The sequence below is a fragment of the Peribacillus sp. YIM B13481 genome (assembly GCF_042787985.1).
Lineage (GTDB): Bacteria > Bacillota > Bacilli > Bacillales > DSM-1321 > Peribacillus > Peribacillus simplex_A.
This window is the reverse complement of sequence record NZ_JBHZPE010000011.1, coordinates 1-57671: the sequence shown is the minus strand read 5'-3', so window position 1 is coordinate 57671 and position 57671 is coordinate 1. Positions and strand designations below refer to the sequence as shown.

52 protein-coding genes and 1 other annotated feature (1 of these 53 running past the window's edge) are annotated in these 57671 nt (G+C 42.4%); of the genes, 1 reads left to right on the top strand and 51 read right to left on the bottom strand.

The features are described 5' to 3' along the window. The 16 genes from ACFX4X_RS09295 to ACFX4X_RS09220 all read right to left on the bottom strand — a co-directional run. Positions 1–5, bottom strand: the beginning of a protein-coding gene (locus ACFX4X_RS09295) for a thiamine diphosphokinase (protein ID WP_089362432.1). It extends 649 nt beyond the left edge of the window; the window shows 5 of its 654 coding nt (coding positions 1–5); it begins with the start codon at positions 3–5; its stop codon lies off the left edge, out of view. 102 nt (positions 6–107) lie between these two features. Continuing rightward, entirely contained in the window at positions 108–755 is a 648-nt protein-coding gene (gene rpe / locus ACFX4X_RS09290; RefSeq protein WP_377383054.1) for a ribulose-phosphate 3-epimerase, read from the bottom strand. A 1-nt stretch (position 756) separates the two neighbouring features. Then, positions 757–1638: a ribosome small subunit-dependent GTPase A gene (gene rsgA, locus ACFX4X_RS09285; RefSeq protein ID WP_377383053.1), complete on the bottom strand. Its 882-nt coding sequence runs from the start codon at positions 1636–1638 to the stop codon at positions 757–759. A 23-nt stretch (positions 1639–1661) separates the two neighbouring features. Further along, the gene (pknB, locus tag ACFX4X_RS09280; RefSeq protein ID WP_089362430.1) at positions 1662–3692 is read right to left on the bottom strand and encodes a Stk1 family PASTA domain-containing Ser/Thr kinase; all 2031 of its coding nucleotides are present in this window, start codon (positions 3690–3692) and stop codon (positions 1662–1664) included. 5 nt (positions 3693–3697) lie between these two features. Next, positions 3698–4447 (bottom strand): Stp1/IreP family PP2C-type Ser/Thr phosphatase, encoded by a 750-nt coding sequence (locus ACFX4X_RS09275; protein ID WP_061462366.1) that lies wholly within the window; start codon positions 4445–4447, stop codon positions 3698–3700. 4 nt (positions 4448–4451) lie between these two features. Next, positions 4452–5546: a dual-specificity RNA methyltransferase RlmN gene (rlmN, locus tag ACFX4X_RS09270; protein WP_061462365.1), complete on the bottom strand. Its 1095-nt coding sequence runs from the start codon at positions 5544–5546 to the stop codon at positions 4452–4454. Continuing rightward, complete coding sequence (rsmB, locus tag ACFX4X_RS09265; protein ID WP_377383051.1) at positions 5546–6898, bottom strand: 16S rRNA (cytosine(967)-C(5))-methyltransferase RsmB; 1353 nt, start codon at positions 6896–6898, stop codon at positions 5546–5548. Before rsmB ends, rlmN begins: the two co-directional genes overlap by 1 nt. Continuing rightward, positions 6885–7844, bottom strand: coding sequence for a methionyl-tRNA formyltransferase (gene fmt / locus ACFX4X_RS09260; RefSeq protein ID WP_377383049.1), 960 nt, complete (start codon positions 7842–7844; stop codon positions 6885–6887). Before fmt ends, rsmB begins: the two co-directional genes overlap by 14 nt. Beyond that, a complete protein-coding gene (gene def, locus ACFX4X_RS09255; protein ID WP_061462362.1) occupies positions 7841–8326 on the bottom strand; it encodes a peptide deformylase in 486 nt (161 codons plus the stop codon). The genes fmt and def overlap by 4 nt, the downstream gene beginning before the upstream one ends. Before the next feature lie 95 nt (positions 8327–8421). Continuing rightward, positions 8422–10833, bottom strand: coding sequence for a primosomal protein N' (priA, locus tag ACFX4X_RS09250; RefSeq protein ID WP_061462361.1), 2412 nt, complete (start codon positions 10831–10833; stop codon positions 8422–8424). Positions 10834–10839: 6 nt separating this feature from the next. Next, the gene (gene coaBC / locus ACFX4X_RS09245; protein WP_284471304.1) at positions 10840–12048 is read right to left on the bottom strand and encodes a bifunctional phosphopantothenoylcysteine decarboxylase/phosphopantothenate--cysteine ligase CoaBC; all 1209 of its coding nucleotides are present in this window, start codon (positions 12046–12048) and stop codon (positions 10840–10842) included. Between the two features lie 262 nt (positions 12049–12310). After that, positions 12311–12517 carry a DNA-directed RNA polymerase subunit omega gene (gene rpoZ / locus ACFX4X_RS09240; protein WP_061462359.1) on the bottom strand — a complete coding sequence of 69 codons (207 nt, stop codon included), beginning with the start codon at positions 12515–12517 and terminating at the stop codon, positions 12311–12313. A 3-nt stretch (positions 12518–12520) separates the two neighbouring features. Continuing rightward, entirely contained in the window at positions 12521–13135 is a 615-nt protein-coding gene (gene gmk / locus ACFX4X_RS09235; RefSeq protein WP_377383046.1) for a guanylate kinase, read from the bottom strand. Positions 13136–13145: 10 nt separating this feature from the next. Beyond that, complete coding sequence (gene remA, locus ACFX4X_RS09230; RefSeq protein WP_034313813.1) at positions 13146–13409, bottom strand: extracellular matrix/biofilm regulator RemA; 264 nt, start codon at positions 13407–13409, stop codon at positions 13146–13148. 55 nt (positions 13410–13464) lie between these two features. Then, positions 13465–14340, bottom strand: a complete 876-nt coding sequence (locus tag ACFX4X_RS09225; protein ID WP_061462357.1) for a YicC/YloC family endoribonuclease — start codon at positions 14338–14340, stop codon at positions 13465–13467. Between the two features lie 154 nt (positions 14341–14494). Further along, a complete protein-coding gene (locus tag ACFX4X_RS09220) occupies positions 14495–17173 on the bottom strand; it encodes a calcium-translocating P-type ATPase, SERCA-type (RefSeq protein ID WP_284472098.1) in 2679 nt (892 codons plus the stop codon). A gap of 404 nt (positions 17174–17577) precedes the next feature. On the opposite strand from ACFX4X_RS09220, the gene ACFX4X_RS09215 reads away from it, so the two are divergent. Next, complete coding sequence (locus tag ACFX4X_RS09215; protein WP_377383044.1) at positions 17578–19299, top strand: Rqc2 family fibronectin-binding protein; 1722 nt, start codon at positions 17578–17580, stop codon at positions 19297–19299. Between the two features lie 53 nt (positions 19300–19352). Here the strand turns inward: ACFX4X_RS09215 and pyrE are convergent, their stop codons facing one another. The 35 genes from pyrE to ACFX4X_RS09040 all read right to left on the bottom strand — a co-directional run bounded on the left by pyrE (position 19353) and on the right by ACFX4X_RS09040 (position 57491). After that, positions 19353–19988, bottom strand: coding sequence for an orotate phosphoribosyltransferase (gene pyrE, locus ACFX4X_RS09210; RefSeq protein WP_061462355.1), 636 nt, complete (start codon positions 19986–19988; stop codon positions 19353–19355). Further along, positions 19982–20698: an orotidine-5'-phosphate decarboxylase gene (gene pyrF / locus ACFX4X_RS09205; protein WP_061462354.1), complete on the bottom strand. Its 717-nt coding sequence runs from the start codon at positions 20696–20698 to the stop codon at positions 19982–19984. The genes pyrE and pyrF overlap by 7 nt, the downstream gene beginning before the upstream one ends. Then, positions 20670–21611, bottom strand: coding sequence for a dihydroorotate dehydrogenase (locus ACFX4X_RS09200; protein WP_377383042.1), 942 nt, complete (start codon positions 21609–21611; stop codon positions 20670–20672). Before ACFX4X_RS09200 ends, pyrF begins: the two co-directional genes overlap by 29 nt. Then, positions 21608–22387 carry a dihydroorotate dehydrogenase electron transfer subunit gene (locus ACFX4X_RS09195; protein ID WP_061462352.1) on the bottom strand — a complete coding sequence of 260 codons (780 nt, stop codon included), beginning with the start codon at positions 22385–22387 and terminating at the stop codon, positions 21608–21610. The genes ACFX4X_RS09200 and ACFX4X_RS09195 overlap by 4 nt, the downstream gene beginning before the upstream one ends. Continuing rightward, a complete protein-coding gene (gene carB / locus ACFX4X_RS09190) occupies positions 22384–25590 on the bottom strand; it encodes a carbamoyl-phosphate synthase large subunit (RefSeq protein WP_377383039.1) in 3207 nt (1068 codons plus the stop codon). The genes ACFX4X_RS09195 and carB overlap by 4 nt, the downstream gene beginning before the upstream one ends. Continuing rightward, entirely contained in the window at positions 25569–26675 is a 1107-nt protein-coding gene (locus ACFX4X_RS09185; RefSeq protein ID WP_061462350.1) for a carbamoyl phosphate synthase small subunit, read from the bottom strand. The genes carB and ACFX4X_RS09185 overlap by 22 nt, the downstream gene beginning before the upstream one ends. Beyond that, entirely contained in the window at positions 26672–27958 is a 1287-nt protein-coding gene (locus tag ACFX4X_RS09180) for a dihydroorotase (RefSeq protein ID WP_377383037.1), read from the bottom strand. The genes ACFX4X_RS09185 and ACFX4X_RS09180 overlap by 4 nt, the downstream gene beginning before the upstream one ends. Next, the gene (locus tag ACFX4X_RS09175) at positions 27921–28856 is read right to left on the bottom strand and encodes an aspartate carbamoyltransferase catalytic subunit (RefSeq protein ID WP_377383035.1); all 936 of its coding nucleotides are present in this window, start codon (positions 28854–28856) and stop codon (positions 27921–27923) included. The genes ACFX4X_RS09180 and ACFX4X_RS09175 overlap by 38 nt, the downstream gene beginning before the upstream one ends. Positions 28857–29057: 201 nt before the next feature. After that, on the bottom strand, positions 29058–30347 hold the full coding sequence (locus ACFX4X_RS09170) for a solute carrier family 23 protein (protein WP_377383034.1): 1290 nt from the start codon (positions 30345–30347) through the stop codon (positions 29058–29060). A gap of 176 nt (positions 30348–30523) precedes the next feature. Beyond that, the gene (gene pyrR, locus ACFX4X_RS09165) at positions 30524–31069 is read right to left on the bottom strand and encodes a bifunctional pyr operon transcriptional regulator/uracil phosphoribosyltransferase PyrR (RefSeq protein ID WP_061462346.1); all 546 of its coding nucleotides are present in this window, start codon (positions 31067–31069) and stop codon (positions 30524–30526) included. Positions 31070–31262: 193 nt separating this feature from the next. Beyond that, positions 31263–32180, bottom strand: coding sequence for an RluA family pseudouridine synthase (locus ACFX4X_RS09160; protein ID WP_061462345.1), 918 nt, complete (start codon positions 32178–32180; stop codon positions 31263–31265). Beyond that, on the bottom strand, positions 32173–32643 hold the full coding sequence (lspA, locus tag ACFX4X_RS09155; RefSeq protein ID WP_125161793.1) for a signal peptidase II: 471 nt from the start codon (positions 32641–32643) through the stop codon (positions 32173–32175). The genes ACFX4X_RS09160 and lspA overlap by 8 nt, the downstream gene beginning before the upstream one ends. Positions 32644–32865: 222 nt before the next feature. Next, positions 32866–35634, bottom strand: coding sequence for an isoleucine--tRNA ligase (gene ileS, locus ACFX4X_RS09150; RefSeq protein ID WP_377383032.1), 2769 nt, complete (start codon positions 35632–35634; stop codon positions 32866–32868). A gap of 87 nt (positions 35635–35721) precedes the next feature. Next, positions 35722–35964, bottom strand: a binding site (T-box leader). 63 nt (positions 35965–36027) lie between these two features. Next, the gene (locus ACFX4X_RS09145) at positions 36028–36543 is read right to left on the bottom strand and encodes a DivIVA domain-containing protein (protein WP_061462342.1); all 516 of its coding nucleotides are present in this window, start codon (positions 36541–36543) and stop codon (positions 36028–36030) included. An 85-nt stretch (positions 36544–36628) separates the two neighbouring features. Continuing rightward, positions 36629–37402, bottom strand: coding sequence for a YlmH family RNA-binding protein (locus tag ACFX4X_RS09140; RefSeq protein ID WP_377383030.1), 774 nt, complete (start codon positions 37400–37402; stop codon positions 36629–36631). 135 nt (positions 37403–37537) lie between these two features. Next, complete coding sequence (locus ACFX4X_RS09135; protein ID WP_034313862.1) at positions 37538–37804, bottom strand: YggT family protein; 267 nt, start codon at positions 37802–37804, stop codon at positions 37538–37540. Between the two features lie 6 nt (positions 37805–37810). Then, on the bottom strand, positions 37811–38275 hold the full coding sequence (locus tag ACFX4X_RS09130) for a cell division protein SepF (protein ID WP_061462340.1): 465 nt from the start codon (positions 38273–38275) through the stop codon (positions 37811–37813). 21 nt (positions 38276–38296) lie between these two features. Continuing rightward, the gene (locus ACFX4X_RS09125; RefSeq protein ID WP_284471310.1) at positions 38297–38968 is read right to left on the bottom strand and encodes a YggS family pyridoxal phosphate-dependent enzyme; all 672 of its coding nucleotides are present in this window, start codon (positions 38966–38968) and stop codon (positions 38297–38299) included. 2 nt (positions 38969–38970) lie between these two features. Beyond that, positions 38971–39798 (bottom strand): peptidoglycan editing factor PgeF, encoded by an 828-nt coding sequence (gene pgeF / locus ACFX4X_RS09120; protein ID WP_061462338.1) that lies wholly within the window; start codon positions 39796–39798, stop codon positions 38971–38973. A gap of 55 nt (positions 39799–39853) precedes the next feature. Next, positions 39854–40123 (bottom strand): YlmC/YmxH family sporulation protein, encoded by a 270-nt coding sequence (locus tag ACFX4X_RS09115; RefSeq protein WP_061462337.1) that lies wholly within the window; start codon positions 40121–40123, stop codon positions 39854–39856. Between the two features lie 231 nt (positions 40124–40354). Then, a complete protein-coding gene (sigG, locus tag ACFX4X_RS09110; RefSeq protein WP_061462336.1) occupies positions 40355–41134 on the bottom strand; it encodes an RNA polymerase sporulation sigma factor SigG in 780 nt (259 codons plus the stop codon). Positions 41135–41284: 150 nt separating this feature from the next. Then, entirely contained in the window at positions 41285–42004 is a 720-nt protein-coding gene (gene sigE / locus ACFX4X_RS09105) for an RNA polymerase sporulation sigma factor SigE (protein ID WP_053345247.1), read from the bottom strand. Between the two features lie 59 nt (positions 42005–42063). Then, positions 42064–42990: a sigma-E processing peptidase SpoIIGA gene (gene spoIIGA, locus ACFX4X_RS09100; RefSeq protein WP_089362416.1), complete on the bottom strand. Its 927-nt coding sequence runs from the start codon at positions 42988–42990 to the stop codon at positions 42064–42066. 519 nt (positions 42991–43509) lie between these two features. Further along, positions 43510–44667 carry a cell division protein FtsZ gene (gene ftsZ, locus ACFX4X_RS09095; protein WP_061462334.1) on the bottom strand — a complete coding sequence of 386 codons (1158 nt, stop codon included), beginning with the start codon at positions 44665–44667 and terminating at the stop codon, positions 43510–43512. Between the two features lie 44 nt (positions 44668–44711). Further along, entirely contained in the window at positions 44712–46010 is a 1299-nt protein-coding gene (gene ftsA, locus ACFX4X_RS09090) for a cell division protein FtsA (RefSeq protein ID WP_061462333.1), read from the bottom strand. A 260-nt stretch (positions 46011–46270) separates the two neighbouring features. Further along, positions 46271–46636 carry a small basic family protein gene (locus ACFX4X_RS09085; protein WP_076366662.1) on the bottom strand — a complete coding sequence of 122 codons (366 nt, stop codon included), beginning with the start codon at positions 46634–46636 and terminating at the stop codon, positions 46271–46273. Next, positions 46636–47346 carry a DUF881 domain-containing protein gene (locus ACFX4X_RS09080; protein ID WP_061462331.1) on the bottom strand — a complete coding sequence of 237 codons (711 nt, stop codon included), beginning with the start codon at positions 47344–47346 and terminating at the stop codon, positions 46636–46638. The genes ACFX4X_RS09085 and ACFX4X_RS09080 overlap by 1 nt, the downstream gene beginning before the upstream one ends. A gap of 42 nt (positions 47347–47388) precedes the next feature. Continuing rightward, a complete protein-coding gene (locus ACFX4X_RS09075; protein WP_081108753.1) occupies positions 47389–48081 on the bottom strand; it encodes a DUF881 domain-containing protein in 693 nt (230 codons plus the stop codon). Continuing rightward, the gene (locus ACFX4X_RS09070) at positions 48068–48850 is read right to left on the bottom strand and encodes a cell division protein FtsQ/DivIB (protein ID WP_061462329.1); all 783 of its coding nucleotides are present in this window, start codon (positions 48848–48850) and stop codon (positions 48068–48070) included. The genes ACFX4X_RS09075 and ACFX4X_RS09070 overlap by 14 nt, the downstream gene beginning before the upstream one ends. A 137-nt stretch (positions 48851–48987) precedes the next feature. After that, entirely contained in the window at positions 48988–49896 is a 909-nt protein-coding gene (murB, locus tag ACFX4X_RS09065) for a UDP-N-acetylmuramate dehydrogenase (protein WP_284471312.1), read from the bottom strand. Positions 49897–50254: 358 nt separating this feature from the next. Next, entirely contained in the window at positions 50255–51361 is a 1107-nt protein-coding gene (gene spoVE / locus ACFX4X_RS09060) for a stage V sporulation protein E (RefSeq protein WP_061462327.1), read from the bottom strand. A 156-nt stretch (positions 51362–51517) separates the two neighbouring features. Beyond that, on the bottom strand, positions 51518–52870 hold the full coding sequence (gene murD / locus ACFX4X_RS09055; RefSeq protein ID WP_089362413.1) for a UDP-N-acetylmuramoyl-L-alanine--D-glutamate ligase: 1353 nt from the start codon (positions 52868–52870) through the stop codon (positions 51518–51520). Further along, a complete protein-coding gene (gene mraY, locus ACFX4X_RS09050; protein ID WP_061462325.1) occupies positions 52871–53848 on the bottom strand; it encodes a phospho-N-acetylmuramoyl-pentapeptide-transferase in 978 nt (325 codons plus the stop codon). An 89-nt stretch (positions 53849–53937) separates the two neighbouring features. Beyond that, entirely contained in the window at positions 53938–55410 is a 1473-nt protein-coding gene (locus ACFX4X_RS09045) for a UDP-N-acetylmuramoyl-L-alanyl-D-glutamate--2,6-diaminopimelate ligase (protein WP_284471314.1), read from the bottom strand. A gap of 158 nt (positions 55411–55568) precedes the next feature. Further along, positions 55569–57491: a stage V sporulation protein D gene (locus tag ACFX4X_RS09040; RefSeq protein ID WP_377383024.1), complete on the bottom strand. Its 1923-nt coding sequence runs from the start codon at positions 57489–57491 to the stop codon at positions 55569–55571. Positions 57492–57671: the final 180 nt, after the last annotated feature.

Sequence of the window (57671 nt, the reverse complement as noted above, 5' to 3'; positions counted from 1 at the left end):
ATCATCGAAATCATCCTTTTCTATGTATATTCATATCCAAGATGCCTTTGTTTAATTGATAAAAAAAGCCGATCACTATCATATGAATATGATAGTGTCGGCTTATATCACTTTCCCCGAATCTTTTGAATCGCTGCGTGTCGATCTTCTTGATTATAGATTGCCGATCCGGCCACCAGGACTGTCGCCCCTTGTTCAATACATAGTTTAGCCGTTTCTTCGTTTACTCCACCATCAATCTCTATTTCCAGATTTTGATTATACATTTCTGCCATCGCCTTCACCTCGGCAATTTTGGGCAGTACGGATGTAATGAACTTTTGCCCGCCAAAACCCGGGTTAACTGTCATCAACAATACCATATCAATATCTTCAATTATAGGTTGGATCAAGGAAGCTGGTGTGGCTGGATTAAGCACCACTCCTGCCTTTACACCAAAAGATTTAATCAATTGGATCGTCCGATGCAAATGGGTGCATGCCTCTAAATGCACAGTTATATAATCGGCTCCTGCTTTCGCAAATGCCTCGATATAACGATCAGGTTGTGCAATCATTAAGTGAACATCAAGCGGAAGTTTCGTCACCGGTCGGATAGCATGGACGATTAACGGACCTATCGTAATATTCGGCACGAAATGTCCATCCATGACATCTATATGGATTAAATCCGCTCCGCCCCTTTCTACATCTAGAATTTCTTCCCCCAATTTTGCAAAGTTAGCTGATAAAATGGATGGTGCGATTTTAACCATTTTAATACCTCGGCTTTCTATCTCTGATTTCCTCTAAGAATTGCATATAATGCTCATATCGATAAAGTGGAATTTCCCCGGAATCCACCGCTCCCTTCACAGCGCACTTCGGTTCTTTATCATGCAGACAAGCCCGAAATTTACAGTCCTCCCCATGCTTATGCATTTCCGGGAAGCAATAGGATAACCGTTCAGCTTCCATTTCCATGAATTCAAGTGAACTGAAACCTGGTGTATCCGCGACAAGCCCAGAGCCAATGTGAATCAATTCAACATGGCGGGTGGTATGCTTCCCACGTCCTAGGTGTGACGAAATATCATCCGTCTTTAAAGCCAATTCAGGATTGATTGCATTCAGCAAAGAAGATTTCCCAACACCGGACTGACCGGCAAATACACTCGTTTTTCCTTCTAAATACGGTACTAGTACTTCAATGCCTCCAGCGGTAACTGAAGATGTCTCCAGTACAGTATAGCCAAGTTTCTGGTAGTCCTTGATATACTGAGACAATTTCTGCTGGTTTTCAGAAGTAACCAAATCAAGTTTGGTCACAACGATAATGGGCTCGATCTCGTTATCTTCAATTAGTACGAGAAATCGATCAAGCAAAGCTGGACTGAAATCAGGTTCTACTGCCGAAAAGACTAGGATGGCTTGGTCTACATTTGATATTTGCGGTCGGATCAATTCATTCTTTCGCGGTTTTATTTCGGTAACGGTCCCATCCGTTTTATTTTCCGCTTGAAAAACAACATAATCACCTACAAGTGGAGTTACCTTATTTTTCCTGAATACTCCCCGTCCCCGGCATTGATAGACCTCTTCTCCATCAAGGACATAATAAAATCCACTTAATGCTTTGATAATTTTTCCTTCGGGCATAACCACACTCCTAATTATTAAATTTATTCTGGATAAGAGACGGCCTGGTCGATGATGACCTGATTATCCCGCATGACTTTATATCCTGCTTTCTTATCCGGGGAAACCGTTAATTCGATCGTTCGCTTGGCATTTTCCACGATAAAGAATGTTTCTTTAGGCTCCGTCATGCTATTGTTGATATCCTCAATGAAAATTTGTATCTTTTGGGCTTTGCCCGGCTCAACCGGATCATACTCGATTTTGATTTCCTCCGTTACCTTCTTAGGAGGAATCTCTTCTTTCCCTTTTGAAAGGACCACTTTCACCGTACTGCCCCTTTCCACCTTCGTACCCGGTTCTGGTGACTGGGAAATGACAAGCCCCTCTGCAACGGAATCATCATAGACTTCTTTTTCCACATCGACCTTTATTCCACTATCACTGGAATAATCATTAAGGCCAGTTTCATTGAACCCTGTTAAGTTCTTCAAGCTCAATAAATCTTCCCCTTTACTGACCGTTAACTCAAGCTCCGTTTCCGATGGTACGATATCAGTGGCACCCGAAGGCCTTTGTTCTATGATTGTACCGGGAGCACTGTCATCATATTTTTCGGTCACGATTATGTTTTTGAATCCCATTTTATCAAGCAATGATTTAATATCTGAGTAATCTCGGCCTTCATAGCTGGACAATGAAATCGTTTCTTTACCAATGCTTTGGTAAATATCGACTTCTGCGCCTGCCTTGACAGTCTTACCTGCCTTAGGGTTGGTTTTGATCACAAGGTCCGCATCAACCTCTTCATCTTCAATCTCAATCGTATCTCCGATGACCAAATCCAATTTAAGCAATTCAGTAATGGCATCATCCAATTCTTTCCCTTTAAGGTCAGGGATTGTCACTTCCTTCGAACCAAAGAGGGAAGGTAAAACAGTGACAGATAAAACAGCAAGTAGGGCAAGTACTAAAAAGGTGGTCACCAAAATGGCAGGCATTTTCTTTCGTTTTTTATCTTTTTGTTCTGACTTCGTTTTTTGTTTTTTCTGTTTCTTCTGTTTCTTTTGTTTCTTCGATTTACTCTCTGCTTCTGATCCACTTTCCCCATCATCCGCATAGACTAAAGTATTTTTTTCCGGACCTCTAATGATAGTCTCATCTATGCTTGAAAGCTGATCGTCCGTAATGACAGGGATGGCTTTGGTCGCATCATGATCTTCAGGAATCGTAAAAGGCAGTTCATTTGAACGTTCAGGATTAAGTGACGTCCGAATGTCATCTTCCATTGAGTCTACGCTCTCATAGCGGTAATATGAATCTTTGGCTGTCGCTTTCAAGATAATATTTTCCACACTCTGAGGTATTTCAGAGTTCCAGCGTTTTGGCGAAGGAGTTTCCGATTGTAAATGTTTAAGAGCTATCGAAACGGCAGATTCACCCGAAAAAGGCAATCTCCCCGTCAGTAATTCAAACATGACGATGCCAAGTGAATAAATGTCCGACTTTTTATTGGCCATTCCGCCTCTAGCCTGTTCTGGAGATAAATAATGAACAGAGCCTAAGACTGCGTTAGTCTGAGTTATATTTGTTGCACTCAGGGCCAATGCAATTCCAAAGTCCGTAATCTTGACGGTTCCTTCTTTATCAATCAAAATGTTCTGTGGCTTGATGTCACGATGGATGATCCCATTATGATGGGCATGAGAAATAGCTGCCGTGATTTGCTTCATGATATCCAAGGCTTTATCAACTGGAATGGGATAATATTTTTGTATGTATTGCTTAAGTGTAAAACCGTCCACGTATTCCATTACAATATAATAGATGGACTCTTCTTCACCGACATCATAAATGCTTACGATATTGGGATGGGCCAAACTGGTTGCCGATTGGGCTTCCCGATTGAAGCGCTTGATGAACTCTTCGTCGTTATTAAAATCCATGCGAAGGATTTTCAATGCAACATCCCTATCTAAAATCATATCCCTTGCAAGGTAAACATTCGCCATACCGCCGCCACCGACCATCTCGATCAGTTTATAACGGCCGTTGATTCTTCTACCAATCAACATTCAATTCACCTGCTTTCACTTTCTTCAGTAAATTGAACAAGCACAAGAGTGATATTATCTTCCCCACCGTAGTGATTGGCCATATCTATTAATGAATTCGCCTTTTCTTCAAGTGGCTGCCCATTGGTTATCGTATCTTCAAGTTCCTGTTCACTCACTTTATTCGTCAAACCATCCGAACAAAGCAATAGTAAATCATTTTCCTCAAAGATGACCGTCGTAATGTCCATTTCCACTTGCAATTCTGTCCCCAAGGCTCGTAATAAAACATTTTTTCGTGGATGGTTCTCGGCATCTTCCTTCGAAATCTGCCCAGAACGGACCAGTTCATTAACAAGTGAATGATCTTCCGTGACCTGCTTAAAACCGCTCTCATTATACAAATAACATCGGCTGTCCCCGATGTTGGCAATGGTAGCAAACTTGTCGGTGCAAATGGCTGCAACAATCGTTGTCCCCATACCCTTACATTCCGTATTTGCTTCGGCATGTTCAAAAAGCAACTGATTGACCAAGACGATTTGCTGTTTCAGCCAATCCTCAGCATCATTTGCCGTTTCGATCCCGCTTGATACTTCCCAGCCTTTTTTCAAAAGGTCTATCGTCATTGCACTCGCTACATCCCCGGCACGGTGGCCGCCCATGCCATCTGCAACGATGGCAAGGCGAACGCCTTCCGAGTTCTTAAAAATTCCGCCATTATCTTCATTATGCTGGCGGACTTTTCCACGGTCTGTTTTAAATATTGCCCTCATAGGGTCACCTCGTCTCTTCTTTGCGCTCCTTGGCCCGAAGCTGGCCGCAGGCTGCGTCAATATCACTGCCTTGTTCCCTTCGGATCGTTACATTAATGCCGCGCTTCTTCAATGTTTTTTCAAACTCAAAAATTTGGTCCCGAGGTGTACGTACATAGTTGCGTTCCGGTACATAGTTAACCGGAATTAAATTGACATGGCATTTTATCCCGCTTATTAAATCTGCCAATTCTTCGGCGTGTTCCACTGTATCATTTTCGCCACCGAATAGACCATATTCAAAACTTACACGGCGCCCTGTTTTTTCTGTATAGTATTTGATGGCTTCAATCAAGTCCGGAAGTTTGTAGGCCTTGTTGATCGGCATCAATTTACTTCTCAATTCCGTGTTCGGTGCATGCAGGGAAACAGCAAAGTTGATTTGCATGCTTTCTTCGGCAAATTTGTAGATTTTTGGAATGATTCCACTTGTGGAAACGGTAATATGACGTGCCCCGATGTTCAAGCCCTTTTCATGATTTATATTCTTCAAGAATGACATCATATTATCGTAGTTATCGAACGGTTCACCGATTCCCATGATTACGACAGAACTAACACGTTCTTCCACTTCGTCAAGTGCTTGCTGAACTTTTACGACTTGGGCAACAATTTCTCCCGATTCAAGATTTCTCTTCAAACCGCCAAGTGTCGAGGCACAGAATGTACAGCCAATTCTACACCCTACCTGTGTTGTCACGCAAATGGAGTTTCCATATTCATGGCGCATCAGCACCGTTTCAATCGAGTATCCATCATGAAGTTCAAATAAAAACTTCATCGTTCCGTCATTGGACGTTTGCTGAATCAAAGTTTTCAATGTAGTGAAGGTGAATTGTGATTCCAGCTTATCTCGTAAAGATTTCGAAAGGTTGGACATATCTTCAAAACTGGAGACACGCTTTTTATAAAGCCAGTCATAAACTTGATCGGCCCGGAATGCCTTCTCGTCATTTTGAATAAGCCATTCTTTAATTTGGTGAAGCTCTAATGAGTAGATCGATGGTTTTTCTGGTGTTGTGTCTTTTTTTACTCTAGATGATTTTGTGATTTCTGCCATTACAGCACCTTCTTTCTAAAACTCGCAATAAAGAATCCGTCACTGCTAAAATATTGCGGAAAAACTTGCAGTGTATGACCCTCGATAAATGGCTGAACGCTTTCAGGCATTCTTGCAGACAGGGTCGCATCGCTTTCAAAATCCGGATGGCTTTCCAAAAATGCTGCAGCGACTTTGTCATTTTCTTCTTTATCCACCGTACAGGTACTATATACTAACCGTCCGCCTTGCTTTACGAGCGGGGCGGCAGCTTCCAATAATTGTTTTTGTATACTTGAGAGTTTCATTATATCATCTTTTGTTTTTGTATACTTTACATCAGGCTTCCGGCGCATGACTCCCAACCCTGAACATGGTGCGTCGATCAGGACCCTGTCAAACCCTTCCTTATTAAAGTGTTCTCGCACTTTTCTGCTATCAAGGGCCATTGTCTTAATATTATTTCTGAGTTTCAGGCGCTCCGCCTGCTCTTTGATGAGTTTGACCTTATGCTCATGAAGGTCAAGAGCATATACTTGACCAGTGGTCAAGCCTTCTGCGATATGTGTCGTTTTCCCTCCAGGTGCAGCACAGCAATCGAGTACAGCATCATTTTCATTTGCACCCAATGCATGGGCTACAAGCATTGAACTTTCGTCCTGAATCGATAAATACCCCAATTTATAGCTTTCTGAATGAGCAAGATTACCTTTATAGCTGACGATGGCTTCGGGAACGACTTCACTTGCTTCAACATCATATCCTTCTTCCGTTAAAATGCTGATTAGTTCGCTGCGTGAAGTCTTCTTTAAATTAGCCCGTCCCGTCTGTAATGGTGCAGTCAAGTTGATTTCACACATTTCCTTGGTTTTTTCATAACCAAATTGCTCTACCCAACGCTTGACCAACCAAATTGGATGACTTACTTCGACTGAAAGCCGTTCCAGATCATCTTTGATATCATCAAAAGATGGAACCCCATTTCTTTGAATATTACGAAGCACGCCATTGACCATTGAAGAAGTCCCTTTATGTCCGCGCTTTTTTGAAATTTCGACAGCTTCAAAAATGATCGCATGATCTGGCACTTTATCCAAATAGACCATTTGGTAAACGGAAAGCCTAAGTAAATTGATGACCCAGCTTTGCGTTTTTTTAGGTTGTTTAATAAACGGGTTCAAATAGTAATCCAAAGTCATCTTCCGCTGTATGGTACCGTAGCTTATCTCTGTAAGCAAACCGCTGTCCACACCGGATAACTGATGCTTTTTAATCAAGTTGTTCAGTAATAGGTTACTGTAGGATTGGTTTTTCTCCACAGATTCCAAAATATCGAGAGCGATTTCACGTACTCCCTTTTTAGTTTGCTTCATTCTGTTCTCCTAACTTCATGCCTGCTTTAATGAACGACCCGGCTCCGCGCAAGTAATCTTTGGCCGGCATTTTTTTCTTTCCTGAAGGCTGCAATTCAGTAACTAGTATTGCCGTCTCGTTGCCTGTCGAGACGATGAAACCATCATTTCGTACTTCAATGACAGTGCCTGGCACGGCACGATTGCCCTCTTCACGTTTCTTTGCCTGCCAAATTTTTAAAGTGGATCCGTCTAAGGTTGTATAGGCAACAGGCCAAGGATTCAGGCCACGCACTTGGTTATAGATTACTTCCCCTGATTTCGACCAGTCAATTTTTTCCTCCGACCGTTTAATGTTAGGCGCAAAAGTCGCTTTATTCTCATCTTGCTTGATCGCCTGTAAACCCCCATTTAAAATTTTTGGCAGAGTCTCTGCAAGTAAATCTGACCCTATCTTGCTTAATTTATCATGCAGTGTGCCGACATTGTCTTCTTCCCCTATGGCAACTTCCGCCTGAGTCAATATATCCCCGGCATCCAATTTCTCCGCCATATACATGATGGTGATCCCAGTCTTATCTTTCCCCTGCAAAATGGAATAATGGATGGGCGCCCCTCCACGTAGTTCAGGAAGCAGGGAGGCGTGTACATTAATACATCCGTACTTAGGAGCATCCAACAATTCATTCGGAAGGATTTGTCCAAAAGCAGCCGTCACCACTAAGTCAGGATTCAATGCAATGATCTTTTCAAGTTCTTCTTGTTCACGGATTTTTTCTGGCTGATAAACAGGAATCCCCTGCTTTTCGGCTTCGACCTTAACTGGCGGCGGCGTTAGCACCTTTTTGCGGCCTACTGGACGATCGGGCTGTGTGACGACAGCAATCACGTCATACCCTTCATCGATGATTCTTTTCAATACCGGCACTGAAAAATCCGGTGTTCCCATAAAGATAATTTTTGTCATTCTTCTTCATACCTTTCTAACTCTTCTTCCGAAATATAACGAGAGACCTTACTCGTGAATAAAACCCCTTGAAGATGATCGATTTCGTGCTGAAGGGCCCTTGCGAGGAAATCTTCCGCTTCTAACTCGAAAAAAGATCCTTTACGGTCTTGTGCCCGCACTTTTACGCGGTATGGGCGAGTAACTTCACCATATAAACTTGGGAAGCTCAAGCATCCTTCAACACCAGTCTGTTCGCCTTCCATTTCCAGCACTTCTGGATTAATCAGTTCGATTACACCTGATCCTTCCTCTATTTCGACGACGGCCACTTGCTTTTTCACGCCAACCTGAGGTGCTGCAAGACCAACGCCATCCGCCTCCACCATCGTTTCGTACATGTTATTTAACATCTTTGCCAACTTTTTATCAAAACTTGTTATTTTATCGCATTTTTGTTGTAAAATTTTTTCAGGAAACATGACAATCGGTAAAATAGCCAAAATTAAAGGTACCCTCCTAGATATGAAAAACAGCACTTCATTATATAAAAACGCAAGCTTTAACAGCTCGCATAAACCATCCATTTCTTAATCAATTACATCATGATCTGTGGATTTAAATCTATTGAAATCTGCAGAAGATTTTGAGCCGTTTCTTTTTGATAATGCTCTAAAAGTGTACGTAAATGCTGATTAAGGTCCGGCTCTCGTTTGTATTTTATCAGACATTGATAACGATATCTATTGTTGATTCGGCTAATGGGCGAAGCAACAGGACCGAGAACGATAGAATCCCGATTCAATCGAGAACCTAAATAATTGGTTATTTTCTCAGTAACACTCACCGTCTTCATTAAGTCTTCATGAGAAACGGTTATAAGGACAACGTAATAATAGGGAGGATAATGACTTTGCCTCCGTAGATGCATCTCCCGTTCATAAAAAGCATCATAATCCTGCAAGGCAGAAAGCTCGATGCTATAGTGCTCAGGTGTATAGGTTTGGATGACCACTTCTCCCGGAAGCTGATGACGTCCCGCCCTTCCGCTGACCTGTGTCAGCAGCTGGAATGTCTTTTCCGAAGAACGGAAATCAGGCAGATGAAGCATAGTATCCGCTGAAAGGACTCCAACAAGCGTGATATTAGGAAAATCAAGGCCCTTGGCAATCATTTGGGTGCCTAGCAATATATCAGCCTTTCCTTCACCAAAGGCATTCAGCAAACGCTCATGTGAACCCTTTTTACTCGTTGTATCGACATCCATTCGTATCACCCGTGCATCAGGGAGAATTTTTGCAAGCTCTTCTTCAACCTTTTGGGTGCCTGTACCGAAGAACCTTATATGTTCACTTTCACATTCAGGGCAAACGGAAGGCATTCCCTCTTCAAACCCACAATAATGGCATTTCATTATATCATTAAAGCGATGATAGGTGAGTGAAATGTCACAATTAGGGCAATTGATGACCAATCCGCAGCTTCGACACATCACAAAGGAAGAATGTCCCCGTTTATTTAGCATCAATACTGTTTGCTCCCCTTTTTCAAGCCGGTCTTTGAGCTTGGTGAAGAGCAGTTCCGAAAACATGGAGCGATTTCCCGTCCTTAGTTCTTCCCTCATATCTACAATATCCACTGCTGGCAATGCATTTTTATTCATCCTTTGACTAAGGGTCAGTAATTTATAGACGTTTTTCTTGGCTCGCGCAAAAGATTCAAGTGTAGGAGTGGCGCTACCTAGAATTACCGGACACTGATAAGATTTCGCTCTTTCAATGGCAACATCCCTAGCATGATACCTTGGCGTTTCTTCTTGCTTATAGCTGGATTCATGCTCTTCATCAATGATGACCAGTCCCAGGTTTTCAAAAGGAGCAAACACGGCTGAACGCGCGCCCACCACAACTTTTACCTCTTTGCGGTGAATTTTCCGCCATTCATCATATTTTTCACCTACGGATAAACCGCTATGCATGACAGCGACCTGCTCTCCAAATCGTTCTTTAAACCTCTTCACCGTCTGTGGCGTCAAGGAGATCTCAGGTACCAGCATGATGGCTTCCTTCCCTTTTTCAATGACAGAGGCAATTGCCTGCAGATACACTTCCGTCTTCCCGCTCCCGGTCACACCATATAAAAGGAAGACATCATGTTCATCATGATTTATTTTCTCATGGATGGGCTTCAAGGCAGCTGCTTGCTCTTCTGTTAAAGTAAAGGGATTGGATTTTTTGAACACCCGATTTTCATAAGGATCACGGTATATTTCCTGATCCATTTCCGCCAAGGCCCCTTTTGACACTAGGGATTTGACGGTACTGCTTGATGTGTTGATCAATTCAAGCAATTCCTTTAACGGAACTGGCTCTTGATGTTCAATAAAGTATTGAAGGAGTTCCTGTTGTTTTTTTGCATGGCTGGAAATGGCTGATGCCATTTCTTTCAGTTCCTTAGAGGAAAGCAGGGATTTAATGACACGGACGGTCTTCTTATTAAGTCGGTTTTTCACATTATACACAAGCTCTAGATTGCCATTTTGTATTTCCTTTTGAAAAAGTGAGGCATTCTCCCCTTCAATCACTTCTTTCCAAGATAATGCATCATTCTTTCCGAAAAGACTTTGAATGAAGGGTGGGAGCTGATTCTTTTTATCTTCAATGACATTGATCACTTTTTCATACTTTGCTTTCATTGCTGCCGGAAGCATGGCCTGTAGGGCTGAAATTTTAAAACACATGGCCTCTTTGGTCAACCAGTCACCCAGCTGAAGCAATTCATCATTAAGGATGGGCTCCAAATCCATTGGTTCTTTTATATATCGTAATTTCGCAAAGTCGCTTTTAGCTTTTAATCCTGTGACGAACCCCTGCACCATTCTTGGACCGAATGGCACAATGACCCGCATTCCGGGCTTGATGACTAGGTTCCACTTTTCAGGTATACGGTAGTCAAATTCTCGATCCGTTTGTTTAGCAGGTACATCCACTATGACCGATGCAATATCCATAAGACATCATTCCTTTTGCATGCGAGATACTTCTGCCAGGATGCTTTTAGCTATATCCGCTTTACTCATTTTTGGAAGTTCTGTAGCACTTCCATTTTTATCGTAAATGGTCACTATGTTCGTATCCGTTCCAAATCCTGCCCCAGCGACGGTAACATTATTGGCAACGATCATGTCTGCATTCTTTTTCACTAATTTCCCTCTTGCGTATTCTTCAACATTGTTCGTTTCAGCCGCAAACCCTACCAAAATCTGATGGGTTTTATTTTCACCAAGTTCCTTAAGGATATCCTTAGTACGTTCAAATTCAATTACATTTTCACCTGGCTGCTTTTTCATCTTTTGAGCATGATAATTCTTCGGTTTATAGTCTGCCACCGCAGCCGTCATGATTACAACGTCACTGGAATCGAACTGACCGAAAACCGCTTCATACATATCTGCTGCCGATTCCACAGGAATTACTCTGGCCTTGGAAGGCGGCGTCAAGTTCACAGGGCCAGTGATCAATGTCACCTCAGCGCCCAATTCAATTGCCTGCTCAGCTAGGGCATATCCCATTTTTCCGCTGGAATGATTCGTCACGTAACGCACCGGATCGATTGCTTCACGAGTCGGCCCTGCCGTTATCAAATATTTCTTTCCTTTAAGAAGCTGAGGCTGTGATTTCCGTTCACCAAAATAATGAATGAGATGTGCCACGATCGTTTCCGGTTCCTCCAATCGTCCTTTTCCTACATAACCGCAAGCCAAATACCCTTCACCTGGTTCAATGAATTGATATCCGAACGTACGAAGTGTCTCCATGTTTTTCTGGACCGCCGGGTGGGCGTACATGTGCACGTTCATTGCCGGCGCCACCCAAACAGGTGCCACTGTTGCCAGAAGTGTGGTCGTGATCATATCATCCGCGATTCCATTGGCTATCTTGCCAATGACATTCGCTGTAGCTGGAGCTACTAGGATAATGTCAGCCCAATCAGCCAAGTCGATGTGGGCAATGACTGAAGAATCCTTCTCATCAAATGTATCTGTGTACACATCATTTCTCGAAAGTGCTTGAAAAGTAAGCGGCGTCACGAACTTTCGTGCCGATGCACTCATGATCACTTTAACATGCGCACCTTCTTGAGTTAATTTACTTGTCAGGGCAGCAGCCTTAAATACAGCAATCCCGCCGGTGACACAAAGAAGTACTTTTTTATCGATAAGCATGCAAATTTCCCCTAACTATACATTCTATTTTTATTAATTATGAACGATAACTGAAGATATTTCATTTGAATTGCGCAATAACTTATGGATTTCCTTAAACATTTCATATCTATGCCTGCTTCATCAATGGCATCGTTATCTTTGAGAAATCAAAACAAACAGGCCTGACACCTTGGCCGCAGGAAGGAAGCAACTTTCCAAATGTAACGCATCCTGTTTGCTTTAGGGTGTCAGGCCCGATGGGTCAAGCTTATTTGTTCTCTTAGTTTTCTTCGTAAGAATTATCGTAAGTCAATTTACCGGTATGAATTTCTTCTAGGGCACGACCTACGGATTTATGGGAAACCGGTTTGGTTATAAGGCAATTATCTTTAATTTGCATTTCCCTTGCACGTTTAGCTGCCACTGATACAAGCGAGTATTTAGAATCGATTTTAAGTAATAGCGAATCAATTGATGGATATAACATAGTTTATTCCGCCTCCAACATTTTTTTATATAAAACAGCAACTCTTGCCCGACGGCAATGCTCAGCAATTACAATTGCATTAATTCTGGCACATGCAGCATCCACATGATCATTTTCAACAACATAATCATAAAGATCCATAAGTTCTATTTCTTCCTTGGCCACTTTCATCCGTCCTTTTATCGCTTCCTCCGTCTCGGTTCCGCGAGTAACGATGCGGCTTTCGAGTTCGGTCAAGCTTGGAGGAGCAAGGAAAATGAAAAGTCCTTCAGGGAATTTCTCCCGGACCTGTTTAGCTCCTTGAACTTCAATTTCCAGAAATACATCTTTTCCGGAATCAATTGTTTCACGGACATAATCCACGGGCGTTCCATAATAATTCCCGACGAACTCTGCATATTCTAGCAATTTGCCTTCTGCGATCAATGCTTCGAATTCCTCGCGTTTTTTGAAGAAATAGTCCACTCCGTCAACTTCCCCATGGCGGGGCAGCCGTGTCGTCATCGAAATTGAATATTCAAATGCCGTTCCAGGCTGAGAAAAAATCGCCTTCCTTACTGTTCCTTTACCAACACCGGATGGACCGGATAAAACGATTAATAAACCTTTTTCTCTCATATTGTTTCAGTTACCCCTCTTCTACGCTGTCATCTCTATCTTGAAGCCGTGCGGCAACCGTTTCCGGTTGAACGGCAGATAAGATAACATGGTCGCTGTCTGTAATTATAACGGCCCTGGTTCTTCTACCATATGTAGCATCTATTAAGGATCCGCGGTCTCGGGCATCTTGGATAATCCTTTTAATCGGAGCAGACTCAGGACTCACGATGGATACGATCCGGTTTGCGGAAACGATATTGCCAAAGCCAATATTAATGAGCTTAATTGACATTTTTGTCCCCCATTCATATTTCTATTGTCACCTTGTTAGGTTCATCATAAACCGACTACTCGATATTTTGAACCTGTTCTTTTAATTTTTCAAGCAGACTTTTCATTTCCACCACATCTTTGGTAATGGCCGAATCATTTGCCTTTGATCCAATCGTATTAACTTCCCTATTCATTTCCTGGACAAGGAAGTCGAGTTTTCTTCCAATTGGTTCACTATGGGTAAGCGTCCTTGAAAATTGCTGTACATGGCTTTCGAGTCTGGTCAGTTCTTCATTTATATCACACTTATCGGCAAAAATGGCCGCTTCTGTCACAATACGGCTATCTTCAATCAATCCTTCTGTCAACTCGGCTAGTTTGATTTCCAACCGGGCTTTATATTTCTCGACGACTGAAGGTGCATAGTTTTTGAGCCCTACAACAATCTCACCAAACTTTTCAAGCTGGTATTTCATGTCCAGGGCAAGTTCCTGACCTTCCAGAGTCCGCATTTTTTTCAGATTTTCCAATGCCCCCATGACAGCCTTCAATAACAAGGCTTCCAAATCGGCAGGAACTGCAGGTACTTCTTCTGTCATGAAAATCGATTCAAGTTGCAGTAAATCCTGTAAGGTAATGGAACTTTCCAGATTGTATTTTCCCTTGGCTTCATCCATCAATCCCACATACTGATCAGCAAGCTCCCAATCGATCTTCACCTTTTTGGCAACCAGGCTCTCACCTTCCACCGTAATGAAGATTTCCACTCGTCCTCTTCTTATGTATTGATTCGCCTTTTTCTTCACCTTTTCTTCCAAAACCAAAAGCTGGCGCGGCATTCGAATCGTATATTCACAAAAACGATGGTTCACCGTCTTAATCTCGACAAAAACCTTGACCTGTTCGTTTTCCGCTTCTTCTCTTCCATAGCCCGTCATACTGGTAACCATGGTTCCACATCCTATCAAGCATAATGTAGTAATTTCGCGTTAACATTCATTATATATTAGCTACAGCATGAAAACTTTAGCTTACAAATAAAATACTACAAAAATAAAAAGGCAATAGAGCAAAACTCTACCACCTTAAAGATTATATCATATTTCATTGTGCTTTTCTTGCTAAAAAGGTTCCAGCCAGTAAAAAAGTTGGGATGGATGACATTCCTATTACCAATAGCCAATCCCTTCCTGAAATCGGTACAGTGTGGAAGATGGTTTGCAAAGGCTGCACATACATGACTGCTAGCATTAATAACAGGGAGGACAGTACTGCCCCCACTAGATAAAAATTACCGAATGGATTTCTCGAGAAGATCGAACGTTCACTTCTGCAATCGAAAACATGTATTAGCTGAGCTAGTACCAGGGTTGCAAACGCGATTGTTTGTGCATAAGCAAGGTTACCCGGATTTGCACGATATACCACATAAAATGCTATCAATGTAGAAATACCAATCAGAAAACCGCGTGAGATGATCTTCCAGCCAAGCCCTCGTCCGAAAACACCTTCGTTTGCATTTCTTGGATTTCTTTTCATTACATCTTCTTCTGGGGAATCCAGGCCCAACGCCATCGCAGGCAGACCGTCCGTAACAAGGTTCACGAATAAAATCTGGATTGGTATCAAAGGTAATGGCAAGCCACATAGCATCGCAAAAAACATGACCAAAATCTCCCCAACATTGGAAGCAAGCAAATAACGGATGAACTTCCTGATGTTTTCATAAATATTCCTGCCTTCTTTGATGGCTGATTTAATGGTGGCAAAATTATCGTCAACCAATATCAAGGAAGATGCTTCCTTAGCGACATCAGTCCCAGTTATACCCATTGATATACCTATATCCGCTGATTTTATCGCAGGTGCATCATTGACACCATCCCCTGTCATTGCGACGACATGTCCTTTATTTTGCAAGGCTTTTACGATTTTTAATTTATGTTCTGGGGAAACGCGGGCAAATACCGACACACTTTCAACAACTTCCTCAAGTTCCCCAACTTCCATACCAGCCAATTGCCTTCCTTCAAGTACACGGTCTTTTCCTTTTAAAATACCAAGTTCTTTAGCTATTGCCTTTGCGGTTATTACATGGTCACCAGTAATCATGACTGTTTTGATCCCAGCATCCCTGCATTCCTTAACTGCCTGCTTCACTTCTGGGCGGGGGGGATCAATCATGCCCTGCAGTCCCATAAAGGTCAAATTGCGCTCCGCTTCTGTTTCATGAAGCAAAATCGTTCCTTTGGGAAGGGGTTTATAACCAACAGCAATCATTCGAAGTGCCTGTGAGGCAAGCTCATTCATGTCCTGTTGCACCCTTTCCTTACTCTCGCGATTCAATATTTCCGACTTTCCTTCCCATAGAATCGTGTCACTCTGGGCGATCAATACGTCAGGGGCCCCTTTTACGATGACAAAATGATTATCTTTATCATCCTTCACTATGACACTCATCATTTTGCGGCTCGAGTCGAATGGAAACTCCTTGACTACCGTAAACCGCTTAGATAAGTGTTCCCTTGTCAAACCCGCTTTCATTGCCGCGACCAACATCGCCCCTTCTGTCGGATCACCTTCTAATATATATCGTTTGCCATTCTCATTTAACTCAGCTTTGTTACAGAGCATGCCGAATGTAATTATTTGAAGCAAGGCATTTTGGTTTTTCGGAGCAACTGAAACTCCCTCTAAAGAAAACTCACCGACAGGATTATAACCAGTCCCGCCGACATCCCAAGTTTTCCCCCCACTCCAAACCTTCGTCACCGTCATTTTGTTTTGCGTCAGTGTACCTGTTTTATCTGAGCAAATTACCGTTGCACAGCCAAGCGTTTCTACTGCAGGAAGCTTGCGGACTATCGCTTTTTGTTTGATCATACGTTGTACGCCCAAAGACAAGGCTACAGTAACAATGGCTGGCAAGCCTTCGGGAATCGCCGCAACAGCCAAAGATACCCCGGCTAAAAACATCGTATAGAGGTCATGTCCTTGAATGACGCCAGTCAGCACCACGATCACGGTTAATATTAAAGCCGTGACGATCAAAATTTTCCCTAACTGCTCCAATCGCTTTTGAAGAGGTGTTTCTTTTGTTTCTGCAGTCTGCAGGAGGTTCGCAATCTTTCCCATCGCCGTATTCATTCCTGTAGCGATTACGATTCCAACTCCATTCCCTCTTGTAACCATCGTTCCCATAAAAGCCATATTTTCCTGATCACCGATACCTTCGACCTCATTCATCAATGGATCAGAACATTTAACAGCCGGGAGTGACTCACCGGTAAGGGCAGACTCTTCAATTTCAAGGCTTGAATGGTCGACGATCCGTAAATCGGCACCAATTCGGTCACCGCTCGAAAACTTCAGAATATCCCCCACAACAACTTCTCTCGAAGGGATTTTCAGCCAGTGTCCATCCCGAAGTACGTTGACCTGCGGCGCTGCCATTTCCTTTAGGGCATCCAGGGATTTTTCAGCCTTCCGTTCTTGAAAAAAACCAAGTAATCCATTCAAAAAAACAATAGCCATGATGGCAATCGCATCGATATATTCGCCCAAAATCCCGGAGACTAAGGTCGCGGCAAGTAAAACTATGACCATGAAATCCTTGAATTGTGCGAAAAATAACAGGATGGCTGATTGTTTTTCACCTTCCTTCAATTCGTTAAAGCCATTCTTTCGCAGCCTGTCCTTTACTTCATCATCGTCCAAACCGTGTGTAACGTTTGTTTGAAGCGCTTTCTCCATTTCTTGATTATTCATTTTCCTGAACTCCATCAAGTATCACACATCCCTTTGAATAGAATGAAATAGGCTCCTGTATCCATCTCAACAGGCGCTCTCGCTTTACTCATCCAACAACACCTGCCGCTTACCGATACATAAAACAACCTGCTCTTCTTCCATGATTATTCAGACTCGTCCAAAATAATGCTATAATTAAACAGAATTGCGGAAAGAAGAACGATCCGGATAATATAATGAATGGACAAACTTTGTAATTAATATCACGAATCTATTAAAATCGCATCCATTCAATATTCCTGAACTGCAACTCCAGCTTTTCACCCAGTTCAACTGAATTAGTGAATACAGTTAAAATGGGCCGATCCTGATACATCGATAACGCCCTGCAGAATTTAGTATCATAGAAAATCTTATGTAAAGGAAGTAAAAATAGAATGTCATTTGATGGATTATTTACGAAAGCGATGACGGAAGAAATCGCTTCTATATTAAAAGGTGGACGAATCAATAAGGTACATCAGCCTTATAAAAATGAAGTAATACTGGTTGTTCGTGCTGGAGGTAAGAACCATAAACTCTTATTATCAGCCCACCCAAGTTATTCAAGGGTGCAATTGACCGAAGAAAGTTATGAAAATCCTAAAGAAGCACCCATGTTCTGTATGCTTCTTAGGAAGCACCTCGAAGGCTATACGATAGAAGATATTTATCAATATGAACTTGATAGGATGATCATCTTTGAGGTGAAAGGCCGCAATGAGCTTGGAGATGTTTCTAAAAAGCAGTTAATCATTGAAATCATGGGGCGTCACAGCAACATTGTTTTAGTCGATAAAGAACGGAATATGATTTTAGATAGCATTAAGCATGTTTCCTATGCAGTGAACAGCTATCGGGCGATATTGCCCGGCCAGGAATATAAGGTGCCACCCGCACAAGAAAAGGATAATCCCTTCAATGCTACGGAGGACGATATCAGGAAGAATATTGACTTCAATGCAGGAAAACTAGATAAACAGCTTGTTGCCCATTTTTCAGGAATTTCACCTTTAGCTGCAAAGGAAGCCGTTTACCGGGCTGGATTGGCCAACAGCACCACCCTTCCATCAGCTTTTTCAGGGCTTATCCAAGAAATCTCAGAACATAACTATGCCGCGACGATCAAACAAGATGGCAATAAAGAAGTTTTTTATATGCTTTCACTAGAGCATCTGACAGGAAAACAGCGTACTTTTTCTTCATTATGCGAAATGCTCGACCGTTATTATTTCGGAAAGGCAGAACGTGATCGGGTTAAGCAAAAGAGCCAGGATGTAGAACGTTTCATTACTAATGAAATGGAAAAGAACTCAAAAAAAATCGGGAAGCTTGAACGAACATTAAAAGATACGGAACGCGGGGAACAGTATCAGTTGTTCGGTGAGCTGCTTACAGCTAATCTATATCAAATGAAAAAAGGCATGAAGGAAATTGAAGTCGTCAATTATTATGATGAAGAACAAGGTACGGTCATCATCCCGCTTGATCCATTAAAAAATCCATCCGATAATGCACAAAAGTACTTCTCGAGATACCAAAAGTCTAAAAATGCAGTCGGTGTCGTTCAAGAGCAAATCGAAAAATCAAAATTGGAATTGGCCTACTTTGATGCCTTGCATCAGCAGCTCCAATCAGCTTCCCCCAAAGATATAGAGGAGATTCGCGAAGAACTTCAGGAAGAAGGCTACATCCGGCAAAAAAAGAAAAAAGGCATGAAAAAGCCAGCCAATGCAAAACCTCAGCTTGAAACATATTATGCTACCGATGGAGATCTCATTTTTGTTGGGAAAAATAATAAACAAAATGATTACCTAACGAATAAGTTCGCTCGCCGTGATGAGATTTGGCTTCACACCAAAGATATCCCTGGCTCACATGTAGTGATTCGAAATGAATCACCAAGTGAAAAAACGATTAAAGAAGCGGCCGTATTAGCAGCTTTCTTCAGTAAAGCAAAGCAATCGAGCTCAGTGCCCGTTGACTTTACACAAGTTCGCCATGTTAAGAAACCGAATGGCTCAAAGCCTGGTTTCGTGATCTATGATCAGCAGCAAACCTTATATATTACTCCAGATGCCGATATTGTCATTCGCTTAAAGGAAGAAGTAAAGGATTGAATGGTAAAAAAATAGAGGTGACCCAATCCTGAGTGATTGGGCCACCTCCATTTTCATGCTGAAATCCAAGCAGTATCTGCCGGATTCTCCCGCCATTTTTTTAGCTTTTCCAATTCATCTGCTGTTATATACCCTTTTTCATTTGCGACTTTTATCAAAGTCGAGTAGTCACTCAACGAATGGTTAGTGATACCCTCAGCATTGAATTTTTCTTTTCCCTTTTCCAATTCGTAAGTAAAGATCGAAACAACTCCAAGAACCTCACAGCCAGCTTCTTTTAGTGCGTTAACAGCAGTAATTACACTGCCTCCGGTTGAAATCAAGTCTTCCACAACTACAACTTTTTGTCCTGGAATAGCTCGGCCTTCGATTTGATTGCCCTTTCCGTGCTCCTTAGCTTTGGAGCGAACATAGCACATGGGTGCATTTAATTTTTCACTCACCCAAGCTGCATGCGGAATGCCGGCAGTTGCTGTGCCTGCGATCAGTTCAGCCTCAGGGAAATGCTGTTCAATCAATCCTTTCAGCCCTTCCGCTATTTCCTTCCGGACTTCTGGGTACGAAAGGGTCAAGCGGTTGTCGCAATAAATGGGTGATTGAATTCCAGATGCCCAAGTGAAGGGGTCATTCGGCTGTAGGTACACTGCTTTTATTTCCAATAAATGTTCAGCTATCTTTTGATTTAACATGAAATTCCCTCCCAAGCTGCTTTCATATCCAAATAGGCCTTTAATGGATCTTTAGCTCCCGTTATGGCTCTCCCGACAACGATGGCATCCGCTCCAAAATCCCTTGCCTGTTCAGGCGTGGCAATTCTCTTTTGATCATGCGTCTGTCCACCTGCACTTCGGATTCCAGGTGTGACTGTTAAGAATTCAAGTCCGATGCGTTCATGTATGTTCTTTACTTCATGAGTGGAACAGACAACGCCATCCAATCCTGCCTGTTGAGTAAGCTTTGCATAATGGAGGACCGAGTCCTCCAGAGAACCGGCAATGTTTTGCTCAACGTTCATTTGTTCTTGTGACGTGCTTGTCAGTTGGGTAACCCCTATGCATAAAGGACGTTTTTTTCCAGCTGACGTTCCTTTATCCAGACCCTCCATAGCTGCTTCCATCATCTTTTGACCACCCGCAGCATGTACATTGACCATGTCAGCTCCTAAAGTTGCCAAACCTGTCATGGCCATTTTGACCGTATTCGGAATATCATGAAGTTTCAAGTCCAAAAACACATCATGGCCTTGCTCTTTTACGTAAGAAATAATTGCTGGTCCATTCTGATAAAATAATTCCATCCCCACTTTTACAGCGAGTTTTTCGGAGGGGAACTGACTCAAAAATCTTTCCGTTTGAATGAGGTCCGGGAAATCAAGGGCGATAATTAGTGACTGCTTCATTCTGCTTCCAGCTCCTTCCGGTACATTCTGAAATATGGTCAAACCCAAGCTCATCCAACAATTTCGGTAATTCTTCGATTATGGTCGGGCATACAAAGGGATCCACGAAGTTGGCGGTTCCCACCGCAACAGCACTGGCACCTGCATAGAAAAATTCAATGACATCTTCTGCTGTAGCGATTCCGCCCATTCCGATTATTGGAATCGACACTTGCTGGCTCACCTCATAAATCATCCGGAGCGCAACAGGTTTTATTGCAGGACCAGATAACCCACCCGTTCTGTTCGAAAGAATCGGCCTGCCGGTTTTTAAATCCAAACGCATGCCGACTAATGTGTTTATCATTGTCAACCCGTCAGCCCCGCCTTCTTCTACAGCTTTGGCCATTTCCACAATATTACTGACATTCGGTGAAAGCTTCACATATACAGGAACCGAAGATACTTCCTTGACCGCCTTGGTTACCTCTTTGGCAACTTCCGGTACCGTACCGAAAGCTATGCCTCCTTCTTTAACATTCGGACAAGAGATATTCAATTCGAGTGCCTTTACATTCCCCACCTTACTTATGTCACTGGCAACCTTTACATAGTCAGCTATTTGTGAACCCGCAACGTTAGCGATGATAGGGACATCATATCCACCTAACCAAGCCAGTTCTTTACTGATGACTTTTTCTAAACCTGGATTCTGCAGACCGATGGCGTTCAGCATTCCCGAAGAGGTTTCCGCAACACGCGGAGTCGGGTTACCGAACCTCGGCTCAGGAGTGGTCGCTTTAATCATGATCGCCCCAAGAATATCCAAGTCAAAAAATTGACTGTATTCACGGCCGAACCCAAAGCATCCAGATGCTGGCATGACTGGATTTTTCAAGTGTAATCCTGGTAACTCAACTGAAAGCCTGCTCATAATACCACCTCTCCTGCCCGGAATACGGGTCCATCGCTGCATACCTTTTTGTAACTGAAACCAGTTGGATCATCCCCTGTATGACATACGCAAGCAAAGCAAGCACCGATGCCGCACCCCATCCTTTCCTCGAGGGACAGGTAAAGCTTTTTTTCACGATAGCCCGCTTCCAATGCTTTTAGCATTGGTGTAGGCCCGCATGAAAAGATCGTTGCAAACTCCTGTTCCAGGTTGTCAATCACAGTCGTAACAAATCCTTTTGTCCCATATGAACCATCCACTGTGGCAATATGGGTATCACCTAATTCACTAAACTCTTTCTCGTAAAAGATGGCTGACTTGGTCTGGAAGCCCAATACATGGATCACCCTGACACCATTTGCAACCAACATCTTTGATAATTGATACAGGGGCGGGACACCAATCCCACCACCAACCAATAATGCCGTTTCGCCTTTTTTTGCTTCATGAACAGGGAATCCATTGCCAAGGGGACCTAAGATATCGACCGCTTCTGCCTGTTTACGCTGTGATAACAGCGTCGTTCCTTTACCTTCAGCCCGGTATATCATCGTGAACTGTTTTTCACTGCTGTTATAAGAAGAAATTGAAATCGGGCGTCTTAACAATGGCTCTGTGCCTTCTGTTGTCTTGACTTGGACAAACTGGCCTGGTTGTTTCATCTCTGAAACCAGTTCTCCTTGAAGAGTAAGTTCAAAGATGGATGGGGCCAGTTCTTTATGAGTTAACACCTTCATTCTTTCCTTCTTGATCATATATAGCTCACCTCACGACTTTTTTCCGTTTTTCCCATTGCCTCTGCCGAGAAGGTCATGGATTCTATCACTCTTAAAATGGCTTCTGCCGTATCGAGGGATGTAAGGCATGTCACTCCATTCTCAACCGATTCACGTCGGATTCTAAAACCATCGCGTTCCGGCTGCTTCCCTTTGGTCAAAGTGTTTATGACGAATTGTGCTTCCCCGTTTCGGATAACATCCAAGAGGTTTGTGCCTTCTTCGCCAATTTTACCGACAATCGCAGTCGGTATTCCGGATTGCTCCAATAAGGCAGCAGTTCCGCTGGTGGCTATCAGCTTGAAACCGATATTATGGAAGCGTTTTGCTAAAAGAAGCGCTTCTTGCTTATCTTTATCAGATATCGTCAATAATACCGAACCATGCCCCTCAATCTTGAAGCCGGAAGCGACCAGTCCTTTATATAAAGCCTTTTCAAGTGTGCTATCTTTTCCCATTACTTCACCAGTCGATTTCATTTCAGGTCCGAGTGAAATGTCCACACCTCTTAATTTTGCAAAAGAGAAGACCGGAACTTTTACATAAACCCCAGTTTGTTCTGGCACTAATCCGGATTCATACCCCTGGCTTTTAAGTGAGTGGCCCAGGATGACCTTTGTGGCTAAGTTAGCCATCGGCACATTCGTAATTTTACTTAAGAATGGAACGGTTCGGCTCGAACGTGGATTTACTTCAATGACATACACTTCTTCATTGCTGATGACATATTGAATGTTCAAGAGACCAATTATATTCAAGCCTTTTGCCAATCTTGTCGTATAGTCTATGATTACCTCTTTTTGTTTTTCCGTTAGATTTTGAGGCGGATAGACTGCAATCGAATCACCGGAATGGACGCCAGCACGTTCAATATGCTCCATTATTCCTGGGATTACGACCGTTTCTCCATCGGAAATTCCATCGACTTCGACTTCCTTACCTGTCAAGTAGCGATCTATCAGGACAGGATGATCTGGATTTATCTTCACAGCATTTTTCATGTAATGCAGTAATTCCTCTTGTTTATAGACGATTTCCATCGCTCTTCCCCCGAGTACATACGAAGGCCTTACTAATACCGGGTAACCAATGTCTTCAGCAATGACGATCGCTTCATCAACCGATGTTGCGGTTTTACCCTTCGGCTGCGGAATGTCTAAATCCTTAAGTGCCTTTTCGAATTTATTACGGTTTTCCGCCCTATCCAGGTCTTCAAGTGAAGTACCAAGGATCTTCACTCCTCTTTCAACAAGACCATCTGCAAGGTTAATCGCCGTCTGTCCACCAAACTGGACAATGACCCCTTCTGGTTTTTCCAAGTCGATGACATGCATGACATCTTCAAGAGTCAATGGTTCGAAGTAAAGTTTGTCGGAGATACTGAAATCCGTCGAAACTGTTTCGGGATTGTTGTTGATGATGATCGCTTCATACCCCGCTTCTTTGATTGCCCATACTGAATGTACTGTCGCATAATCAAACTCTACACCTTGTCCTATACGAATTGGGCCAGACCCCAGGACAATGACACTTTTCTTTTCAGTAACGATGGATTCATTTTCATCTTCGTATGTCCCATAAAAATACGGTGTTTCCGATTCGAATTCCGCAGCACATGTATCGACCATTTTGTAAACAGGGATGATCCCTTGTTGTTTCCGGTACTCATAAACGTCAATTTCGGGAACTTCCCAAATTTCTGCGATCGTTTTATCAGAAAATCCTAGTTCTTTAGCCTTTTGCAAAACTTCACGATCAAAAGAATGTTCTTGAAGCTCCTTCTCAAAGTCGATTATCTTTTTCAACTTATGCAAGAAGAATAAATCGATCTGGCTCCATTCGTGAATGGTTTCGATCGTTTTCCCCCTTCTTAATGCTTCGCCGATATAGAATAACCGTTCATCTCCCGCTTTTCGGATCCGCTTCTCTATTTTTCCATCCTCAAACTCGTCATTCAATTCAAGATGATATATACCTGCTTCAAGGGAACGAACAGCTTTTAAGATGGATTCTTCAAATGTACGGCCGATTGCCATAACTTCTCCGGTCGCTTTCATTTGTGTCCCAAGCCTGCGATTTGCGCTCTCGAACTTATCGAAAGGCCAACGCGGAATCTTCGTAACTACATAGTCTAGTGCCGGTTCGAAGCTCGCATAGGTTTTGCCTGTGACAGGGTTCATCATTTCATCAAGCGTCAAACCGACCGCTATCTTTGCTGCTAGCTTCGCAATTGGATATCCTGTTGCTTTTGAAGCAAGTGCTGACGAACGGCTGACCCTAGGGTTCACTTCAATGACATAATATTGATAGCTGTTCGGATCAAGCGCAAGCTGAACATTGCACCCACCTTCAATTTTCAAGGCACGGATAATCTTTAAAGACGTATTTCTAAGCATTTGATACTCTCTGTCACTTAATGTTTGGCTTGGTGCGGCAACTATTGAATCGCCTGTATGGACACCTACAGGGTCGAAGTTTTCCATATTACAAACGACAATTGCATTATCATTGGAATCCCGCATCACTTCATATTCCACTTCTTTGCAACCGGCAATGCTCTTCTCAAGCAGACATTGGTGAACCGGACTGCTTTTCAGGCCACCCTCAACAATCTCGATCAGTTGCTCTTCGTTATCACAAATCCCACCGCCTGTTCCGCCAAGCGTGAAGGCCGGACGAACAATGACCGGATAACCGACTCGTTCCACGAAAGTATAAGCCTCTTCCAAATTATGAATAATGTCGCTGTCAGGTACTGGTTCCCCAAGATCGTTCATCAGGGTACGGAAAAGGTCACGGTCTTCGGCTTGTTGGATAGCGGAAAGTTTCGTTCCAAGAATTTGCACATTGCATTCTTCAAGGATTCCTGCTTCGGCAAGCTCGACTGCCATGTTCAATCCAGTCTGTCCGCCCAGGGTAGGTAATAGTGCATCTGGACGCTCTTTACGAATGATTTTGCTGACAAATTCCAATGTGATCGGTTCGATATAAACCGCATCGGCCATTTCACTGTCTGTCATGATTGTAGCCGGGTTAGAGTTAATCAGGATCACTCGATAACCTTCTTCTTTTAAGGCTATACATGCTTGGGTTCCTGCATAATCGAACTCGGCGGCCTGTCCGATGACGATCGGACCGGAACCAATTACTAGGATGCTTTTTATATCAGTGCGTTTTGGCATGTTTTTTCCCCCTTGGTGTTTGCAGCTTCAATCATTTGTAAGAATTCATTGAATAAGTAGTTGGCGTCTTCCGGTCCTGGTGATGCTTCCGGGTGATATTGTACGGTGAAAGCCGGATATTTTTTATGGCGCAGCCCTTCAATCGTATCGTCATTCAATGCTGTATGTGTCACAATAAGATCAGTCTTTTTAATGGAAAGCTCTTCGACTGTGTATCCATGATTTTGAGATGTGATGGATATCTTCCCGGTACGAAGGTCTTTAACCGGATGGTTAGAGCCTCGATGACCGAATTTTAATTTTTCCGTATCCGCCCCGTTTGCAAGTGCGAATAATTGATGTCCTAAACAGATTCCGAATAATGGCACTTCCGTTTGGATTGTACGGATCATTTCAAGCGTTTCATGAACACTTTTCGGATCTCCAGGACCGTTTGAAAGCATCACACCATCTGGGTGATATTGCATCACTTCCTCAGCGGTAACGTTATAAGGCACAACCACGACATCACAGCCGCGCTTCGTTAACTCACGTAAAATCCCGTGCTTCATGCCATAGTCTACAAGAACTACCCGCGGGCCTCTGCCCGGGCTTGAATATGGTGTTTTTGTTGAAACCTGTTTCACTTGATTAGAAGGAATTACCGTTGCTCTCAACTGGGAAACAACCTCTTCGGCATCTTTATTGATATTGCAGAGCGCTCCTTTAAGTGCACCAGATTTCCTGATGATCCTTGTCAGCTTTCTCGTATCGATTCCGCTTATTCCAGGTATGTTCTTCATTTTCAGGTATTCATCAAGAGATGATTGGTTTCGCCAGTTTGAAGGAAGTTCTGCTGTTTCCTTAACGACGAATCCTGATATTGCCGGATTGATGGATTCAAAGTCATCCCGGTTTATCCCGTAGTTCCCGATCAATGGATACGTAAGTGTAACGATTTGACCGCAATAAGATGGATCGGATAGAATCTCCTGGTATCCTGTCATTCCTGTGTTAAAAACGACTTCACCTATTTTTTCTACGTCCCCTCCGAATGCTTCCCCAAGGAAAACCGTACCGTCTTCTAAAATTAGTTGTCTTTTCATCCTTGAACACGTCCTTTTTCCCAAACTGTTTTTCCTTCTGCAATCGTCATGACTGGCCAGCCATAACATTTCTTCTCATTAAAAGGTGTATTTTTTCCTTTTGAAGCAAACTCTTCATTATTAATTCCTTTTTCCGTTTCCAAATCGATGAGCACGATATCGGCAGTAGCACCTTCCTTTAGCTCTCCATAAGGAAGCGAGAAACTTTCAGCTGGTTTGATCGTCAGGAAATCGACCAATTGCTTTAATGTTATGACGCCCTTTTTAACCAATTCGGTGTAAAGCAACGGGAAGGCCGTTTCCAATCCCACTATTCCGAAAGGAGCTAGCTGCATTCCCTGCGCTTTTTCCTCAGCCGCATGCGGGGCATGGTCTGTTGCTATAAAATCGATTGTTCCATCAAGCAGTCCTTCTATCAGCGCGTCCCGATCTTCACGCCCCCTTAATGGCGGGTTCATTTTATAATTCGTATCAAGTCCCGGTATATCATCTTCACACAATAATAAATGATGCGGTGTAACTTCGGCTGTGACACGAATACCTGCACGTTTGGCATCCCTCACCGTTCTAACCGATTCCTTCGTGGATATATGGCAAACGTGATAATGGCAGTCTGCCGCTTCCGCAAGGAGGATATCCCTGGCAATATGTACAGCTTCACATACTGACGGAATTCCATTGATCCCCTGTTCCTTTGAGAATCTTCCTTCATGGACGGAGCCTTTATTGATTAAGCTATTATCTTCACAATGAGCTACTATGGCCATATCCTGTGCGGCTGCCCGTTTCATCGCTTCAAACATCATCCCGGCTTCTTGAATTCCTACGCCATCGTCCGTAAAGGCGAAAGCACCCGTTTGTTTTAATGAAGAAAAGTCGGTCAACTCCTTGCCGGCTTCCCTAATCGTTATGGATGCATAAGGGAGGACCCGGACATGCGCCGTTTCTTCAATTTTTCGGTTAAGAGCTTCAAGGTTTTCCACTGTATCAGGAACTGGCCTTGTATTAGGCATCGCCGCTACCGTAGTGAAACCGCCTCTTGCCGCTGCAAGCGTTCCACTTGCGATTGTTTCCTTATGTTCACCGCCCGGTTCGCGCAAATGGACATGCAGGTCAATAAACCCTGATGTAATAAGTAACCCTTCAGCGTCAACAACCTTACAATTTTCCGTTGATAAGTTCTCGCCGATTTTTGTGATGACCTTTCCTTCTATTTCAATGTCCGCTTTTTTGAATGAATTTTGATTATCTAGCAATACTCCATTTTTGATTACAGTTTTCATGGTTGATTCCCCCTTCGGATTGTTCAAGCACATTTTTCAATACGGCCATTCTTATGAACACGCCATTTTTCATTTGTTTAAAAATTCTTGAGCGGCTGCATTCGACTAATTCACTGGCTATTTCAACACCGCGGTTTATTGGTGCAGGATGCATGATGATCGCACCCGGTTTCATATTTTTTTCACGTTGTTTGGTCAGACCAAAATTCTCCAGATAATCTCCATTTGCCTGGTCGTATTTTTCGATATGCCTTTCATGCTGTATTCTGAGCAGCATGACTACATCCGATGTCGCCATCGCTTGATCGATGTCTTCATATCTTCCTAAACTGTTGGTTCTGTCAAACCATCCAGGCGGACCTGAAAATACGACATTCGCTCCTAAACGAGTCAATGCTTCTGCATTCGATTTTGCAACCCGACTATGCCTCACATCCCCGATTATCGCAATCTTCAGCCCTTCGAAACGTTTAAACTCCTGTTTTATCGTCAATAAGTCAAGTAATGACTGGGTTGGATGATTTCCGCATCCATCCCCTGCATTGATTATCGGAATACCGATTTTCTCTTTTAACTCGTCAAAGTAATTATCCTGCTCATGACGGATGATCAAGGCATTGACGCCTATTGCTTCGAACGTTTTAACAGTGTCATATAAGGTTTCCCCTTTTAACACGGATGATGTACCCGCATCAAAAGGAATGACCTCAAGACCCAGTTTTCTTTCAGCCATTTCAAAGCTTGATTTTGTTCGTGTGCTTGGTTCAAAGAACAGATTGGCAACTGTGGTCTGCTGTTTAGGATTCCAGCCAGATCCGTTGGCAAATCCCTCAGCCTCATGTAATATTTTTTCAATGTCAGTTATAGTTAATTCATTCATCGTAAATAACATTTTCATCGATCCTGCTCCCTTCACATTTGTGATGCGGGGGATAAAAAACACCCCGCCATTAAGGATAGGGTGTAGGTCATAAAGAATTGTGAGTACGAGGAATGGTTCATCATTTTATCCCGTTCTCATTCATCTTTACAGCAACACCCTTTTAAGCCTCTCTGGACTTCTTTTAAAAGGTGATCTATTGTTTTGATGCAGTTTCACTTATTTTTCAAAGATGTCTCCGGATATTTTTTCCCGTTCCGGAAGAATCAAGTTAAGAAGGATCCCGACGATGGCTGAAAGTGCCATGCCGGAAAGCGATACTGTTTTCGATAGTTGTACAAACGCGCCTCCGATTCCTAACACCAGTATGACTGAAGCTATCATCAGGTTTCTTTTCTTGTCAAAATCAACCTTATTATCAATCAGCATCCTTAAGCCACTTGATGCGATGATTCCGAAGAGTAAGATGGAAATGCCGCCCATCACTGCTGTAGGAATCGAGCTGATGACTGCTGAAATCTTACCGTTAAAGCCAAAGATGATTGCAGTTAACGCTGCCCCCCCGATGATATAAACACTAAATGCCTTTGTCATGGTCAGGACCCCAATATTTTCACCGTATGATGTGAGCGGTGGCCCACCGATTAAGGAACCAATCATGATTCCTGCCCCATCTCCTAAAATCGAGCGATGCAAACCGGGCTTTTCCAAAAAATTTCTTCCGACTACTTTGCTCAGTACCATCTGGTGCCCGATATGTTCTGATAAAGTGACGACAGCCACAGGGACCATGATCGCAATGACTTCCCATGAGAAGGTCGGTGTATAGGTTATATAAGGAAACATGAATTTCGGCATTTCCCACCATTGTGCAGATTTAATTGGTTCATAATCTATAATTCCCGCAACTGCTGAACAGCTGTAGCCAACTATTATTCCCATCAATATAGGAATCAAGTTAATGAATCCCTTAAAGAACACGTTGCAGATGATGGTTACCGCTAAAGTTATTAGCGCTATTATAATATAAGTGACACTGTAATTTTTTTGCGGATCATACATCGCCATGTCCACGGCCGTTCCAGCGAGGCTTAACCCGATTACAATGATAACTGGGCCAACCACAACTGGAGGAAGCAAATTCATTAGCCAGCGCAATCCTACTTTTTGGATAATCAAAGCTACTATCCCATATATGAACCCTGCTGCAAAACAGCCGATCATGGCCGCTTCCGGTCCTCCTAAAGCCTTTGCCGCGATGATTGGCGTAATGAAGGCAAAAGATGAACCGAGATATGCAGGAATCTGACCTTTTGTAATCAATAAGTATGAAAGTGTTCCTAATCCGCTTGAAACCAGTGCTACCGCCGGGCTTAACCCAACCAAGAATGGCACCAGTACCGTTGCTCCGAACATGGCGAACAAATGCTGGATGCTTAACGTAATCCACTGGCCAGCCTTTGGCACGTCCTCGACATCCAGTACGATGTCCCTTTTTGTTTCTTCCATTTCCGAATCCCCCTCATGAAAATTGCATCAAGACTGCAAAAACCCTCTTTGCAGTTTATACAAAGAGGGTTTCTCAGAAGGCGGAATGCCTATACATAGACACAACTCTCCCGATTGACTCCCTTTGCCAGCCTCTCTGGACTGTCTTTAAAAGGGTTATGAAATTTTCATGTTGTTTATTTTTCTAATATAGTGACTTGATCTATTTCGTCTACTTCTGTTAAAGTAACTGTAATTTTTTCAGATTGGGAAGTCGGAACGTTTTTTCCGACGAAATCCGCACGTATCGGCAGTTCCCTATGTCCCCTGTCAACTAATACCGCGAGCTGGATTTGCGAAGGTCTTCCCAAATCCACCAGAGCATCCATTGCCGCTCTAACGGTTCTGCCGGTAAAAAGAACATCATCCACTAAAATCACTTTCTTGTTGCTGATATTGACCGGAATGTCTGAACCTTTTACTACGGGTTCCCCATCATTGGACTTTTTCGAGAGGTCATCGCGATAAAGTGTAATATCCAGTTCACCCAGCTCTATTTCCTTACCTTCTATTTGATTGATGCGCTTTGCAAGCCGGTCGGCGAGGAAAATCCCGCGTGTACGGATCCCGATTAAGACGCAATTCTCAATACCCTTATTTTTTTCAATAATTTCATGGGCAATTCTCGTCAAGGCTCTGCTAATGGCCTGTTCATCAAGTACTATGGCTTTCTCATTCAACATGTCGGCCACCCCGATTCCCTATTTCTGATTGGTTTTCTTCAATAAAAAATCCTCATGCCAAGAAGGCATGAGGATTTTATCGCCATGGGTAGAATTATCCCAATTTGCGCATCCGTTTCCTTCTCAGTCTCTCTGAACTGTGTTAAAGGTTCTTATTAAGTTGTTATTATAATATATCAGAAAAACGTATTTGTCAATCCTTACTTCTACGCAATTGATTAATTAGATTTTCAAACTCTTCCGGAATCGGAGCTTCGAACTCCATATACTCATTTGTACGTGGATGAATGAAACCCAGAAGACCGGCGTGCAATGCTTGTCCATCTAATTTCAGGGTCTTTTTCGGACCATATTTCGGATCTCCGGCAAGTGGGAACCCAATGTATTTCATGTGAACACGGATTTGATGCGTCCTGCCTGTTTCAAGCTGGCATTCCACCAAAGTGAAGTCATTGAAACGTTCAATGACCCGGAAATGTGTAACAGCATTTTTGGAATTTGAATCTGTGACAGTCATGCTTTGGCGATCCTTTTTATCCCGGCCGATCGGTGCATCAATTGTTCCGAAGTCATGAGGGATCACTCCATGAACTACAGCTTGATACTTACGGGTAACCGTTTTGTCAACAAGCTGCTGCACAAGTTTTTCATGTGCCATATCATTTTTTGCAACCATCAATAGACCAGATGTATCTTTGTCGATTCGATGGACGATTCCAGGTCGCATCACACCGTTGATTCCAGAAAGATCGTTGCAGTGAGCCATCAAGCCATTTACAAGCGTGCCTGATACATGTCCAGGTGCTGGGTGGACGACCATACCGCTCGGTTTATTAACCACGAGTACATCAGCATCTTCATAATAGATATCCAAATTCATTTCCTCTGCTACTGCATCCAATTCCTCAAGTTCAGGAATCGTCACTTCGATCGTATCGCCAGGAATAGCTTTGTAATTCGTCTTTATAGCCGAGCCATTTACTAAAACATGGTCATCTTTAATCCATTGTTGGACCTGAGTACGTGACCATTCCTCATTCAAAGTGGAGAGAGCCTTATCAATCCTAACTCCTTTTAGTGTTTCATCGATGCTGTATAACCTTTTATCCATTATCTTTCTCCTTAGCGTTTTTTTCTTCTAAAAACATATGAATCACGAGCAATCCGACACCAATTGAAAGCGAAGCATCAGCAACATTAAATACCGGGAAACTGTAGCTGAAAATATAGGTATGAACGAAATCCACTACTTCCTGACGAGCAACACGATCGATGAAATTACCAATCGCACCGCCTAGCATGAGAGCAAGTGCAACTCCAAGCAAACGGCTTTCCTTCGCCATCTTCTGAATATAATAGACAAGTCCAATAATGACAGCGATGGTGATGATGTAGAAAAACCACATTTGACCTTGTAGAATTCCCCATGCTGCCCCACGATTACGATGCGAGGTGATATATAGAAGGTTTTCAATAATTTCAATGCTTTCTCCGTACTCCATTTTTTGCACAATCATCCATTTTGTCAGCTGATCGAAAGCTATGACCAAAAGGGCTATTAAATAATAAAACACACTTTTTCCCCCAAACTAATCAAATCTTCACTTTTGAATTGTAGCATAAACTAGAAATAATAACTAATACGAAAAACAGAAGTCTGTTTTTTATAGTACGGATAATATTGGATAATGAAGAAAAAGTCAACATTCCGTAATGTAGGATGCTTACAGCCCTTTCTGTTCTCTTTCCCACAAAAAAGCCGGTCCCTTCATAAGGGACCGGCCTTCCTTTTGGAATTATTGATTCACATAATGCTTCTTCACGACTGTTGCACAACGTGGGCAAAGTGTTGGATGTTCTTCCACTTGACCTACTTCTTTCGAAACATTCCAGCAACGTTCACACGTTTCACCTTCTGCTTTTGTAACAAGGATCGCTATATCCTCAAGTTTAACCGCTTCTGCCGGGGCATTTGCAACATTGCCAGCGATTTCAAATTCGGAAACGATGAATAACTGTTCAAAGCTTTCCTTAATGCTATCGAGCAAATTCTTCGTTTCTTCATTAACATATACCATCACTTTTGCGTTCAGTGATTTTCCGATGACTTTTTGGTTCCGGGCTTCTTCTAATGCTTTCAGTACATTATCACGGACATTCATGAACGCCGTCCATTTTTCTTCAATGATTTCAGCATCATCGATGGAAATTTCCTTAGGCATCAATGTCAACTGTACACTTTCTTCCGTCACTCCCGGAATGAAAGCCCATACTTCATCAGCTGTATGAGAGAGGATTGGTGACACCAATTTCGTTAAGCTGACCAATGATTCGTAAAGAACCGTTTGAATGGCCAAACGCTCTTTTCCATTTGGTGCTTCACAATAAAGAATGTCTTTCGCATAATCAAGGTAGAACGAACTTAAATCCTGTGTGCAGAAATTATTGACCATATTATAAATTGTGGCAAACTCATAATTTTCATAACTTAGCTTCGATTGTGTGATCAGCTTATTCAATTTAACTAGCATGTAACGGTCGACTTCAGGTAATTCTTGGACTGCCACTTTATCGGTTTCTGGATTGAATCCATCCAAGTTCCCTAACAAGAAGCGGAATGTATTACGGATTTTCCGGTACACTTCAGAAACTTGTTTTAAAATAGGATCGGAAACCCTGACATCCGATTGGTAATCCACCGAAGCAACCCAAAGGCGTAAAATATCTGCACCAAGTTGGTTCATGACCTTAGATGGCAGGACGACGTTCCCAATCGACTTACTCATTTTACGACCTTCGCCATCCAATGCGAACCCGTGGCTCAGCACGCCTTTATATGGCGCTTTGCCTGTGACCGCAACACTTGTTGAAAGTGATGAGTTAAACCAGCCGCGGTATTGATCGGAACCTTCTAAATAAAGATCAGCAGGCCGCTGCAGGTCGTCTCTTTCTTCAAGTACTGCCTGATGAGAAGAACCGGAGTCGAACCATACATCCATGATATCCGTTTCTTTTGTAAAGATACCATTCGGGCTGCCTTCATGTGTATAGCCTTCAGGCAGAAGATCTTTCGCTTCACGCTCAAACCAGATGTTTGAACCGTGTTCGCGGAATAGGTTTGAAATATGGTTGATGGTTTCATCCGTAATGATCGGCTCGCCATTTTCTGCATAAATGACTGGAATTGGCACGCCCCATGCACGTTGACGGGAAATACACCAATCCCCGCGGTCACGGACCATATTGAATAGGCGCGTTTCACCCCAAGCGGGTACCCATTTTGTTTCTTCAATTGCTTCCAGAAGTTCACTGCGGAAGTCTTTGATTGAGGCGAACCATTGTGCCGTTGCACGGAAGATCGTTGGTTTCTTCGTCCGCCAGTCATGTGGATAAGAGTGTGTAATGAACGTCAAGTTCAATAACGCGCCTGCTTCTGTTAATTTTTCAGTAATTGGTTTATTCGCTTGATCATAAAATAATCCAGCAAATTCTCCTGCCTCTTCCGTCATGACCCCTTTTTCATCTACAGGACAAAGTACGTCCAAGCCGTATTTTTGCCCAATGATAAAGTCATCTTCACCATGTCCAGGTGCAGTATGAACACAACCCGTACCAGCTTCAGTTGTTACGTGCTCACCCAACATCACTAAAGATTCGCGGTCATAAAGAGGATGTTTGGCAACAGCGCGGTCCAACTCGCTCCCTTTTACTGTTTTCAAGATAGACGGGTTATCCCAGCCTAAAGTTTCTGTAACCGATTCAAGTAGCGCTTCGGCAATTAAGAATTTTTCATTTTCGACAGCCACTACTACGTAATTTAATTGCGGATGCAATGAGATACCAAGGTTAGCCGGGATCGTCCAAGGAGTTGTTGTCCAGATGATGATCTTTACGCCTTCTTCGATTACACCTTTGCCATCTGTGACTTCAAAAGCAACATAGATCGATGCAGAACGTTTGTCTTGATACTCAATTTCAGCTTCGGCAAGGGCCGATTCACTTGATGGAGACCAGTAAACAGGTTTTTTCCCTTTATAAATATAGCCTTTTTTCGCCATTTCACCGAAGACCTTGATTTGCTGTGCTTCATATTCAGGCTTTAATGTGATATAAGGATTATCCCAATCACCACGGACCCCAATTCTCTTAAACTGCTCACGTTGATTGTTAATCTGAACATAAGCATATTCTTCACAAAGCTTTCTGAATTCGGCAATGCTCATTTCTTTCCGTTTCACGCCTTTTTTTGTCAATGCCGTTTCGATTGGAAGCCCATGCGTATCCCAGCCAGGTACATACGGTGCTTGAAAACCGCTCATCGATTTAAATCGGACAATGAAATCCTTTAAAACCTTATTCATTGCATGGCCCATATGGATATCGCCGTTAGCATATGGTGGTCCATCATGCAAAATGAATAAAGGCCGTCCTTCCGTTTGTTCTTGCACTTTTTTATAGATGTTCATTTCATTCCATTTTTCTTGGATTTCCGGCTCACGTTTCGGTAAATTCCCCCGCATTGGAAATTCAGTTTTAGGCATCAATAAGGTATCTTTGTATTCCATTATAAAATCCTCCATCCATCTTTATAAAAATTCATTCGAACCGATGACTTGATATCCGGCCAAAATAAAAAGCCCCCTCATCCCTAAAAAAGGGACGAGAAAGCTTTGCTTCCCGCGGTACCACCCTGGTTAGAAAGATTCACAAAGTGAATCCAACCTCTCGAGCATTCGTAACGTGAATGAAACGCTTCATTTACTTTCTGCAAAAGCAGGTTCAACTCAGAACTCAAGGGTGATCTTCAATATCTTCGCTTATTCCGGGCTTTCACCATCCCCGGTTCGCTAAAAATAAGTGTGTGAAGAATTTACTTTCCCTGTCATCGTCTAATGTCATAATGAATAGTATTGTTAAAAAATTATATGCGAAAAAAGTGTTCAAAGTCAAGGAATCGTTTAAATTTCCTCTTCCACTTTCTCATTTAATTCTATTTCAGTCGCATCTACTTCATAATCCAGCAGGTGGTCCCAATCGTCATTGTCCAGCAAATCCAGCTGCGCTCCGACAAGCATTTTAAAACGTGTCCGGAATACTTTGGATTGCTTTTTCAAATCTTCGATATCCATCGCTATTTTCCTTGCTTTCACAAGTGACTCATTGACGATCCGGTCCGCATTTTTCTCTGCTTCCTTTATGATCAGTTTCGCTTCTTTTTGGGCATTGCGCCTTAATTCTTCGGCTGCCTCTTGTGCGACAATAATCGACTTATTTAGTGTACCCTCGATTGTCGTAAAATGTCCCAAACGATCATAAGTCTCGTTCAGCTTATCCTCAAGTTCTTTCTTCTCTCTCAAAATCAATTCATAATCCTTAATGACCTGATCGAGAAATTCATTTACTTCATCTTCATCATACCCTCGAAATACTTTGTTAAATTCCTTGTTATGTATATCTATCGGGGTTAAGGGCATTACGGCACCTCCAGAACGGTTTCTACTCTAGTATGTTAAAACTCTATATTCGACAATAAATGTATGAATCCTGCTTGATATTGAATTATTTTTGTCTGCCTAACGAGACTCTCCACTTATCCTTCTTGGTTTTCCCATCAATTGAAGCTATTTTACATCTGCCAAAACCTCTGATTGAAAGTGTATCACCCTCACGGCATTCTTCCGAGACGTTTTCCGTTTGCTTGAAATTAACCTTTACTTTTCCTGATGTTATCAAGGCCTGGGTTTTTTGACGGGACATATTCAGGACGGACGATAGCACACTGTCAAGCCTAAGGGAACTGACTGTGGTGACCTGCTCTTCCCATTTTTCATTAACTTGGATGATATTCTCGATTGGAAGCCTTTTGATCGAAACGGAAGCGCTACCTATTTTCTCCAGGTTTCCTGTGAGGTATAAATCCATCTCTCCGGCAGCGATAAATTGAATATGCTCCTCCGTCACTATTATATCACCAAATTTTTCACGTTTTACCCCTAGTGACATCAAGGTTCCAAGTATTTGCCTATGTTCAAGCGTAACAAACTTTTTTGGATAGGAGATATCGTATAAGGAGATATTGAAATCCGATGGTTCAGGAGAGTAATAATCAGGGTAAATGAGCACACGCTTTCGCTCTACGAAATCGCTCCCGCCATTAAATTGCATTTTCGCATCCGGATCATTCCCTAATAAGGAAGTAAGGATTTCCTGCTGGCGCGGATCAAGAAAATCAGATAGTTTCGGAGCGTAGGAATTCTTGACCTGATCGATCCAATTCATTGCCTGATCAATAAAATCTTTTTCCTCCGGCCTGAAATGCTGATAAATACTCATGATTGAATAAATGCTCCTTAGTTATCAAATTAATGGTCGATCATAAGGAATTGATTTAATTGTTCTTCGTTGCTACTACACAGCGGAAATTTTCCGACTGTGTAGTAATATGCATGTTAGGTTAATTGTTGTTGATCATCCTATTAAAGTCTGTAGGTAATAGATTCCATAACCGCTGGCAAAGTTAAGCACCAGCAGGGCCACAAGCGGTGAAAGATCAATCATGCCAAGTGGCGGTATGAACTTTCTGAACGGTTCTAAATACGGTTCGCAAATCTTTTCCAGGAATTGACCAATCGATGTCTCCCTTGCGTTGGGGAACCATGACATCAATATGTAAACGATTAATGCCATTGAATAAATTTCAATTAAATAATATAAACCTTGAAGCACTAAACCCATTAACCATTACCACCTCGCTTCTTCGTACTCCTCATCGGCGGCGAAGCCGGTAATATTACCGGAAACATCGACGTTGTCCGGGGTACATAAGAATATATCTGTTCCGATTTTTTGGATGTCCCCGCTGATTGCATAGACAGTCCCACTTAGAAAATCGATGATTCGCTTTCCTTGATCATGCTGGATTCGTTGAAGGTTCACAACTACTGCACGTCTATTTTTTAAATGGTCAGCTACCTCCTGGGCTTCTGCATAAGCTCGAGGCTCCAATAATACTACTTTAGAAGATTTCTGTACGCTTTGCAAACTTACGATATTCTGATTGGTATTATTCCCTGCAGAAGCGGGCTGCTGTTGTTTAGCTGACTTCACGGCTTTAGGTTCAGCCTCCTCTTCTTCCAACTCTTCATCCTTGTACTCATACTCATCATCCAGCGCGAAATAAGATTTAAATTTTGATACGAATGACATCTATAGCGTACCTCCTTAAAATTATTCGCCTACAAGTGCAGTACCAATCCTAATCATTGTAGCGCCTTCCTCAATGGCAATCATGAAATCATTGGACATCCCCATGGACAATTCAGTGCAGGGAGCATGCTTCAAACCGGCATTTTGTATTTCCGCCTGGATGCCCTTTAGTTTCCGGAAGCACTCCCGCAAAACCTGTTGATCATCAGTCAATGGAGCCATCGTCATCAATCCTGCAACATTCACCTTATCAAAATGAGATAACCCTTTTATGAAATCCATTGTCGCTTCAGGATTCAAGCCATGTTTTGATTCTTCACCTGAAACGTTCACCTGCACTAAACAGTTTATCGGCTCATTTGCGCGTTTTTGAATTTCTTCTGCCAAAGAAATGCGATCCAATGAATGGATATACGCAATTTTATCGATGACATTTTTTACTTTGCGTGTTTGCATGGAGCCAATATAATGCCAGTTGGGCTTGTCCTTCAGCACTTCATATTTTTTCAATAGCCCTTCGTCACGGTTTTCACCCAAATCGCTTATTCCCGCTTCCAATGCTTCCTTTGCTCTCTCGACCGAAACATATTTTGTCACTGCGATTAACTTTATACCTTCACGGTCCCTGCCACTATTTTCACATGCTATATTTATTTTTTCTTCGATGTTTTTTAAATTGTCCACTACTTTCACTGTTACCCTAAATCCTCCTTCCAACCGATAAAACTCATCAATCTACCTGTCTTTCCGTTATCGCGGCGATGTGAAAAAAACAATTCATGATCACAGCTTGTACAGTATGATGAAACGTCGATCTGACTTTTTGGAATTCCTGATTTTTGAAGAATCAATGCATTAAGTTGCTTAAGATCCAATCGATATTGTCCTTCACTGATTAAATTATAGGGCTTTTCGTCATTATCTACCAGCAAATTCTGCACTAAATCGATGACTTTAGCATCAACTACATAGCACTTAGAACAAATCGACGGCCCAATAACAGCAAATATCTCCGTTGCCTTTATACCCTCATTTAGCCATGCCTCAACCATTTTTCGTGCAATTCCATTAACGGTACCCTTCCAGCCGGCATGTGCCACCCCAATCAAACCATGTGCCGGAGCAAGAAAGTATAAAGGCACACAGTCCGCATAGCAAAGAGTCAATAAAACATTTTGATCCTTCGTATAGAATCCGTCAGTTGCCTTAAAGGCTGAATCATAATCCATCGAACCCCTCCCGCCATCGCGTTCGGTAACATGATGGATTTTCGTTTCATGCGTCTGCTCGGCCCCTACCCATTCATTAAGCGGAAACAACAGCTTATCGGCTAAAATCCTGCGGTTTCCCTGGACATCTTCAAGCTTATCCTTGACATGAAAACCGGTATTCAATGTTTGGAAATCCCCTGAACTGACTCCCCCATTCTTTGTGGTGAAGCCCGCTACGAGCTGGAGATTTTGTTGTCTCCAGCTGTCAATGAGCATATATTGGTCTTTTATTAAAACAAATGGCTCTTTCATCCTTTAACCTCTTTATTTTTTAGTCTAGTGTATCATATATTTGCGCCATGTACCTTTAAAACCGTTCATCTTTCAGCTCAGCTTGAAATACTGTCTGATGTTCAACAAGAATGACATCCGCACCTATTTTTTTTATTTTGCGCCATGGGATTACTATATCCTGTTCCCTGCCGAAGAAGCCCATTAGCCTTGTTCCATTTGAAACGATGATGGCCTCTATTTTCCCTGTGGACGTATTGATTTCAAGATCTGACATATTACCTAGTTTCTTTCCATCCGCTATATTGACGATATCCTTAATTTGAAATTCGGAAATCCTGGTCACATCACTCAGCTCCTCAAAATTTCATCATGGATGTTGGTCCTATTCCTATGTATATGACATGATTCACTCAAGGATGAAGAATACGATAAATAAACGTCCATTCATTTCATGACTTCCCTTCTGAAAGGGGTTTTTCACAAAATAAAAAAGCCGCTATGGAAAAGTTGCTGATAAGCGGGTAATCGGCATTTGCCCTACCCGCTTCAGCTAACTTTTTCTCATGTCCAGCTTCTACTGTTGGATATTTTTATTCATTTGCTTGATTGCCGCTTTTTCCAATCGGGATACCTGCGCTTGTGAAATGCCAATTTCCTCGGCTACCTCCATTTGCGTCTTCCCTTGGAAGAAACGTTTGCGAAGGATCATTTTTTCCCGGTCATTCAACCGTCTCATTCCTTCATTTATAGCTATCTCATCAATCCAGGTACTATCTTTATTTTTTTCATCACTCAGTTGGTCGAGTACATAAATCGGATCCCCGCCATCATTATAAATCGGTTCAAAAAGGGAAACTGGATCTTGTATAGCATCTAGTGCAAAAACAATTTCTTCATGAGGTACTTCCAACACCTTGGCGATTTCTTCAGCTGTCGGCTCACGAAGGGTCTGGCTTATGAGCTTTTCTTTTACCTGTAAAGCTTTGTAAGCGATGTCTCTCAAAGAACGGGATACCCGAATCGGATTATTGTCACGAAGATATCTTCTGATTTCTCCAATAATCATCGGTACAGCATACGTTGAAAACTTAACATTTTGACCTAGGTCAAAGTTATCTATCGACTTCATCAACCCTATACAGCCTACCTGAAATAGATCATCTACATACTCTCCCCGATTGTTGAAGCGTTGAATGACGCTTAGAACGAGTCGAAGATTCCCGTTTACCAGTTTCTCTCTTGCTGAAATATCGCCATTTTGCAGTTCTTTGAAGAGTTTTCTCATTTCTTCATTCTTTAAAACCGGTAATTTTGATGTATCCACACCGCAGATTTCAACCTTATTACGAGACAAAATTATTCCCTCCTCACAGGAGCGCTGTACAAAAAACAGTATTTCCGCGGGAGGAAAAAATATGCACATGGCTAGAACTGAAAATCACCATTATTTTTCATTATGGCTGCCAAAGTATTGATTTAATTGGCATTTATCCACTTTATTTTTTTACACCATTTTATTAAATTCTTTTCGAAGCCTCTTAATAATCCTTTTTTCCAAACGTGAAATGTAAGATTGGGAAATCCCCAGCATATCGGCAACATCCTTTTGGGTTTTTTCCTCTCCACCTGCAAGTCCAAACCGGAGTTCCATTATCTGTTTTTCACGCTCGGATAACTGCGTAAGTGCTTTCGTCAACAGCTTGCGGTCAACGTTTGCCTCGAGGTCTTTCGTGATAATGTCATCGTCAGTCCCAAGAACATCGGATAACAGAAGTTCATTTCCATCCCAATCAATATTCAGGGGTTCATCAAAAGAAACTTCAGAACGGATTTTATTATTTCTACGTAAATACATTAATATTTCATTCTCGATGCATCTCGAAGCATATGTAGCGAGTTTAATTTTCTTTTCAGGATTGAATGTATTCACAGCTTTTATCAAACCTATGGTACCAATGCTAATTAAATCTTCAATATTGATGCCCGTATTTTCAAATTTCCTGGCAATATAAACAACCAGCCTTAAATTCCGTTCAATTAAGATCGATCGTGCAGCTTCATCGCCCTTGGGTAATTTATTGATCAGTATTGCCTCTTCTTCCTTTGAAAGGGGCGGTGGCAGTGCCTCACTCCCTCCTATATAAAATATTTCGTCCGTTTTCAATCCGAGCTTGAACAATAGTTTGTACCAAAAATAAGTGAGCCGAAGAATGAATTTCTTCAAAATAATTCTCCCTTCTAATAAACGGATTATGGGTCTAAATTTAGAGTGAATCAAAAAGTTCAGGAGGCATTTTGCACCGGTATCCCGGTTAACATTTTCGGATGAACGATAGATTGATAGCTATTGTCGGGAGAGAGTTGCTGAAAGGTAAACGATACGAGACCCTGCTTAACATGATATTCTTTTTCTCCTTTTAAGATTTTAATGTAATCCGGTTTGATTGCGGTTAACAGCTGGTGTTCATGACCAACGACTTTAAAAGGGATGACACGCATTCTACCAGTCCATGAATACTCGGGCTGTACTTCCTGGCTAATCAGGTTATCAGGGTTTTTAAAGAGCTCTAGCATATCGTCTGGAATTCCCGCTTCCCCGCCTGAAAGTGAAATGATCATGACTGGGGAACGTGTAATCGGATCATATAATTGATTGCCGCTATCCACCAATCCATGAAACGTACCTTCAAAGTCAGAAATTTTAACCGAGACCGAAACCATTTGTTCATGCGAAAGCTTTGTCATCTCCATCCCTTCAAGTGTCCTCTTGGAAAATTGCCAAGCGAGCGGGAAGCCAATCATTACAAATATCCAGCTGACAGGGTCACCAAAACGATTGATTCCTGCATATTGGCCAGGGTCCTTGGAAACGATTTGAAATTCAAATAGGTAGTGAAGTCCAAGAAGGATTCCTCCCGATAAAAACGTCACAAAATATAAGGTGGCCACCGATTTCATAAAAAGTTTTAACCTATTAAACCCAAAGGTTGCTAGCACCATGACCAGGGATACTAAAATCTTCATGTACACTCGGTCGGCAATTGCATAAAAAGGAGTGAATGCCAATACGATAATGAGGGAGCCTATCAGCCCGCCGATGCATACCCGCCAAAGAGCTACCCTTCGTTTGAGGATGATGGCGGTCCAATATAAAAGGAGGCAATCAAATAACCAATTCAATAACCAGATCACATCTAAATATAAGGTCAAATACCTACCCTCCTTTTATGAGCTAACCTTCCACTAGCAAAAAGTATAGCGTACCTGCCCTAAGAAAGTGTGTCACTTTTTGTACTGAAAACTTAAGAGTTTTTCAGTCATTTTTACCCTTTTTGTAGAAAAACAGCTATTGATATTTTCAATACTGTCTTAGAGTCTATCCTGCTCCCTTTTACTTCTGTCGATTTATGTTATAAAAGTTTAATAATTTCTCGATGCTCTTTTCTTTTTTCATTTACGTATGAAAAGTGAACGAAAGCTTAACGAAAAGAGGGTACTTACCCCAGATACTCCATCATGCAGCGGAAACAGGTCTTCCACCGCATAGGGACATTTAGACATCAATCAAGGATGCTATTATTAAGATTTCAGCTAGCCTTGGAATCGAGTGACACCACTCGAGAAAAGTCCCATTATTCCAAAGTCCTTGGAATCGAGTGCTTTTTTAGGCATGCATCTTTTAAACGGCAAAAAACCGTCCCCAAATGGGAACGGCATATGACGTCGATATTAACGACGTCTATTACGGTTACGGAGGAAGGTTGGAATGTCCAAAGCCTCTTCACCTTGATTAGCATTACGTGCAGGCTGTTCATTGACTTCTTCTCTCTTCACTTCACGCTTCACGTTTGACTGTGGCGTTTGTTGTGCCTGAGGTCTTGATTGCTGCTGTTGTCCGAGTGTGGGACGTCCAGTAGGCCTTATTGAAGCTTCAACCTCGTTAAAGCCTGTGGCAATCACAGTAACGACAATTTCATCTTTAAGGTTTTCATTGATAACCGAACCAAAAATCATGTTTACGTCTTGATCGGATGCAGTAGCCACGATATCGGCCGCTTCCTGGACTTCAAAAAGACTTAGGTTCGTTCCACCTGTTATATTCATCAGTACGCCTTGGGCACCATCAATCGATGTTTCAAGCAGCGGACTGGAGATGGCTTTTTTTGCCGCCTCTGCTGCACGGTTTTCCCCGGAGGAAATCCCGATTCCCATAAGAGCGGAACCTTTGTTGGACATGATGGTCTTAACATCGGCAAAGTCCAAGTTAATAAGACCTGGAACTGCAATTAAATCTGAAATCCCTTGTACCCCTTGACGTAGAACATTATCGGCTTCACGGAACGCTTCAAGCATTGGCGTGCTTTTATCGACGATTTCAAGAAGACGGTCGTTCGGAATGACGATTAGTGTGTCAACCGATTCCTTCATGGATGAAATGCCGCCTTGAGCCTGTGTTGCACGTTTTCGGCCTTCGAAAGTAAATGGACGAGTAACAACACCCACTGTAAGAGCCCCTAAATCTTTAGCAATGCCAGCGATGACAGGAGCCGCTCCCGTTCCAGTACCGCCGCCCATTCCAGCAGTTACGAATACCATATCGGCACCTTTAAGCGCTTCTTCAATCTGCTCTTTGCTTTCTTCTGCAGCTTTTTTTCCTACCTCCGGATTGGCGCCTGCACCTAGACCGCGTGTAAGCTTCCCACCGATTTGCATTTTAATTTCTGCTTTTGATAGATTAAGTGCCTGTGCGTCTGTATTGACAGAAATGAACTCGACACCCTGTACACCATGCTCGATCATTCTGTTTACCGCATTGTTTCCGCCGCCGCCAACACCTATTACTTTTATCGTTGCTAATTGTTCTAAATTAGAATCAAACTCCAACATGACAATCCTCCTATTTTGACGAAATTCCCGATTCTTAATGATTGTTATTCAAAAAAGTAACCCAGGATTTTTTTGAATTTAGATTCACCTTTTTCACCTTGGTTTTTAGCCGTGTTCTCTTTGCTTTTCTGAGAAACCTTTTGGCTGCGCTGGTCATTATCTTCTTGTGCTTGTCCAGCTGCTACAGGAGTTTTATTAGCGGTGTTTTTTTGCATTCTCTCTTTCTTGCATGCGTGTTTAATCAGACCAACAGCTGTCGTATAATGTGGTTCCCTAACACCGATGTAGTTCGGTTCAGCTGTCCTGACGCGGTTTTGGAACACATATTGAGCAAGCTCCAGGACTCCCGGCATCTTAACTACGCCCCCGGTCAACACAAAACCACCCGGAATATCCTGGAAGCCAAGTCTTCTCAAGTCATCTTGAATCAACTCGAATATTTCGGTCACACGCGCTTCAATGATATCCGAAAGCATTAACTGGTTGCAGGGTTGCTGCTGGTCGCTGCCGATGATCGGTATTTGGAATACTTCATCTTCAGACGCGTCATCATAAAAGGCATGTCCATGCTTTACTTTTATTTTCTCAGCTTCTTCCATCGTAGTCCTTAGAACGATGGAAAGATCCTTCGTAAGTGTTTCCCCGCCTATCGGTATCACAGACGTATATTGTAAATAGCCTTGTTCGAAAATTGCAAGAGTCGTGGAACCTCCCCCAATATCGACAAGTGCCACACCAAGTTCTTTTTCATCCTTGGATAAAACAAGGGAACCTGCGGCTAAGGGTTGAAGAGCGATATCGGTTATTTCTAACCCTGCCCTTTCCACACAACGCAGCGTATTATGTAAAATTGTCCGAAGACCTGTGATTAAAATCCCTCTCATTTCCAATCGAACACCTATCATGCCCCTTGGATCACTGATTTCATCAAGTTCATCAACTTTGTAATGAATCGGCACCACGTCGATAATTTCCCTGTCGGACGGTATCGTTATTAACTCCGCCGCTTCCCTGACACGGAAAACGTCATGCTCAGTAATTTCTTTATTGTCACTGGATACCGCTACTACCCCATGACAAGGCTGAAGCGTCACGTGATTTCCACTTATACCTACGATTACCTTTGTTATCTCCATCCCAATCATCCGTTCTGCTTGTTCGACAGCCTTTTGAATGGATTGGACGGTTTCATCTATACCGACGATTGAACCCTTTTTGAGCCCTTCTGATTTAACATTTCCAACGCCGATTATATTTAATGTGTCATTGACCATTTCCCCAATGATAACTTTTACACTGGATGTACCGATGTCAAGACTTACGTATATTTCGTTGCTGTTCATTCCATGGCACCTCCTTCAGGTTTTACATGTATTAGTAGAATAACATTTTTATATCTAAAGACTTATTCATTATAAAATAACAGAACTGATTACAACAACTCGCTAATTCATTATGCTTTTCATTTATCATTTCCCAAACAAACTCGTAGATTCTTCTGTTTTAAAGTGCTTATTGTTCGCTTCTCAACATAACTGATATCATTTCTAAACTAGATACTGCCATAAACTATTCGTCATTTACAACTTAATTCCCTTTAAAATTATAGATTTTTTTTCTGCTTTTTACGGGAAATGGACCATTTTTCAATTAGTATCCTTCTAATCAGGGCGATATTTTGAAAGAGCCTTACGCCGAACACAAAGATTGCGGCTAAATACAAGTCTACACCAAGATGTACACCTAGAAAAGCCAAACCTGCGGCCAAAATAATATTAAAGAAGAATCCTGTTACAAATACAACTTCATCATAAAGGTTTTGCAGATGAGCCCTTATGCCTCCAAATAAGGTATCAAAAGCAGCAAGCACGGCAATGGAGAGATAATTTGAATATTCATGGGGGATATCGAAATCCACCAAAAAACCAAGGGTGATTCCAATCAAGAGTCCAAAAACTGGCAACCACATTACGATTCCCCCCCATCCATAATGGGTTCCATATGTTCCACATTAATAGCATTTTGGTAGGCCGGCAATGTCAACTCACCTGAAGGTGCCTTAATCAGCACTTCAAAATTATCTATAAAGAAATCATCCATAAGTTCAGATCCTTCAATACGCTGCTTCAATTTCGTTGGATTAACGGTAATTGCCTTTATTTCGACCGGGTAATCAACTAGAGGGTATCCGTCTATTTTCGGCTGCCCATTTATATCACGTATAACCGATGTTGAAATATACCTTTGTCCTGAAATGGAAATTTCGTCAGCGCCAAACCTATACATTTCATTTATGAGCCGAATGATCAATACAGGTGAAATATACTCGATCCTCTTACCAAGAAGGATTTCTTCTTTTATAGGCTGTATAGACACGATTACCCCTTTACCTTTTATTTCGGTCAAACCTGCATCAGTCTTTAATTCGGTCAGGGTGTCACGTAATACTTCCTCTTTACTCTCATTTTTCTTTGTTTCATAGGATGCAATTTTCCCCTCAAGCTTACTGATACCCTCTATTAATTCCGCCTGGGTCTGCTGTTCTTTCAATAAATCATTTTTCAGCTCCCACATATCCCTTGTATCGGAAACGACAGGGTGATTCACCAAATTGAATTGAATTGCGAGCATGAAGCCAGCAATCAAAGTAACCAAACTAAAAGAAAGCTTTTTTTTCATTTCCAGTTTCTCACCAATCTTTCATCGAATCCGGCGATCTAATCACCCTCCAATAATTGGATCAAAAATGATATTCTTTTGCTTTTCCACTGTAAAGATAATATTCTCATTAACCAGCTGTTCCTTTATGCCACCGGGTAAGTCCAGTGAAGCACCCAGGACATCAGGGTCCCCAATCGCAGAAATGATAAATGGAGCTGGATGCTGATGGCCATCAATTGTGATCACAGGCCCATTACATACTATGTAAGAATCATGATTTAACCTTTGACCGTTAATCGCAACAGCCTCTGCACCTGATATGTATAGTTCATTGACGACCTTGAAGACATGCTGTTCATGAACCAGGTAGTTATTAACATTGGCCTCTGAGTCCATATCTGTACCATCTTCAAGAGTCACCTGAAGGCCTGTGCCTTTCACTTTCACTTTTCCAAGAAACATCCGGTATTTTTCCGTATCCTTGGCCAAATTGAAAAATAACTGCTTTTCCTGCGCTAGGTCTTTTTCAATTTTGGATACATTTTCTTGCTTTTGAAGGAGTTCATTCTGAAGATCCCTGTTCTGTTTCTCTTGTTCGATCAGTTGCTGCCTTAGCTCATATTCCTGATCCCAGGCTTTATCCTTCACTACTCCTTTACCATCTTTGGTCAGATTGTAAGAGAAGGCAATCATAAATCCGAGAACAACGCAAACTAGGGGTAAGACCACCCGTTTGCCATTAATTTTCCTCATTGGTGCCTTCCTTTTGTTCAGCGTCTTCATATGCTTTAAAATAAGAACCCACTTCCAGATCAATGACTCCCTTTACCTTTGGATCCAACTGGCTGACAATCGATGGGTAGTGGATCATTTTCTCGTATAAAGTCCGGCTTGTCGCACTTACTTCAAACCCATCGTTCATAAACATGACGATATGGTAGTCATCGGTTTTGGTTGGAGCATAATGAATTTCAGATATGGCATTCTGAATCTCGACAGGAAGCTTGTCCAGCTCTTCTAAAAGCAACTTTAATGCTTTACCCTCTTTGAAACCAATTAAAACCGGGGCAAATACTGGAATTTCGCCTGTTGCTAATTCCTCCAAAACCGACCCGTTTTCCAAAATTGGAGCAAACTTGCCATTATTGGACAGATATGCCATCCTATTATGTTCCGAAACCGTGATTTTAATGGAATTAGGAAATACAGGTGTTACCTGAACGCTTTTTATTTCCTTATTTTTTTTGATATTAGCGGCGGCGGTCCCTGTGTCAACCTTCCAGATGCTTTGATCCTTCTTCACCTTACTCAATTTAATGATCTGCTTGGAAGTAAAATAACGATTCCCCTCTACCTGCACGGATTTCACGTAGCTCAACGGGGATAAGAAATACAGCACACAAGCAACCAGAATGAAGAAAAGGGAAAGCAAAAGAACAAGTCGCCTGTTTGCTTTGCTTTTTCTTAATTGTTTTAATTTCGGGATGCGGTCCTCAATGGAAACGATTTTTCCCTTTTCCATCCCATTCACCTCTTCCTGAAAAAATGGATGGTTTATGACACAGTACGATTCAAGACAAACTTAAAATTTGTTTTTAATAAACTTTAAAAGGTATCACATTATAACACAATATTTGGATATAAAGAATAAATCCTCTGTTATTTCCGGCCGATAATTTCCACTTCTGTTTCCATTTCAATTTCAAATTTATCATACACAGTATCCTTCACATGCTGTATCAAGGCTTGAACATCCGCAGCACTTCCAGTACCTGTGTTAACGATAAAGTTTCCGTGCATCGGTGAAATCTGCGCTCCGCCAATCGAGTGTCCCTTCAGGCCGGCATTCTCCACCAATTTACCTGCATGATGTGGAAGTGGATTCCTGAATATGCTACCGGCACATGGCAGATTATACGGCTGGGTTTCTTTTCGATAATTCTTGTTATTCTGCATTCTTTCAACGATTTCGGTTTTATTACCCTCTGTCAATTGAAAAATGGCCTCCAGTACGATTCCAGGTCGTTTCTTTTGAAGTAGAGAGGTTCGATATGAAAACTCCATTTCTTCCTTCGAAAGCCAAGCTAGGGTTCCATCTTCAAAAAGAACATGCGCCTTCTTGAGGATTACACTCATATCGGAACCGTGCGCACCAGCGTTCATATAGACAGCTCCGCCGACCGAACCAGGGATCCCACTGGCAAATTCCAATCCTGCATATCCTTTTTTACTAATTTGAACGGAAAGGCTGACAAGTGACACCCCAGCTCCCGCTTTAATCTCGCAGCCATTCAACTCGAAATGATCAAGTCCTTTACCCAATTTAAGTACGGCACCTTCAATTCCGCCATCACTTACAAGTAAGTTCGAGCCCCTGCCAATCGCCCTCCATGGTATCCCATGTTCTTTGATGACCTGCATCGTTTTTTCTATATTTTCAATGGATGATGGCACGATGAATAAATCAGCCGGCCCCCCAATTTTCATAGTTGTATGATTCGCAAGCGGTTCTCGTTCAAGAACTTTGCCGATTTTCATTTCAGTTAATTGCTTTATCACTTTATCCATGATAAACCTCCTTGTTGTTCCAAAAATTCCAAGTTATGATTTTCATTTCCTCTTACATGAGGTCATTTATTTTACAAGATTGATAATACCTTTTAAACAGAAAAATGAGCAGAAGCAAGCCCCAGTACGGCCTAACCCTCTTATACTATAGTCTAAACAAAGCAGTATTGCCAATATTTATTATGGATTCCCCCACATTCATACATGGTAATATTTAAGCGGCATTTCATTTATTTCTAATTTCCGGCAAGATATCCTCCAAAATCAGTTTCCTGCAAGGGTTTTCATCGTAAGAATAAAAAAAGGAAACCCTGCGTATAACAGGGCTTCCCTTTGCCAACCATATATTTTCCTGATGTCAAAACCTTGAATAACGGCTAATATTCAGGAGCACTCCGATCGCCATCAACATAAGTGTCAAAGATGAACCGCCATAACTTAAAAGAGGCAAGGTGATACCTGTAACTGGCATCAATCCCGTTACTACCCCTATATTGATCATCACTTGAATGGCGACCATTGCAATGATTCCCACCGCTACAAGGCTCCCATATAAATCAGGGGCACCAAGTGCGATCCGAATGCCCCGCCAAAGCATGAGTGCAAATAACAATATGACCAGAGAGCCTCCGATGAAGCCAAGTTCCTCGGAAAGTATGGCAAAAATGAAATCGGTCTGCGGTTCTGGTAAATAGAAAAACTTTTGGCGGCTTTGCCCGAGTCCCAGTCCGAACAATCCACCGGGCCCGATTGCATAAAACGATTGAATCATTTGAAAGCCACTGCCCAAAGGGTCTTCCCAAGGATCCAAAAAAGATGTGATCCTTTTTATCCTGTACGGCGCTGACAAAATCAGACCGATAAAACCTACTACCCCTATTAGCCCCAAGCCGACAAAATGGCTGATTTTTGCCCCGGAAATAAAAATCATAACGATGCATGTTCCTACCATTACCGTTCCCGTTCCAAGGTCGGGCTGTAACATGATCAATCCAAATGCCAAAAACACTAAACCCAAGGATGGAAGCATCCCTTTTTTAAAAGAGGTGATCAGCTTTTGCCGTTCGGATAAAAACTTAGCCAAAAAAGCGATCATCGCTAGCTTCATGAACTCAGATGGCTGTACCGAAAAGGCACCTACACCAATCCAGCTCCTCGATCCATTTCTCGCCATCCCTATACCTGGTACAAGCACCGCCAATAACATAATGAAACATATGATGATGAGAATCTTGGCCCAAGTCCGCCACGTCCAATAATCCACATTCATGATGAAAAACATGGCTATGACACCAACGCAGGCAAACAGCAACTGCCTTTTAGCAAAATAAAACGAATCATCAAATTTATATGTTGCCCAAATGGCACTAGCACTGTAAACCATGATTAATCCAACGGTCAAAAGACTTAAGGTGACGATAATGAGAATAAGATCGGGATTCGATTTTTTTAATGGCACGGACATCCACCTCGAGGAAGTTTTTCGAGCCTGTACGAATATAAACATCAATGCTGATTGCTTGTCAGCACTTTAGTCAAAAAAAAAGCGATAACGGCTCATTATCGCTTTTTTCCAAGGTGTCAACGTAGAAGCAGGTTCACTTCTCTTTTGCGAAAGCTCTTACTTAAGTTTATGCACGGCTTCCATAAACATGTCTCCTCTTTGCTCAAAAGTTTTATATTGATCCCAGCTTGCACAAGCAGGGGAGAGAAGAATACAGTCGCCTTCATTTGAAAATTCAAATGCTGCCGGAACGGCCTTTTCTACATTATCGACACGTTTTATATTCGCTATTCCTATTTCTTTGGCTACCCGCTCAATTTTTTCTGCCGTTTCGCCAAAAGTTATCACGGCTTTGACATTTTTCATAGCCGGTTTTAACTCATCGAATTCATTTCCGCGATCCAACCCGCCTGCCAATAGGATGACAGGTTCCGTAAAGGATGTTAGCGCTTTGGATGCAGCTAGGATGTTCGTCGCTTTCGAATCATTATAAAACTTACGGTTTTCGATCGTCGCTACATACTGAAGACGGTGTTCCACACCAAAAAATGTTTTTAGGACAGTCTGAATGGCTTCGTTAGCGACACCCTTCAGTTTGGCCGCCGAGATGGCTGCAAGCACATTTTCCAAATTATGTTTTCCAGGAAGGGCTATCTCTGAAACATCAATGACTTTTTCTCCTCGGAAATAAACGGCACCTTCTTCCACATAGGCGCCATTCTCATGTTTCACTTCAGTTGAAAAAGGAACAAGTTCAGCCTTGGTCTTTTTCGCCATGGATAAAACGGCATCTTGATCTGCATTAAAAATCATGAAGTCTGAGCCTATTTGATTTTTAGTAATCGCAGCTTTTGCTTCTGCATATTCCTGTTTGGAGCTATGATAATCCAAATGCGCATCATATAGATTAGTCAAGATCGAGATTTCAGGACGAAACTCCTCTATCCCCATTAACTGGAATGATGATAATTCAATGACGATCGAGTCATCGGATTTTGCTTTTTCAGCAACACCAGAAGCAACTGTACCGATATTTCCAGCAATAAGCGGGGATTTTTCACCGATTTTCAACATTTCGAATACCAATGTTGTCGTAGTCGTTTTTCCATTTGTACCAGTGATGCCTATGAAAGGGGCCTCACTGATCTGATAGGCCAGTTCAACTTCCGTGATAACTGGAATCCCTTTTTCCAATGCCCCTTTTACAATAGGATTCCGATAGGGGATTCCCGGGTTTTTCACGATCAACTCGAAACCTTCATCAAGTAGCTCGATCGGATGACTTCCGCAGATGACTTTGATTCCCTGTTCAAGAAGTCCTTGGGCTTCAGGATTTTCCGATAATGGCTTCATGTCATTAACCGTCACGAAAGCACCTAATTTATGTAGAAGCGAAGCTGCCATCACTCCGCTTTTTGCCAATCCTAATACCAATATCTTTTTCTCTGAATACTTTGCAGTCTCTTTCAATTATATCCACACCTCTAAATAGATTCCGAGTACCGCACACAGCAGCCCCACTGTCCAGAAAGTCACGACGACACGCCATTCCGACCAGCCAGAAAGCTCATAATGGTGGTGAAGCGGACTCATTTTAAAAATACGTTTACCAGTCGTTTTAAAAGATCCTACCTGTAAGATGACAGAGAGGGTCTCAATGACGAAGACTCCGCCAATGATTACCAGGAGGATTTCAAGCTTGGTTAACAGGGCGATGGTAGCGATGGCTCCTCCAAGTGCCAAGGAACCTGTATCCCCCATGAATACCTTTGCAGGATGGGCATTGAATACCAAAAATCCTAGTACTGCACCGACAACCGCAACAGAAAATATAGCGACATCATATTGTGACTGACTCCAGGCCAAAATGGCAAAAGCACCAAAAGCAATGGCTGATGTGCCTGAGACAAGTCCATCAAGCCCATCCGTCAAATTGACGGCATTCGAAAAACCTACCAGCCAGAAAATAACGATGAAGAGATAAAACCAGCCAAAATCAACAGCATAGTCTGTACCTGGAATCGTCAATTCAGGATTAAAACGGTCTGTCTGCTTAAAGACGAAGTAAAAGATGACCGAAATCACAATTTGTCCAAGCAGTTTTTGCTTTGAAGTCAGTCCTAGATTACGTTTCATCACCACTTTGATGAAATCGTCCAAGAAACCTAATAAACCAAATCCTAAAGTAACGAATAATAATAAATAAGTTTCGGTTGATGGTTCCGAAAATTTAAAAGTCATGACAAGTGTAGCGATAGTAACAGATAGTAATATGACCAAACCGCCCATGGTGGGTGTTCCCGTTTTCTTCAGATGCGATTGTGGGCCTTCTTCCCTGATACTTTGCCCGAATTTCAATCTTCTTAAAAACGGGATGAAAACCGGCGAAAGAAGAACGGTTACTAAAAACGCCACCAAAATCGTATAAAAAATTACTTGTTCCAACATTCCTTACTCCCTCATTCCTAACACAATTCAAAATAAAATTCTGCTTGTTGTCATTTCTTGTTTGTTGACGGGACAAATTCACCGCTGGTTCATACTGAACCCAAACGACTTTGAATCGCCTTTTCTGCCTCTTCACGGTCATCGAAGTGAAGCACCTCGTCACCGACCAATTGATATGTTTCATGACCTTTTCCAGCAATTAAAATAACGTCTCCCTCATCCGCCTTGGCAACTGCATAACTAATCGCCTGCTTGCGGTCTTCGATAACCGTATATTCTTTGCCTGCTACACCAGCTTCCATATCCCGCAGGATTTGGGCAGCATCTTCACTGCGTGGATTATCCGAGGTGAAAATTGGGTCAGTCGCCAACCTGCATGCAATTTCGGCCATGATAGGACGCTTTGTCTTGTCTCGGTCCCCGCCGCAGCCCACTATCACAAAAATTTTCTTTTCAGCAAACTCACCAACAGTCTTTAGGACATTCTCTAAACTGTCCGGTGTATGGGCATAGTCAACTATGACCGGGAAGGACTGATTTGCTGTAATAAGCTCAAAACGGCCTGCAACACCTTTTATATCCTCAATTGATCTAATGGTCTCATCTAGATCGTTACCCGCGCACAGAGCGGCTGAGATGGCTGAGAGAACATTATAAACACTGAATTTACCAATTAGCTTCAACTGAATGAAACGCTCCTCTTTGCCCGCTGTCAAGGTAAATGATGTGCCATTTGCATCAATTTTTATGTCCTTGGCCCTGATATCCGCTTCTTTGTCTATCCCGTATGTAACGACTGTAGCAGCGGTCACTTTAATGAAATCAGCTGTTGCCTCATCATCAACATTAAGAACAGCATATTTTGGACGGTTTTCTATGTAGGCATTGCCGAGCTGGGAGAAAAATAATGATTTTGCCTGCCTGTATCTGTCCATAGTTTTATGGAAATCCAAATGATCCTGTGTGAGATTCGTAAAAACGGCAATATCATAATCACAGCCATGGACGCGACCAAGCTCAAGTGCATGCGAAGAAACTTCCATAATGGCCGTGGAAACAGACGCTTCGGCCATTTCATGAAAAGCCTTCTGCAGTGTAACGCTATCTGGCGTCGTATTCTTAGTTTCGTATACCGTATCGGCAACTTTTGTATACATCGTGCCAATCAATCCTGTTTTTTCATTTCGATCCTCGAAAATCTTTTCCAATAAGTGACTGGTGGTCGTTTTTCCATTCGTACCTGTAATTCCAATCAAGCGCATCTTTTGCGTAGGATGGCCATAAAATGCATCGGCAAGCATTGCCATCGCCCTGCTTGAATCCCTGACAACGATCACGGGAACATCGAGGTCAAGCGGCCTTTCTGCAATGACTGCTGCAGCTCCATGTTCTACAGCAGATTGGGCAAAATCATGACCATCGACTGTATAACCTTTTATACAAACAAATAAACTTCCGTCTATGACTTTACGGTTATCATTTTCAATGGAGGTGATTTCAGGATTTTCTCCTTCATACGTAAATAAGGAGTGTAAATAAGATAGTAATTTGTGAAGCTTCATTTTTCCATCCCTCTCAACTTAATTTGAGGATTCATTATATGTGATTAGTCTTGGCTTGTCGAGAAGCCAATTTCAATTATACGGGGTTATCACGACTCCGTAAACAAAGCGGCTGATGATTCTTCAGCCGCTTTAACTATTCATATATTATATTATACTTATTCTGTATTTTCGCCAAGATAAATTCTTATCGTGGACCCTTCTTTTACTTTAACACCTGGATCCGGAGCTTGATTTATGACTTTATCCCCATTGCCGGCAATATCCAGCTTAAGGTCGATGAGCTGGGTTTGCAACTCTTTTTTGCTGAGTCCCACAACGTCAGGTACCTCAACCATGACAGGATCCGTCCAAACCGTTTCCTTCTCAATCTGGTTTTTTCTTGGCTTGATGCCCATGGCCCTAAGTGAATCCTCCATGATATTCCCTACGATCGGAGCAGCAACGACCCCACCGAATTGTACTGTTCCTTTCGGATTATCCACCGCTATATAGACAACGATTTGCGGATCATCCGCTGGAGCGACACCAATGAATGAGAGAATATAATTATTTTCAAGGTATCGGCCATTTTCAGCTTTTTGTGCTGTACCCGTTTTCCCGCCGACTCGGTACGACTCCACGAATGCTCCTTTACCGCTCCCTTTAGCAACAACGGATTCAAGTGCTTCTCGGACTTTCTTCGAGGTTGCTTCTGAAATTACTTTTTTCTTCGCCTGTGGGGTCTTTCGCATCAGTACTTCTCCATTTTTTGGATCCACCAGTTCCTTTGCGATATAGGGCGTATACAACGTACCGCCATTCACAGCCGCCGATACCGCTGTCACCTGCTGAATGGGCGTTACGGCAACACCTTGTCCAAATGCAGTGGTTGCCTGCTCAACAGGACCCACTCGATCCATGTTGAACATGATTCCTTTTCCTTCTCCGGTTAAATCAATCCCCGTTTTTTGTCCAAACCCGAAATCATTTATATATTTAAACAGCTTGTCTTTACCAAGCCGGTTCCCTAATTCTACAAAACCAGGGTTACATGAGTTCTCGACGACTTCAAGAAAAGTTTGATCCCCATGTCCTCCGCTTTTCCAGCAATGCAGTGTAGAACCTGACACTTCCACATGTCCGGAATCATAAAAATGTTCCTTTTGTAAGTCGACCTTCCCTTCCTCCAGCGCTGCAGCAAGGGTGATGATCTTAAAAGTCGAACCTGGTTCATATATACTCCAAACTGGTAAATTGCGGTTATACACTTCTGAAGGTACATTTTGAAAATTAGCTGGGTCAAAGGTTGGCCTGCTCGACATCGCCAATATTTCCCCTGTATTCGGGTCCATGGCAATGGCAATTAGACCATCGGGGTTATATGTCGCCTCCGCATTATCGAGCTCCCTCTCCACGATTGTCTGGATTTTGCTATCGATCGTAAGCTTCAAGTTATCACCATCAACAGGGGGCTTATAGTCATCGGCCATATTTTCGAGCCTTTTCCCTTTCGCATCAGAATAAAATTTAACAAATCCTTTTTCCCCACTTAGTTCCTTATCATAAGACAATTCAATTCCCATCAACCCTTGATTATCGGAGCCCGTAAAGCCAAGAACATGCGAAAGATATTCACCAAATGGGTAATGACGCTTTGAATCTTCAGCGATATAAACACCCTTTATCCCTAATGCTTTAATTTCCTTCGCCTTTTCGTGAGATATCTTTCTGCCTTCCGGGATTCTGACGCTCATCGCCTGTTTCGTTAACCATTGATAAGCCTTTTCCTTTGTCATATCCAATATTGAAGCAAGCTGTTCCGCCGTTTCCCCAGGATTCTCAATCTGTCTTGGGATGACATAGACTGTTGGCGCAGAAATATTCGTTGCCAGCTCGACACCATTCCGATCCAGGATTTCACCTCGTTTAGCTTCAAAAGGAATATTCCTGCTCCAGGAATCTTTAGCCAGCCCCGTCAGCTTATCCCCTAAATAAAATTGTACAATTCCCAAACGGACATCAATGATAAAAAAAACAACGATACCCACTGCCAATGCGATTGCCAGCCGTTTTCGGACAGTAACATTCGAAACACGCAAAAACAGGCACCTCCATTTCATACATGGTTCAATATATGCTTGTCTGCCCGATGCTAGACTAAGAAACTTTTAAAGAAATAAAAAGGGAATCCGTTTGGATTCCCTCAGACTGTAGACAAACTCGATGAAAATCGAGTTTGTCTATTTTTTATGAGTTGTACAATTTGGCCGTTGATTGGA

Coding starts and splice junctions, on each gene's coding strand:
- rpe (WP_377383054.1), bottom strand. CDS start 755: ATGGTTAAAATCGCACCATCCATTTTATCAGCTAACTTTGCAAAATTG.
- rsgA (WP_377383053.1), bottom strand. CDS start 1,638: ATGCCCGAAGGAAAAATTATCAAAGCATTAAGTGGATTTTATTATGTC.
- pknB (WP_089362430.1), bottom strand. CDS start 3,692: ATGTTGATTGGTAGAAGAATCAACGGCCGTTATAAACTGATCGAGATG.
- ACFX4X_RS09275 (WP_061462366.1), bottom strand. CDS start 4,447: ATGAGGGCAATATTTAAAACAGACCGTGGAAAAGTCCGCCAGCATAAT.
- rlmN (WP_061462365.1), bottom strand. CDS start 5,546: ATGGCAGAAATCACAAAATCATCTAGAGTAAAAAAAGACACAACACCA.
- rsmB (WP_377383051.1), bottom strand. CDS start 6,898: ATGAAGCAAACTAAAAAGGGAGTACGTGAAATCGCTCTCGATATTTTG.
- fmt (WP_377383049.1), bottom strand. CDS start 7,844: ATGACAAAAATTATCTTTATGGGAACACCGGATTTTTCAGTGCCGGTA.
- priA (WP_061462361.1), bottom strand. CDS start 10,833: ATGGATATTGCATCGGTCATAGTGGATGTACCTGCTAAACAAACGGAT.
- coaBC (WP_284471304.1), bottom strand. CDS start 12,048: ATGCTTATCGATAAAAAAGTACTTCTTTGTGTCACCGGCGGGATTGCT.
- rpoZ (WP_061462359.1), bottom strand. CDS start 12,517: ATGTTATATCCATCAATTGATTCGCTATTACTTAAAATCGATTCTAAA.
- gmk (WP_377383046.1), bottom strand. CDS start 13,135: ATGAGAGAAAAAGGTTTATTAATCGTTTTATCCGGTCCATCCGGTGTT.
- remA (WP_034313813.1), bottom strand. CDS start 13,409: ATGTCAATTAAGCTCATTAATATTGGCTTTGGCAATATCGTTTCCGCA.
- ACFX4X_RS09225 (WP_061462357.1), bottom strand. CDS start 14,340: ATGGTTACCAGTATGACGGGCTATGGAAGAGAAGAAGCGGAAAACGAA.
- ACFX4X_RS09220 (WP_284472098.1), bottom strand. CDS start 17,173: ATGGAGTTCAGGAAAATGAATAATCAAGAAATGGAGAAAGCGCTTCAA.
- ACFX4X_RS09215 (WP_377383044.1), top strand. CDS start 17,578: ATGTCATTTGATGGATTATTTACGAAAGCGATGACGGAAGAAATCGCT.
- pyrE (WP_061462355.1), bottom strand. CDS start 19,988: ATGTTAAATCAAAAGATAGCTGAACATTTATTGGAAATAAAAGCAGTG.
- pyrF (WP_061462354.1), bottom strand. CDS start 20,698: ATGAAGCAGTCACTAATTATCGCCCTTGATTTCCCGGACCTCATTCAA.
- ACFX4X_RS09200 (WP_377383042.1), bottom strand. CDS start 21,611: ATGAGCAGGCTTTCAGTTGAGTTACCAGGATTACACTTGAAAAATCCA.
- ACFX4X_RS09195 (WP_061462352.1), bottom strand. CDS start 22,387: ATGATCAAGAAGGAAAGAATGAAGGTGTTAACTCATAAAGAACTGGCC.
- carB (WP_377383039.1), bottom strand. CDS start 25,590: ATGCCAAAACGCACTGATATAAAAAGCATCCTAGTAATTGGTTCCGGT.
- ACFX4X_RS09185 (WP_061462350.1), bottom strand. CDS start 26,675: ATGAAAAGACAACTAATTTTAGAAGACGGTACGGTTTTCCTTGGGGAA.
- ACFX4X_RS09180 (WP_377383037.1), bottom strand. CDS start 27,958: ATGAAAACTGTAATCAAAAATGGAGTATTGCTAGATAATCAAAATTCA.
- ACFX4X_RS09175 (WP_377383035.1), bottom strand. CDS start 28,856: ATGAAAATGTTATTTACGATGAATGAATTAACTATAACTGACATTGAA.
- ACFX4X_RS09170 (WP_377383034.1), bottom strand. CDS start 30,347: ATGGAAGAAACAAAAAGGGACATCGTACTGGATGTCGAGGACGTGCCA.
- pyrR (WP_061462346.1), bottom strand. CDS start 31,069: ATGTTGAATGAGAAAGCCATAGTACTTGATGAACAGGCCATTAGCAGA.
- ACFX4X_RS09160 (WP_061462345.1), bottom strand. CDS start 32,180: ATGGATAAAAGGTTATACAGCATCGATGAAACACTAAAAGGAGTTAGG.
- ileS (WP_377383032.1), bottom strand. CDS start 35,634: ATGGAATACAAAGATACCTTATTGATGCCTAAAACTGAATTTCCAATG.
- ACFX4X_RS09145 (WP_061462342.1), bottom strand. CDS start 36,543: ATGCCCTTAACCCCGATAGATATACATAACAAGGAATTTAACAAAGTA.
- ACFX4X_RS09140 (WP_377383030.1), bottom strand. CDS start 37,402: ATGAGTATTTATCAGCATTTCAGGCCGGAGGAAAAAGATTTTATTGAT.
- ACFX4X_RS09135 (WP_034313862.1), bottom strand. CDS start 37,804: ATGGGTTTAGTGCTTCAAGGTTTATATTATTTAATTGAAATTTATTCA.
- ACFX4X_RS09130 (WP_061462340.1), bottom strand. CDS start 38,275: ATGTCATTCGTATCAAAATTTAAATCTTATTTCGCGCTGGATGATGAG.
- pgeF (WP_061462338.1), bottom strand. CDS start 39,798: ATGAAAGAGCCATTTGTTTTAATAAAAGACCAATATATGCTCATTGAC.
- ftsZ (WP_061462334.1), bottom strand. CDS start 44,667: ATGTTGGAGTTTGATTCTAATTTAGAACAATTAGCAACGATAAAAGTA.
- ftsA (WP_061462333.1), bottom strand. CDS start 46,010: ATGAACAGCAACGAAATATACGTAAGTCTTGACATCGGTACATCCAGT.
- ACFX4X_RS09085 (WP_076366662.1), bottom strand. CDS start 46,636: ATGTGGTTGCCAGTTTTTGGACTCTTGATTGGAATCACCCTTGGTTTT.
- ACFX4X_RS09080 (WP_061462331.1), bottom strand. CDS start 47,346: ATGAAAAAAAAGCTTTCTTTTAGTTTGGTTACTTTGATTGCTGGCTTC.
- ACFX4X_RS09075 (WP_081108753.1), bottom strand. CDS start 48,081: ATGAGGAAAATTAATGGCAAACGGGTGGTCTTACCCCTAGTTTGCGTT.
- ACFX4X_RS09070 (WP_061462329.1), bottom strand. CDS start 48,850: ATGGAAAAGGGAAAAATCGTTTCCATTGAGGACCGCATCCCGAAATTA.
- murB (WP_284471312.1), bottom strand. CDS start 49,896: ATGGATAAAGTGATAAAGCAATTAACTGAAATGAAAATCGGCAAAGTT.
- spoVE (WP_061462327.1), bottom strand. CDS start 51,361: ATGTCCGTGCCATTAAAAAAATCGAATCCCGATCTTATTCTCATTATC.
- mraY (WP_061462325.1), bottom strand. CDS start 53,848: ATGTTGGAACAAGTAATTTTTTATACGATTTTGGTGGCGTTTTTAGTA.
- ACFX4X_RS09045 (WP_284471314.1), bottom strand. CDS start 55,410: ATGAAGCTTCACAAATTACTATCTTATTTACACTCCTTATTTACGTAT.